The sequence below is a fragment of the Rubrivivax gelatinosus genome (assembly GCF_016583785.1).
In the GTDB taxonomy this organism is placed as follows: domain Bacteria; phylum Pseudomonadota; class Gammaproteobacteria; order Burkholderiales; family Burkholderiaceae_C; genus Rubrivivax; species Rubrivivax gelatinosus_B.
Genome location: NZ_NRRU01000026.1, coordinates 1 through 53,871 on the forward strand (window position 1 = coordinate 1; position 53,871 = coordinate 53,871).

The following is a 53,871-nucleotide window of genomic DNA, read 5'->3' on the forward strand; positions in this document are numbered from 1 at the left end:
TGCTGGCGGTGCTGCTGGCGGCGGCGCGCGGGCCATGCGCCGGCTCCGACACCACCAGCAGCGCGACCGCGACGAAGGACAGCCAGAAACCCGGCTGCAGCAGCGCCCAGGGGTCGAGCAGGCTGACGACGCAGGCCGCCGCCAGCAGCACCGCCAGCAGCGGCCAGCGCCGGCCCAGGCTGCGCAGCACGACGACGATGGCCAGCATGCCCAGCGTGCGTTGCGCCGGCACACCCCAGCCGGCGAGCACCGCGTACGCCGCGGCGCAGGCCAGCCCTCCCCAGCGTGCCGCCTGCGGCGCCGGCAGCCACAGCATCAGCCGGCCGCCGTGGCGCCAGAGCCGGCCGACGACCGCGCCCGCGAGCCAGGCGAACATGGTCACGTGCAGTCCCGAGATGCTCATCAGGTGGGCGACGCCCGTGGCGCGGAACAGGTCCCAGTCGGCACGTTCGATCGCCGCCTGGTCGCCGACCACCAGGGCGGCCAGCACACCCGCCGCGGCCGGATCGGCGACGCGGGCCTCGATCGCGTCGCGCAGCCGCTGGCGCAGGCGCTCGACCGGCGCACCCGCGGCCAGCGCCAGCCGTTGCGGCGCCGGGCTGCCGCGCACGCTGCCGACCGCGCCGACACCTTGCACGAACCACATCAGCTCGGTGTCGAAACCCTGCGGGTTGGCGGCGCCGTGCGGCGGCTTGAGCCGCACGCCCCAGCGCCAGCGTTCGCCCGCCTCGGGCACCGGCGGCCGGGCCTCGCCGTCGGCGTACCAACCCAGAACCACACGCCGCGGCAGCCGCAGCGCCCGGCCGTCGGGCGTGGCACCAGCTTCGACCGCGACCACCAGCCGCACCCCGCCGGCATGCACCACCGGCATACGCTCGACGACACCGGTGATGACGAACTCGCCGCCGGCCAGCTCGGGTGCCAGCCGGTCGGACAGGCGCTCGGCCGCACGCCAGCCCACCGAGGCGAAAGCCAGCGCCGCGGCGCCCAGCGCCAGCGCCACGAGCCGCGGCCAGCCGCGGCTGCGACAGCCGCCGCCCAGCAGCAGCAGGCCGACGGCCGCGAGCGCGGCATAAGACGGCACGGGCCAGAGTTCGGGCTGCAGCAGTTGCAGCGCGCCGCCGGCCAGCCAGCCAGCCGCCGGCGCCCACCATCCTCCCGCCGCAGGCTCGTCCCGGCCCCTCATCGGCCCAGTGTAGGATGCCCCGTCACCATGCCGGGCACCCCCGAAAGTCGTGCCCAGACCCCCGCCATGAGCATTCAAGACCGCCTCACCCAGCTGGGCATCACGCTGCCCGCCGTCGCCGTGCCCGCCGCCGCCTATGTGCCTTACGTGCAGACCGGCAAGCTGGTCTTCATCTCCGGCCACATCGCCAAACGCGACGGCAAGCCCTGGGTCGGCCAGCTCGGCCTGACGACGACCACCGCCGAAGGCCAGGCCGCCGCACGTGCGATCGCGATCGACCTGCTGGGCACGCTGGCCGTGGCCGCCGGCGGGCTGGACAACGTGGCCCGCATCGTCAAGGTGATGAGCCTGGTGAACAGCACGCCCACCTACACCGAGCAGCACCTCGTGACCAACGGCGCGAGCGAACTCTTCGTCGAGGTCTTCGGCGCGGAGATCGGCGCCCACGCGCGCAGCGCTTTCGGCGTCGCCCAGATCCCTCTGGGCGCCTGCGTCGAGATCGAACTCATCGCAGAACTGAAGTGATCCCCCCCGTAGCGCCTTCGGCGCATTCCCCCCGGGGGGCAACGCCAGCGGCCCGGCAAAGCCGGTTCCGCGGCGTTTGCTTGACGCGCTTGCGGATTCGGTCGTGGTTCACCGCAGGGAGCCGGCGTTGAAGCGCGCCGACCTGGTGCTGGGCGCGATCGCGCTCGGCGGCCCCGCGGCCGTCGGCGCGGCCTACTACACCCAGCACGCCTGGAACATGCAGCCCTGCCCGTGGTGCGTGCTGCAACGCGTGATCTTCCTGGCGCTGGCGGCAGCGGCGCTGCTGGCGCTGGTCTGGCGCTCGGCGCTGGGGCGGCGCATCGGCGCGCTGCTGGCGCTGGTGTTCGCCGGCTGCGGCATCGGCGCAGCGCTGTGGCAGCACTTCGTCGCCGCCAGCCAGGCTTCGTGCGACCTGTCGCTGGCCGAGAAGATCGTCGGCGCGCTCGGCCTGGACGCGCGCTACCCCGACCTGTTCATGGCGATGACCAGCTGCGCCGACGCGGCGACCCGGCTGTTCGGCGTGCCTTACGAGTTCTGGAGCCTGGCGCTGTTCGCGCTGGCGGGGCTGGGCGCCATCACCGTGATGGCGCAGCCGCGGCGCTAAGGCAGGCCAGTGCGCGTTTTCACGCGGACTGGCTGAGCAGCCGCGCCGGTCAGCTCTTGCGGCGGCGCAGGCCGGCGCCGGCGGCACCGAGCGCCAGCAGCGCGAGCGCGGCGGTGCCGGGCTCGGGCACTGCGGAGCCGCCGCCGCCGGGTTCCTTCAGCGACACCAGCAGCAGGTCCTGCACGCCGGTCTTCTCCAGCGCGTAGACGTCATAGGCCGACTCGGTGAGCGCAGCCGCGGCGGCCAGCAGCTGGTTGGCGCCCACCGTCAGCCAGTAGTTGCTGGACTCGAAGCTGCCCGAGGACAGGGTCAGGTCGGTGTCGTAGACGATGTTCCAGATCGCCAGCTGCAGCGCGCCGACCTTCTTCCAGCTCGCATCGCTGTAGGTCTCGGACGCGGCCACGGTCATCAGCCGGCCGAGCAGATCGGCCTTGGCGGCACCGAAGTAGGCGTCGCCGCCGACGATGTCGAAGCCGGTGATCGTGCTGCCGAACGAAATGCCCTCTTCGAGTTGGATGCAGTAGGTGATGAAGTCCGTCGTCGAGAACGTGCCGGCGTCGCTCAGCGTGCCGCCGAAAGCGCCGGCCTTGCCGCTGTAGTCCGTCACCGAGACGTTGGAATAGCGGTCGTAGGCCCAGCCGTCGAGCGTCACGGTGGCAGCCTGGGCGCCGGCGCAGGCTGCGGTCAGTACGATTGCGCCGAGGGCGGCGCGCAGCGGACGTTGGAGCATCGTCTAATCCTTGGGGACCGAGTCCCGTTAGGGGTTGACGATACTTTTGCTTACCGGCGGGTGCATCCCCGCGGTCCGGGGACGCAGCCGCCAATCGGGCGACGCGGCGTGACGCAGATCACGGTCTGCACCGCCGACACCGAAATCAAGGGGCGGGCGAGCGCAGCGCGCTGACCTTCTGGAAGCCCTCGAGCTTGCGCCCCTTGCGCGCGCGCTTGCCGAGGCAGGTGGTGAAGGCGCTGTTGCGGATCTCCTCCTCGCGCGCCTTGGCACCACGGCCGCTGCCGACGACGACGACGGTCTGGGCGCAGGCGGCCACCGCCACCAGCGGCGTGGACGCGTCGACGTCCATCAGCGTCAGGCCGCGCCCGCCGTTGGGCTGGTGCTTGAGTTCGTCCAGCGGGAAGACCAGCAGCCGGCCGTCGGCGGCCAGGCAGGCCGCATGCAGCTGCCCGGCGGCCACCGGCCACGGCGGCAGCGGTTGTTCGCCGGGCTCCAGCGTGAGGAAACTCTTGCCGGCACGCTGGCGGCCGTACAGGTCCTGCGCCTGGGCGAGCAGACCGTAGCCGCCGCTGTTGGCCAGCAGCAGCCGGGTCTCGGCGTTGCCGGCCCAGTAGTGGGCGATGCCGGTGCCGGTCTCGAGCTCGATCAGCGTCGTGATCGGCACGCCGTCGCCGCGGCCGCCGGGCAGCTGCGCCACCGCCACCGAATAGACGCGGCCGCGGTCGCCGAAGACCAGCAGCGTGTCGACGCTGCGGCAGGCGAACAGGCCGTAGAGCGCGTCGCCGGCCTTGAAGGCCAGGCCCGAGGCCTCGATTTCGTGGCCCTTGAGCGCCCGTACCCAGCCCTTCTGGCTGACGACGACGGTCACCGGCTCGTCGACGACGCGGATCTCGGCAACGGTGCGGCGTTCTTCCTGGATCAGCGTGCGGCGCTCGTCGCCGTAGGCCTTGGCGTCGGCCTCGATCTCGCGGATCAGCGTGCGTTTGAGCACCGCCGGGTTGGCGAGGATGTCCTCGAGCTTGACCTGCTGCTCGCGCAGCTCCTTCAACTCCTGCTCGATCTTGATCGCCTCCAGCCGCGCCAGCTGGCGCAGCCGCAGGTCGAGGATGTCGTCGGCCTGACGTTCGCTCAAGTTGAAGCGTGCGATCAGCGCGGCACGCGGCTCGTCGGACTCGCGGATGATGCGGATCACCTCGTCGATGTTCAGCAGCACCAGCTGCCGGCCTTCGAGCACGTGGATGCGTTCCAGCACCCGGTCCAGGCGGTGGCGCGTGCGCCGCTGCACCGTCGCCTGACGAAAGCCGATCCACTCGACCAGGATGCGGCGCAGGCTCTTCTGCGTCGGCCGGCCGTCGGCACCGATCATCGTCAGGTTGACCGGCGCGTTGCACTCCAGGCTGGTGTTGGCCAGCAGCGTCGTGATCAGGTCCTGCTGCGACACGGTGCGGCTCTTGGGCTCGAACACCAGGCGCACCGCGGCGTCCTTGCTCGACTCGTCGCGCACCGCGTCCAGCACCGCGAGCACCGTCTGCTTGAGCTGCTGCTGCTCCTGCGTCAGCGCCTTCTTGCCGGCGCGCAGCTTGGGGTTGGTGAGCTCCTCGATCTCCTCGAGCACACGCTGCGCGCTGGCGCCCGGCGGCAGCTCGTTGACGATGAGCTGCCACTGGCCGCGTGCCAGCTCCTCGATGCTCCAGCGCGCACGCACCTTCAGGCTGCCGCGGCCGACGGCGTAGGCGGCGCGGATCTCGGCGGCGCTGCTGATGATCTGGCCGCCGCCGGGATAGTCGGGGCCGGGCAGCAGCTCGTGCAGCCGGTCGTCGCCGAGCTCGGGGTCGCGGATCAGCTCGACCGCGGCCGCGGCCACCTCGCGCAGGTTGTGGCTGGGCACCTCGGTGGCCAGGCCGACGGCGATGCCCGAGGCGCCGTTGAGCAGCACGAAGGGCAGGCGCGCCGGCAGCTGGCGCGGCTCCTGGGTCGAGCCGTCGTAGTTGGGCTGGAAGTCGACCGTGCCTTCGTCGATCTCCTCGAGCAGCAGGCGCGCGATCGGCGCCAGCCGGGCCTCGGTGTAGCGCATCGCCGCGGCGCCGTCGCCGTCGCGGCTGCCGAAGTTGCCCTGGCCGTCGACCAGCGGGTAGCGCTGGCTGAAGTCCTGCGCCATGCGCACCATCGCGTCGTAGGCCGCGGTGTCGCCGTGCGGGTGGTAGCGGCCGAGCACGTCGCCGACGACGCGCGCGCTCTTGACCGGCTTGGCGCCGACGTTGCCGTTCCAGCCCAGCCCCATGCGCTGCATCGCGTAAAGGATGCGGCGCTGGACCGGCTTCTGGCCGTCGCAGACGTCGGGCAGCGCCCGGCCCTTGACGACGGATAGCGCGTACTCGAGATAGGCACGCTCGGCGTAGTCGGCGAGCGTCAGGGCGTCGGCCGGGGCCGGCGCAGGAAAATCGAAAAGGTCTCGCATGCAGTGCGGGCGGGCTGGGAGCAGCCGCTCGGCCTTGGTGAGGCGGCGATTCTCGCAAACAGCCGGCTGCGGCCGCCGCGGCGGGTGTTCAGCCTCAGCCCAGCGCCAGGCTGGTCGCGCGCTGCGACTGGCTGCGCTGCAGCAGCGCCCAGTACAGCTCCAGCACCAGATGCACGTGGGCGCGGGTCTCGGCCAGCCGCGGCAGGCCGCCGTGGCGGCGTACCGTGCCTTCGCCGGCGTTCCAGGCGGCGAGCGCGAGCTCGATGTGGCCGTAGCGCCGCGTCAGGTCGGCCAGCATGCGGGCGCCGGTGAGGATGTTGGTGCGTGCGTCCAGCAGCCGCTCGGCCGCGGGGCGGCGGCGCTCGGCGGCGGTGCCGTAGCGGTCGCCGGTGTCGGCGGTGATCTGCATCAGCCCGATCGCGCCGCGCGAGGACACCGCCTCGCGCCGGAAGCCCGACTCGACGGCGATCACCGCGGTCAGCAGCTCGGCGTCGACGCCATGCGTGCGTGCCGCCTCGCGCACCCAGGGCACGATGGCCTTGGCTTCGGGCGCGATCTCCATCCAGGTGAGCAGCGCATCGGCGCCGTCGCGTTTGCCGGGCACGCGTGGGCCCGAGGCGGCGAGATCAGCGTGCACCAGGCGGTAGCGCGCGTCGACCGCGCGCGGCGCGAAGTGGGCGACGCCGTAGGCATCGACGAAACCCCAGAGCTCGGCATGCGCGCCGCCCGCGCCGGCGAGCAGCGCGGCCAGCACGACGGGACGCAGGTAGACGGGGAAACGGCGGTTTCGGGACACGGTCGCCGCATCGTAGGCAGCGGCGGCGGCACGTGATCGCCCGAACATCGCCGCCCTCGCCCGCCTGTTCGGCGCGACGGCGCGCACAAAAAAAAGCCGCCGGGGGCACCGGCGGCTCGTCTCACGAAGCGAAGCGGATCAGTTGCCGCAGCCCAGCGAGTTGATGCGGTCGATCGCGGCCTTGGCCTGCACCAGGCCGGCGCCGGTCTTGTCGTCGCGGCCGGCGTCGCCGATGTCGAGCGCGCTGTTCACGAGGCTGGTGCGGATCTGCTGGCCCGTGCAGCTCGGGAAGTAGCTCCACACGAGGCCGGCGACACCCGAGACGTGCGGCGTGGCCATCGAGGTGCCGTTGAACGACGCGTACAGCGCCGGATCGGGCTCGATGCCGACGTGGGCCGACTGGCCGACCTGGGTCAGCAGCGTCGCGCCGTCGGCCTGGGTGGCGCCGACCGACGGGATCGTGGTCACGGTCTCACCCATCGTGCCGAGCAGTTCGCCGGTGGTGTTGTTGTAGATGACCGCACCGACACCGCCGCTGGTCTGGCAGTTCACCACCTTGTCGGCGAACGAGATGTTGCCGCGCGAGATCAGGCAGACCTTGCCCGTCATCGAACCGGCAGCCGGCGCATCGCCGAAGCCGAAGTCGGCCAGCGGTGCCGTCACCGACTTCACCGGCGAGTTTTCCATCGACTGCACGGTGTAGCTGACACCACCGACCGACAGCACGCCCATCGTCAGCACGTTCGGCGGCACGGTCGAGACGACGGCCACGCCCGGCGCGGCGATCTCGACGTCGGCGTTGTACTGCGAGAAGTCGGCCCAGGCCTTGGCTTCGTCGACGGCAGCGACCGACATCACGCTCGCCAGGCCCGCCGGGTAGGACACGGCGGTGGTGCCGGCGTTGCCGGCGGCGGCGATGAAGAGGATGCCCTTCTTCGACAGGCGGTCGATGGCGCGCTGCTCGGTGCGGCTGTTGCTGGAGCTGCCCAGCGACATCGAGACGATGTTGGCCTTGGCGCGGCCGCAGGCGTTGATGGCCTTGGTGACGACCGAGGCGCTGGCGCTGCCGGTGGCGTCGAAGACCTTGGCGATGTAGAGCGAGACCTGCTTGTTGGCGTTGACGCCGACGACGCCGACGTCGTTGTCACGCGCCGCGATCGTGCCGGCGACGTGGCTGCCGTGGGCGTTCTCGTCGGTGTTCCAGCTGCCCGAGCCGGAGAAGTTCTGCCCGGCCAGCGTGTTGCCGGCGAGGTCTTCGTGGGTGGCGTCGATGCCGGAGTCGATGATGCAGACCTTCGGCGTCCACTTCGGCGTGCCGGCGACCTGGTCGGCCTGCACCAGCGTGATGCCGTAAGGCACGGTTTCGGTGACGGCGGCGGCAGCCATGGCCTTGCGCGCCTTGGTCGACACGCTGCGCTTGCCCTGGATCGTCTGGATGACGTCGTCTTCGACGTAGTCGATGCCGGCCTGCGCCTTCAGCTTCGCCAGCTTGGCCTTCGGCAGCGTGACGGCGATCGCGTTGTCGTCGGCCAGGTCGGCACCGACCTTGCCACCGAGCGCGGCCACCGCCTTGCTCACCTTGGCTGCGGCCCCCGCCTTGTAGGCGACGATGACGCGCACGCTGCTGGTGTCAGTCTTCACGGCGGCCATCGAAGCACCGCACACCACCGCCGAAACAGCCAGCACGACGGCCGTGCGCAGCGGCTTGAAACCTTTGGTCATAGATGAACTCCGACTTAGAAAAGCCACAGATTGAGGAAGGGAACGACTTTTCCGGGCCGCCCCTAATGCGTCAACCCCCGATCCCGGCGTCCGCAGTGGCCCTAGGTCCGATTCTTGCTAAGGAAGCTAATCACACGTCAATTTCGACCGCATCGCCGCGCAATTCCATCAGATCGCGCCGCGCCTGGGCCTCGCCTTTGCCCATCAGCCGCGTGAACAGTTCGACCGTGTTGTCGAAACCCGGCGCGCCGAAAGCCACCGGCAGCAGGCGCCGGGTCTCGGGGTTCAGCGTCGTGTCCCAGAGCTGCTCGGCGTTCATCTCGCCCAGGCCCTTGAAGCGGCTGATGCTCCAGGAGCCGTCGCGCGCACCTTCCTTGCGCAGCTTGTCCAGCGCCGCCTCGAGCTCACCGTCGTCCAGCGCGTAGAGCTTGGCCGCCGGGCGTTTGCCGCGTGCCGGCGCGTCGATGCGGTACAGCGGCGGCCGCGCGACGTAGACGTGGCCGCGCTCGATCAGCTTCGGGAAGTGGCGGAAGAACAGCGTCAGCAGCAGCACCTGGATGTGCGAGCCGTCGACGTCGGCGTCCGACAGGATGCAGACCTTGCCGTAGCGCAGCCCTGACAGGTCGGGCTCGTCAGCGGGGCCGTGCGGGTCCACGCCCAGCGCCACCGAGATGTCGTGGATCTCGTTGTTGGCGAACAGCCGGTCGCGTTCGACCTCCCAGGAGTTCAGCACCTTGCCGCGCAGCGGCAGGATGGCCTGGGTCTCCTTGTCGCGGCCCATCTTGGCGCTGCCGCCGGCCGAGTCGCCCTCGACCAGGAAGACTTCGTTGAAGGCCAGGTCGCGGCTCTCGCAGTCGGTCAGCTTGCCGGGCAGCACGGCCACGCCCGAGCCCTTCTTCTTCTCGACCTTCTGGCCCGCACGCTGGCGCGTCTGCGCCTGGCGGATGACGAGCTCGGCGAGCTTCCTGCCGTAGTCGACGTGTTCGTTGAGCCAGATCTCCAGCGCCGGGCGCACGAAGGAGGCGACGAGCTTCAAGGCGTCGCGGCTGTTCAGCCGCTCCTTGATCTGGCCCTGGAACTGCGGGTCCAGCACCTTGGCCGAGAGCACGAAGCTGGCGCGCGAGAACACGTCCTCGGGCATCAGCTTGACGCCCTTGGGCAGCAGCGCATGCATCTCGATGAAACCCTTGACGGCCTGGAACAGCCCGTCCTTGAGCCCCGACTCGTGGGTGCCGCCGGCCACCGTCGGGATCAGGTTGACGTAGCTCTCGCGCAGCGTCGTGCCTTCGTCGGTGAAGGCCACGCACCAGGCGGCGCCCTCGCCTTCGGCGAAGCTCTCGGTCTCGTTGGCGGCGGCGTACTGGGCGCCTTCGAACAGCGGGATCAGCGGCTCGGCGGCCAGGCTCTGCATCAGGTAGTCGCGCAGGCCCGCTTCGTAGAGCCAGGTCTGGGTCTCGCCGCTCTTCTCGGTGGCCAGCGTCACCGTGACGCCGGGCATCAGCACCGCCTTGCTGCGCAGCAGGTGCAGCAGCTCGGCGCGCGGCAGCTCGGCGCTCTCGAAGTACTTGGCGTCGGGCCAGACGCGCACGCGGGTGCCGCGCCGGCGTTCGCCCGAGCTCGCCTTGCGCAGCGCCAGCGGCTCGACGACGTCGCCGCCGTTGCCGAAGGCGAGCGTCGCGACCTGGCCTTCGCGCCAGACCGTGACCTCCATGCGCGTGGCCAGCGCGTTGGTGACGCTGACGCCGACGCCGTGCAGGCCGCCGGAGAAGCTGTAGGCGCCGCCCGAACCCTTGTCGAACTTGCCGCCCGCGTGCAGCCGGGTGAAGACGATCTCCAGCACCGGCACCTGCTCCTCGGGGTGCAGACCGAAGGGGATGCCGCGGCCGTCGTCGTCGACGGCGACCGAGCCGTCGGCGTGCAGCGTCACCACGATGCGTTTGCCGAAACCGGCCAGCGCCTCGTCGGCGGCGTTGTCTATGACCTCCTGGATCACGTGCAGCGGGTTGTCCGTGCGCGTGTACATGCCGGGCCGCTGCTTGACGGGTTCGAGCCCCTTGAGCACGCGGATCGAGGCTTCGGCGTAACTGCCCTGCTTGTTTGCCATGGGCGCGGATTCTAGGGAGCGGCCCCGCCGCGGGCCGCCCCGGCGTCGATCAGCCGTAGCGCGCGACGTTCAGCGGCGCGACGTCGATCTCGGGCTTGCGGCCGGACACGATGTCGGCGATGACGCGGCCGGTGCCGGCAGCCATGGTCCAGCCCAGCGTGCCGTGGCCGGTGGCCAGCAGCAGGTCGCGCACCGGCGTTTCGCCGACGATGGGCGTGCCGTCCGGAGTCATCGGCCGCAGACCGCACCAGAACTCGGCGCGAGCGACGTCGCCGCCGCGCGGGAACAGGTCGCTGACGACGTGTTTGAGCGTGCGCCGACGGCCGTCGCGCAGCGTCAGGTCGTAGCCGCCGAGTTCGGCGGTGCCGCCGACGCGGATGCGGTCTCCCAGGCGCGTGACGGCCACCTTGTGCGTCTCGTCCATGATCGTCGACTCGGGAGCGAACGCCGGGTCCGTGATCGGCACCGTGATCGAGTAGCCCTTGACCGGGTAGACCGGCAGCTTGAGCCCCAGCGGCTTCATCCACTGCGGCGAGAAGCTGCCGAGCGCGACGACGACGCGGTCGGCGGTGAGCGTGCCCGCCGTCGTGCGCACCGCCGAGACGCGGCCGCCGGCGACCTCGACCCCCTGCACCGTGGTGTCGAAGCGAAAACGCACGCCCAGCGCCCGCGCCATCTCGGCCAGGCGGTTGGTGAACTTGAAGCAGTCGCCGGTCTCGTCGTTGGGCAGGCGCAGCGCGCCGACGAACTTGTCCTGGGTCAGCGCCAGCGCCGGCTCGACCTTGACGAAGCCGTCGCGGTCCAGCACCTCGAAAGGCACGCCGTACTGGCGCAGCACCTCGACGTCGCCGGCGATGCCCTCGAGCTGCTTTTGCGTGCGGAACAGCTGCAGCGTGCCCTGGGCGCGGTCGTCGTACTCGATGCCGGTCTCGGCGCGCAGCGCCTTCAGGCAGTCGCGGCTGTATTCGGCGATCGGCACCATGCGGCTCTTGTTCAGCGCGTAGGCGCGGGCGTTGCAGTTGGCCAGCATCGACAGGCCCCAGCGCCACATCTTCGGGTCCAGCAGCGCGCTGACGACCAGCGGCGAATGCGTCATCAGCATCCACTTGATCGCCTTCACCGGCACGCCGGGCCCGGCCCAGGGCGAGGAATACCCCGGCGAGATCTCGCCGGCATTGCCGAAACTCGTCTCCAGCGCCGGGCCGCTCTGGCGCTCGACGACCTCGACTTCGTGACCCGAACGCGCGAGGTAATACGCGACCGAAGTACCGATGACACCACTGCCGAGAACCAGGACCTTCATGCGCCGTTTACTCCGTTGAAGAGGCGCACTGTACCGAGCGGCCGCATGACGATTCTTCGATAGTTTCGGCAACAACCCAGTGACTTTCACCATTCATTCACGGATGCACCGAATCGTCTGCGACTGAACCGTCGAAGTGCACAAAGGACCCACGGTGGAGCATGCACCGGCGCGCACGCCGCGCCGACCGCGGCCGCAAGTCGAATAACGGTCATTGGATACATTGCGCCGCATGACCACCGCCTCGACCGCGCCGCGCCTGTCGATGACGCAAGTGCTGCTCTGCGGCGCCGCGATCGTCACCCTCAGCATGGGCATACGCCACGGTTTCGGCCTGTGGCTGCAGCCGATCACGATGGACCGCGGCTGGACACGCGAGACCTTCGCCTTCGCGCTCGCGGTGCAGAACCTGGCCTGGGGCCTGGCCGGCCCGGTGGCGGGCATGCTGGCCGACCGCTACGGCGCGTTCCGCGTGCTCGCCGTCGGCTCGCTGCTGTACGCGCTGGGGCTGGTGTCGATGGCGCTGGCGACCTCGGGGCTGGCCTTCACCGGCGGCGCCGGGCTGCTGATCGGCATCGCCCAGTCGGGCACCACCTACGCCGTGATCTACGGCGTCATCGCGCGCAACGTCGCGCCCGAGAAACGCTCCTGGGCGATGGGCGTGGCCGCCGCCGCGGGTTCGTTCGGCCAGTTCCTGATGGTGCCGGTGGAGAACTGGCTGATCGGCGGCGTCGGCTGGCAAAACGCGTTGTTCCTGCTCGGCTGCGCGGCGCTGGTGATCGTGCCGCTGGCCTTCGGCCTCAAGGAGCCGGCAGCCGCAGCCCACGCCGGCCCGCAGCAGAGCGTCGGCGCGGCGCTGCGCGAGGCCCTGGGCCACCGCAGCTTCCTGCTGCTGACGGCGGGCTACTTCGTCTGCGGCTTCCAGGTCGTGTTCATCGGCGTGCACATGCCCAGCTACCTGAAGGACCAGGGCCTGGGCCCGACGGTGGCGACGACGGCGCTGGCGCTGATCGGGCTGTTCAACGTCTTCGGCACCTACGCCGCCGGTGCGCTCGGGCAGAAGCTGGCCAAGCGCCACATCCTGGCGGCGATCTACCTCGCCCGTTCGCTCGTCATCACGATCTTCGTGCTGGCGCCGATCACAACCTGGAGCGTGTACCTGTTCGCCGCGACGATGGGCGTGCTGTGGCTGTCGACGGTGCCACCGACCAACGCCATCGTCGCCCAGATCTTCGGCGTGCGCTACATGTCGATGCTGGGCGGCATCGTCTTCCTCAGCCACCAGCTCGGCTCCTTCCTCGGCGTCTGGCTCGGCGGCCGGCTCTACGACATGACCGGCAGCTACGACGTGGTCTGGTGGATCTCGGTCGCGCTCGGCGTGTTCGCGGCACTCGTCAACCTGCCGGTGCGCGAGCACGCGATCGAGCGCGCCCAGCCGCGCCCGCTGCCGGCATGAAGCTCGGCCGCGCCGTCGCCTGGGCCGCCGCCGCCGCGGTGCTGGCCGCCGTCTTCCTCGCCTACCGCGACCCGGACACCGTCGTCGATCTGGCGACCCGTTTCTGGGCCTGCTTCTGATGCCCGGCGGCGCATCGCCGTCGGACTGGCTGCAGCGCTGGGCGCACCTGCTGCCCGCCGGCGCCAGCGTGCTCGACCTCGCCTGCGGCAGCGGCCGCCACCTGCGCTGGCTGGCCGGGCGTGGACACCGTGTCACCGGCGTCGACCGCGATGCCGCGGCGCTGGGGCCGCTGAGCGCGCTGGCCGAAACCGTCGTCGCCGACCTCGAAGGCGGGCCCTGGCCGCTGCCGGGCCGGCGCTTCGACGCGGTGCTGGTGACGAACTACCTCTGGCGACCGCTGTTCCCGGCGCTGCGCGCCGCGCTCGCCGACGGCGGCACGCTGATCTGCGAGACTTTTGCCGAGGGCCAGCAGGCCTTCGGCCGGCCCTCGCGCAGCGAATTCCTGCTGCGGCCCGGCGAGCTGCTCACGCTCGCCGCGGGCCTGCATGTGCTGGCCTACGAGGACGGCCTGCTGGAGGGTCCGCGGCGCCGCGTGCAACGCCTCGTCGCCATCGCGCCGCCGGCCGGGGCAAGATCGCTCGTCGGGCCGCCGGCTTAGCCGGCTAAAATCATCCGCTTTGGGCGGCTACGGGTTAGCGCATGAAGGCAATTGTTGGCAGCATCGTCGCGCTCGTCACGCCGATGCATCCGGACGGCAGCGTCGACTACGACGCGCTCGGCCGACTCATAGACTGGCACATCGCCGAGGGCACCGACTGCATCGGCGCCGTCGGCACCACGGGCGAATCGGCGACGCTCACGGTGCCCGAGCACTGCGAGGTGATCCGCTTCTCGGTCCAGCGCGCCCAGGGGCGTGTGCCCATCATGGCCGGCGCCGGCGGCAACTCCACCGCCGAGGCGATCGAGCTCACGCGCTTCGCCAAGGAGGTCGGCGCCGACTGCACGCTGCAGGTCGTGCCCTACTACAACAAGCCGTCGCAGGAAGGCATCTACCGCCACTTCCGCGCGATCGCCGAAGCGGTGGACCTGCCGCTGATGCTCTACAACGTGCCCGGCCGCACGGTCGCGGACATGCTGCCCGAGACCACGCTGCGCGTGGCGCAGGTGCCCGGCGTCTTCGGCATCAAGGAAGCCACCGGCAACATCGAACGTGCCGCCTGGCTGATCAAGCACGCGCCCGAAGGCTTCTCGGTCTACTCCGGCGACGACGGCACCGCCGTCGCGCTGATGCTGCTGGGTGGCAAGGGCAACGTCAGCGTCACCGCCAACGTCGCCCCGCGGCTGATGCACGAGCTGTGCATGGCCGCGATCGAAGGCGATGCCCGCCGCGCGACGGCGATCCACTTCCAGCTGCTCGCGCTGCACCGCGCGCTGTTCTGCGAGTCCAACCCGGCGCCCGCGAAGTGGGCGCTGCACCGCCTCGGGCGCTGCGGCAACACGCTGCGCCTGCCCCTGCTGCCGGTCACCGAGGCCGGCCAGGCCGCGGTCGACCAGGCGCTCGCCGACAGCGGCGTGCGCATCTGAAACCCCTCACCCGACACACGCGGCCACACCGGGCCGCGCCGGAGACTGCCACCGTGAATCGTTTTCCCGTCGTTCCCGCCGCCCGGACCACCGCGCTCGCCGTTGCCGTGCTGCTGGCCGGCTGCTCCTCGATCGGCGACATGCTCTCGGGCGACAAGGTCGACTACCGCAGCACCAAGGTGCGCGCCGAACCGCTGGACGTGCCGCCGGACCTGACCCAGCTCTCGCGCGACAGCCGCTACCAGAGCCAGGGCGGCGTCGTCAGCGCCGCCGGTTCGGTCGCGGTGCCCTCGGCGACCGGCGCGCCGGCCGCCGGCGCCGCCGCGGTGGCGCCGACGGCGCGCGGCGAGACCCACGTCGAACGCCTGGGCAACGAGCGCTGGCTCGTCGTGCCGCTCCCGCCCGAGCAACTGTGGCCGCAGTTGAAGAGCTTCTGGCAGAACAACGGCTTCGTCATCGCGAGCGAGGATGCGCAGACCGGCATCATCGAAACCGACTGGGCCGAGAACCAGGCCAAGCTGCCGCACGACTTCATCCGCAGCACCATCGGCCGCGTCTTCGGCAACCTCTACGACACCGGCGAGCGCGACAGCTTCCGCGTGCGCGTCGAGCGCACCGCCACCGGCAGCGAGGTCTACATCGCCCACCGCGGCCTGGAAGAGGTCTACGTCGGCGAGCGCCAGGAACAGACCGAGTGGCGGCCGCGCGCCAGCGACCCGCAGCTCGAGGCCGAGTTCCTGACCCGGCTGATGACGCAGTTGGGCACGCCGGCTGAGCAGGCGCGCACCGCCGTCGCCAACCCGGTGACGCAGAAGGCGCGTGCGCGCCTGGTCGAAGGCAGCGCCGCCACGGTCGAGGTCGACGAAGGCTTCGACCGCGCCTGGCGCCGCGTCGGCCTGGTGCTGGACCGCACCGGCTTCAGCGTCGAGGACCGCGACCGCGCGGCCGGCCTGTACTTCGTGCGCTACATCGACCCGAAGGACATCGGCAAGGAAGAGCCGGGCTTCTTCTCGAAGCTGTTCGGCGGCGGCAAGGAGGCCACGGCCGCGCTGCAGCGCTACCGCGTCTCGGTCAAGGCCGACGGCGACAAGACCCGGGTCAGCGTGCAGCCGTCCAGCGGCACCGGATCGGCCGGCGCAGCCGGCGACCGCATCGCCGGCATCCTGGCGACCGAACTGCGCTGAGCGGCGCCGCGCACCGCGACTGAGGCCGCCTTCGGGCGGCCTTTTTCATGCCCGGCGCCGCGCGCAGCGCGCCGCGCACGGACGAAAAAAAGCCGCCCGAAGGCGGCTTTGAGCGTTCGAATCGCTCGCCCGCAATTATTGCGAAGCGGCTTCCGAAGCCGGAGCAGCGGCGTCCGACGCGGCTTCCATCGGAGCCGAGGCGGCTTCCATCGGAGCCGAAGCGGGTTCAGCGGCCGGCGGCGGGGGCGGCGGGGTTTCTTCCTTCTTGCCGCAGGCGGCCAGCGCCATCGCGGCGACCAGCGAAGCCAGAACGATCGACTTGTTCATGCGTGTGTCCTCAGGGAATTGTGGGTCGACGAAAACCTCAAGGGATGGCAGGTCGACCCGACCCGGATCTCGAAACCCTCCACCCCCAAGACAAGGACGGCAACTACTGCCTCCTCCGTGCCTAGCCTAAAAGTATAGCGCCGAATAGGTGCATTCCCCTACAGGCCCAATGGCCGTGGCGCAAATGAGGACTCTGCACCTGCGATCCGGGCGTCCAGGACGTCCCGCCAGCGCTGCGCCTGCGCGGCGTCGCGGCCGGCCCGGCCCAGCCAGTTCTCGGCGTCACGCAGGTGCACGAAGACGTCGCCATCGTCGACCAGCACACGCGGCACTTCGGCTGCGTCGCCCTCGGCCGGAGCCCAGGCCTCGACGGCATGGATCCACGGCGTGCGCCAGGTGACGAAACGCGGATGCAAGCGCGGCATCGCGTCGTAGCTGGCGGCGAACAGCACCAGGCGCCGCTGCGGCAGCCGCAGCCAGGCCATCAGCTGCTCGTGCAGCGCCGCGTCGTCCAGCGGCCAGGCGGCGAAGTCGGGATCGCTGCAGACGATGCGGCGCGCCCCGCGCCCGATCGCCGCGGCCAGCCCCCAGCGCAGCGCCTGCTGGAAGCCGGCACGCGTGTCGACGGGCGGGGGCGCGGTGCTCATGGCCGGCTGCGGCGGACCCAGCCGCTGTCCATCCAGCCGGCCACCGTCTCGCGCGCGTCGGCGCTGAGCGCGGCGCAGTCGCGGGCCGCCAGCACGCGCGTGTCGGCCAGGCGGCGCATCAGGCGCGCGTCGCGGCCGCCAGCGACGAAGGACTCGCCGTTCAGGAACAGGTGGCGCTCGTCGTAGAGCATGCGGCTTTTCGGGTCGAGCTCGATGCCGTAGTCGATGGCCTCTTCGCCGCCCTCGTCCTCGCCCTCGAACCAGACACGCGGCTTGGGTTCGCTGAGGATCTCACCCAGCGCCCGGTCGAGTGCACCACGGCGCGCGAGCAGCTTGTCCAGCGCCTGGGCGGCGAAGGCGCGCAGCGCTGGCGGGATCTCGCCCGGCGTCGCCGTCGCCGGCTGGCGCGGGTCGCGGTAGAGCGCGCCGTCGCCGACCTCGTCGTCCTCGGCCAGGCGCTGCAGCAGTTCGCGCGCCAGGCCGTAGGCATGCGGCACGCGGAACCCCGCCGACGCCGTCATGCACTCGCCTTCGGCGATGCCGTCGTGGCCCCAGCGCGGCGGCAGGTAGAGCATGTCGCCGGGCTCCAGCACCCATTCCTCGGCGGGCTCGAAGTGGCGCAGCAGCTTCACCGGCATGTTCTCGACCAGGGTCTCGTCGGCCACCGGGCCGATGCGCCAGCGGCGCTGTCCGTGCACCTGGATCAGGAAGACGTCGTAGGAGTCGAGGTGCGGGCCGACGCCGCCACCGTCGCTGGCCCAGGACAGCATCAGGTCGTCCAGGCGCGCCTCGGGGATGAAGGCGAAACGGCGCAGCAGTTCGTGCGCGGCCGGCAGGTGCAGGTTCAGACCCTGCACCAGCAGCGTCCAGCCGGGGCGGCTGGCCGGCGGCAGGCTGCGGCGCGTGAACGGGCCGTGGCTGAGCTTCCAGCCCTCGCCTTCGCGCTGGACGAGGCGCGACTCGACGTCCTCGCCGGCGGCCAGGTCGAACAGGGCCGCGCGTGCCAGCGGCGGGGTCACGCCGGGCAGCGCCTGGCGCACGAGCAGCGGCTTCTTCTGCCAGTGGCGCCGCATGAAGGTTTGCGGCGAAATTCCGCCCAGCAGGGCGGTCGGTGCGTTGAGATCCATGCGCCATTGTCCCGCGGGTGCTGTGCGATCATCGCCCGATGAATATCGAAGCTCCCTGCGTCGTCAGCCTCACCTGGCTGCTGACCGACGCACAGAACCACCCGATCGACGAGTTGAAGGAACCGGTCGAGTTCTTCTACGGCGGCGACGACCTGCTCGCCCCGGTCGAGGATGCACTGGCCGGCCACGTCGAAGGCGACGAAGTCCGCGTGCAACTCGAGCCCGAACAGGCTTTCGGCGACTACAAGAGCGAACTCGTCTGCTTCGAGGACCGCAAGCTCTTCCCCGAGGCGCTGGAGACCGGCATGGCTTTCGAAGGCCTGCCGCCGGGCGCGGCGACGCCGGACATGCCCGCCGACACGATCTACGTCGTCACCGAGATCTACCCCTCGCACGTCGTGCTCGACGGCAACCACCCGCTGGCCGGCATGGCGTTGCGCCTGACGATCAGCGTGCGCGGCGTGCGCGAGGCCGACGAAGCCGAGACCGAGGCCCGCAGCGTCGGCAACAACGCCTTCAGCGTGCTCGACGCGGCGGCGCCGGACGAACAGCTGCACTGATCGCCGCGCGTACCCGGCCCTGAAGATCAGGCCGTGGCCGGCCCCTCCCCGTGCCGGGACGAATCGGCGGACCAAGCGCGGGGCCGCCAGGTCCGGCGGCCCGGGAACAGGTGGCCCGTACAGCCCCGACCAAGAGCCGCCGGGCCATCACTTACAACCCATGACGACACCGATGAATCCGACGATCGAGATCAAGATACTGGACGACCGGCTCCGGCAGTGGGGCCTGCCGCAGTATCAGACGCCGCAGGCCGCCGCCATCGATCTGGTGGCCTGCCTCGACGCCCCTCTCGTCCTCAAGCCGCAGCAAGCCGCCGTGCTGATCCCCACGGGCATCGCGCTGCACATGAACTCCGACCATCTCTGCGCCGTCATCCTTCCGCGCTCCGGTCTGGGGCACAAGAAGGGTCTGGTGCTGGGAAACAGCATGGGGCTCATCGACGCGGATTACATGGCCCAGTGCCTGATCAGCGCCTGGAACCGCAATCCGGCCGAGTCCGGGCTGGACATCACCGTACAGCCGGGCGACCGGATCGCCCAGATGCTCTTCCTGCCCATCGTGCGCCCCGCCTTCGTCGTCGTCGACGAGTTCAGTGCGCCGAGCGAACGCGGAGAAGGCGGCTTCGGCTCCACCGGAGTCGGACGCTAGACAAGAAGCAGCACGGCGACTCGTTTGGGAAGCGCGGGGCCGGGAGCAGCGGTTGATCGTTTCGGCACATAAGACGATCGGCTCTGCGCCGCTTGCCGGGCCAGGCGGCGCGACACTTCTCAGTGTTTGACGCGCTTCCACCGACAAGGACCCGACATGATCCCCCGCCTCCTATCCCTGGCACTGGCACCGATGTGCGCCCTGGCTGCCGCCCCGGCGCTGGCTGCCGACTTCAGCGTGCAGCTGCCCGACATGGCCGATGGCCGCGTCGCCACGGCCCAGTTCGCGAACATGCCGGCGATGGGCTGTACGGGTGCCAACGTGTCGCCACGCGTCGTATGGCGCGACGTGCCGGCCGGCACGCAAAGCCTGGTGGTCACGATGTACGACCCGGACGCCCCGACGGGCTCGGGCTGGTGGCATTGGGTGGTGGCGAACATCCCCGCCAGCACGAACGAACTGCCCAGCGGCGCGGGTAACGATGCCAGCAAGCTGCCGGCGGGGGCGGTGCAGATCAACACCGACGCCGGCCGTCCCGGTTACGGCGGCCCGTGCCCGCCGGTGGGCCAGACGCACCGCTATGTCATCACCGTGACGGCGCTGAAGGTCGCCCGGCTCGATCTGCCGCCGTTTGCCACGCCGGCGATGCTGAGCTTCATGTCCATGCCGCACCGGCTGGGACAAGCCGTCTTCACGGCACGCGGCGGGCGGTGAGCCCGGGCCCGCTGCCGACACAGGACAGCGGCGCGCAGCTGCGCCGCGTGCACCTGCGCCCGGACCTGGGTGCGGCCGCACACGTGCTGCAGGCCCGCAGCCTGCGCATCGTGCGCGTGGCCATCGAGGCACCGGCGCTCATCATCGTCACCCACGGCTGCAAGACCGTGCAGGTCGCTGGCGGCACCACGGTGCGCGCCGCCCCGGGGCAGGCCGTGGCGCTCGCCGGCGGGCAAATCGTGGACTTCGCCAACGAGGCCCCGCCGGGCGCACGCTACGAAGCCCGATGGCTCGTGTTCGGCCACGCGGTATGCAACAGTTTTGCCGCGCGCCAGGCGCTACAAGCCGCCCCGAACGCCCACCCGCATCCGGCGCGGCTGCTGAGCGAACTGCCGCAGGGCCTGCACGAAGCCTTCGCCCGCGCCTGCCAGGCGCTGGCGCCCGGGAGCGAACGGCCGGACGCCGTGGTGGCGCACCATCTGCACGAGGTCATGCTCTGGCTGGCGCTGCAGGGCGTGGCGTTCAGCGCGCACCGCGCTCCGCCCAGCCTGTCGGAGCGCGTGCGCGCCTTGCTCGCCGGCCGGCTCGGCCATGACTGGCAGGCGGGGCAGGTCGCCGGCGAACTCGCGATGAGCGAGCCCACCTTGCGCCGCCGGCTGGCCGGCGAAGGGCATCGATTCGGCGATCTTCTCGTCGACGCCCGGATGTCGTTTGCGCTGACCCAGCTGCAGGCCAGTGACCAGAGCATCGCGGCGATCGCCCAGAACGTGGGCTATGCGTCGGCGTCCCGCTTCGCGGCGCGTTTTCGCCATCGTTTCGGCTTCGCACCGTCGGCGGTGCGTGTGAACGGGCGCGAAGGCTGAACCGCCGCGGCGCGCGCGTCTGCGGCAGGAGACGCGCGCGTCAACTCGGCGGCAGCACCATGCGCTGCGCGATCTCGGCGACGAGTTCACGCGCCAGCGTCAGCTTGTCGCCGCTGGGCAGCTCGCGTTCGCCGGCGGCGTCGACCAGCAGCAGCGTGTTGTCGTCGCGGCCGAAGGTCGCGGGGCCGAGGTTGCCGACGATCAGCGGCACACCCTTGCGCTGGAGCTTCTCGCGCGCGTGGCGCACCAGGTCGTGGCTCTCGGCGGCGAAACCGACGCACCAGGGGCGCTGCTCGGCCGGCAGCCGGGCGACGGCGGCGAGGATGTCGGGGTTCTCGGCCAGCTCGAAACTGGGCGCGACCTTCTTGCCGTCCTTCTTGATCTTCTGCTCGTTGAACTGCGAAGGCCGCCAGTCGGCGACCGCCGCGGTGGCGACGAAGAGCTGGTGCGTCGGCGCCAGCGGCAGCACCGCGTCGAACATCTGCTGCGCGCTGCACACGTCGATGCGGCGCACGCCCAGCGGCGTCGCCAGGTGCACCGGGCCGGCGACCAGCGTCACCTCGGCACCGGCTTCGGCGGCGGCACGCGCGACCGCGAAACCCATCTTGCCGCTGGAGTGGTTGGTGATGCCGCGCACCGGGTCGATGGCCTCGAAGGTCGGGCCGGCGGTGATCAGCACGCGCCGCCCGGCCAGCAGCTTGGGCTGGAAGAAGGCGACGAGCGCGTCGCGCAGTTGCGTCGCCTCGAGCATGCGGCCGTCACCGGTCTCGCCGCAGGCCTGGGCGCCGCTGGCGGGCCCCAGCACCGTGGCGCCGTCGGCGACGATCTGGGCGACGTTGCGCTGCGTCGCCGGGTGCGCCCACATCTCGCGGTTCATCGCCGGGGCGACGAGCAGCGGCACACGCTCGATCGGCCGCGCCAGGCAGGCCAGCGCCAGCAGTTCGCCGGCACGGCCCTGCGCCAGCTGGGCGATGAAGTCGGCGCTCGCCGGTGCGACGACGATGGCGTCGGCCTCGCGCGTGAGCTCGATGTGCGCCATCGAGTTGGCCGGGCGCGCGTCCCACTGGCTGGTGATGACGGGGCGGCCGGACAGCGCCTGCATCGTCACCGGGGTGATGAACTGCTGCGCGGCCTCGGTCATCACCACCTGCACCGTGGCGCCGGCACGCGTGAGCTCACGCGCGAGTTCGGCGGCCTTGTAGCAGGCGATGCCGCCGGTCAGGCCGAGCAGGACATGGCGGCCTTGGAGATCTTGGCGATCGGACATGGGGGCGGACTGTAAGGCGTGGCGCTCAGGCCGCGGCGCCATGGCACTTCTTGTACTTGCGGCCGCTGCCGCAGGGGCAGGGGTCGTTGCGGCCGGGCGTCTTCTCGACGCGCCGGGTCTCGGGCCGGGGTGCGTGGTCGACCCACCACAGCCGCAGGTCCTGCACCGCCCAGCAGGCTTCGTCGACGAGGCGGTCGCGGTCAGCGCCCTCCTCGCCGTAGATGCGCTGTACGAGTTCGGCGAGTTCGTCGCTGCCGTCGGCCAGGCGCAGCGCGTGCACCTGGCCCAGCAGTTCCTCGAACACCGCGACCGCCTCTTCGTCGGCGTCGGCCTTCCAGTCGGCGCTGAAAGCTTGCAGCGCGGCGAAGAAGCCGTCGGCCCATTCGCCGCCGGTGACGAGGCCGGCGGCTTCGTCGGGCGCCAGGCCGTCGAGCTTGACCGCCTCCTCGCGCGCCGCGTCGTCCCAGACGTACATCAGCGGCGCAAGGCGCAGCGCCTCGGGGTCCTCGTCGATCGACTCGGCGTCGAGCTGCACCGCCAGCGCCGCGGCGCGTACCGCCAGCGCCTGTTCGGCCGCGGCGCGGTCCTCGGGGTCGGCGAAGGCGCGGTCGTAGGCCTCGCCGGCCATCGCCGGCAGCCACTCGTCGACAGCGAGCACACGCGGGCCGGCGGCGAGCGCGGCGATGAAGCCGTCGCACCACTCGGCCGACAGCCGCGGTTCGAAGCCGCCCAGGCGTTGGCAGACGGTGCTGAAGGCCTCGATCTCGGCCTCGGTGTTCTGGCGTGCAGGTTTCATGGTCGGAGCCGGCCCGGCCGGCGGCAAACGGATCAGGCCGCCGACGGCGGCAGCCGCGGCGGGTTCGGGTGCAGGCGCGCCATCGTCAGCACGTCGACGTACTCGCCGTCGCGCAGGCCGTAGGCACGCAGCCGGCCTTCGGTCTCGAAGCCGAAGCGGCGGTAGAGCGCGATCGCAGGCTCGTTGTCGGCAAAGACCGTGAGTTCGATGCGCAGCAGCGCAGCCCAGCGGTCGGCCCAGTCGCACAAGGCCTGCATCAGCGCGCGGCCGACGCCCTGGCCCTGGGCCTCGTGCGCGACCGCGATGCCGAGCACCGCTGCGTGGCGGCGGCGCATCTGCGCAAACGGGTGCAGGCCGGCGCAGCCGACCACCAGACCGTCGCGCTCGGCGACCAGCAGCAGGTCGGTCTTGCCCGGCATCAGGCTCTCGGCCAGGCGCGTGCGCCAGGTCTCGACGCTCGGATACGGCATCTGCAGCAAGCCTGGCAGCACCTGTGGGTGGCCCATGATGCGAGCGTAGGCGGCGGCGTCGTCGGGGGTCGCGCGCCGCAGCGTCAGCGCAGCGGCAGCGGCGGTGTCGGGGGAGTCGCTCATCGCAGGATCTTCAACGCCGCGGGCGGGGCACCGGGGTCACGGTGCCCCGGGCCATCAGGCGCGTTCGCCGACCCAGCCGGCGACCGAGGCCAGCGCCTGCGGCAGCGCGGCGGCGTCGGTGCCGCCGGCCATCGCCAGGTCGGGTTTGCCGCCGCCCTTGCCGCCGACCTGCGCGGCGACGAAGTTGACGAGTTCACCGGCCTTCAGCTTGCCGCCCTTGACCAGGTCGGCGGTGACGCCAGCGGCCAGCTGCACGCGGCCACCTTCGACCGCCGCCAGCACGATGGCGCCGCTCTTCAACTTGTCCTTCAGCTTGTCCATGGTCTCGCGCAGCGCCTTGGCGTCGGCGCCGTCGAGCATCGCCGCCAGCACCTTGACACCCTTGACCTCGACCGCGGCCGCCAGCAGCTCGTCGCCCTGGGCCGACGCCAGCCGGCTCTTCAGCGCGGTGATCTCCTTTTCGAGCGCGCGCAGCTGCTCCAGCACCGCGTCGACACGCGCCGGCACTTCGGCCGGTGCGACCTTCAGCGTCGCGGCGACACCGCCGAGCGAGCCTTCGAGCTGCTGCAGGTAGGCCAGCGCGTTGTCGCCGGTGACGGCTTCGACGCGGCGGATGCCGGCAGCGACGCCGCTCTCGGCGACGATCTTGAACAGCCCGATGTCGCCGGTGCGCACGACGTGCGTGCCGCCGCAGAGTTCGCGGCTGCCGCCGATGTCGAGCACACGCACGGTCTCGCCGTACTTCTCGCCGAACAGCATCATCGCGCCCAGCTTCTGCGCCTCGTCGATGGCCATCGTGCGCGCGCCGGTGGCGTGGTTCTGCAGGATCTCGGCGTTGACCAGCGCCTCGACCTTGGCGATCTGCTCTTCGGTCATCGGCGCGTTGTGGGCGAAGTCGAAGCGCGTGCGCTCGGGCGTCACCAGCGAGCCCTTCTGCTGCACGTGGCCGCCGAGCACCTCGCGCAGCGCCTTGTGCATCAGGTGGGTGGCGCTGTGGTTGCGCACGGTCTTGGCGCGCAGCTCGGCGTCGACGCGGGCGACGAAGACGTCACCGAGCTCGATCTCGCCTTCGACCACCAGGCCCTGGTGGCCATGCACCTGGGCCTGGATCTTGATCGTGTCCTCGACGACAAGGCGCGAGCGGCTGTTGCGCAGCTCGCCGCGGTCGCCGACCTGGCCGCCGCTCTCGGCGTAGAACGGCGTGTGGTCGAGCACGACGACGACGTCGTCGCCGGCCTTGGCCTTGCTCACCGGCGTGCCGTCGATGTAGATCGCGCTCACCTTGCTGTGCTCGCAGACCAGGTGCTCGTAGCCGTGGAAGGTGGTGGCCTCGCCGTCGTAGGCCAGGCCCTGGGCCATCTTGAACTTGGCCTTGCTGCGCGCCTGCTCGCGCTGGCGCTGCATCGCGGCGTCGAAGCCGGCAGAGTCGACCGTCACGCCGCGCTCGCGGCAGACGTCGGCGGTCAGGTCCAGCGGGAAGCCGAAGGTGTCGTGCAGCTTGAACGCGGTCTCGCCGTCGATGACGGTCGCCCCGCTGGCCAGCGCGCCTTCCAGGATCTCCATGCCGTGCGCGATGGTCTGGAAGAAACGTTCCTCCTCGGCCTTCAGCACCTCGGTGATGCGTTGCTGGTCGCGGCGCAGCTCGGGGTAGGCCTCACCCATCTCGGCCGCCAGCGCCTGCACCAGCGTGTGGAAGAAGGGCTTGCGCGCGCCCAGCTTGTAGCCGTGGCGGATCGCGCGCCGGGCGATGCGGCGCAGCACGTAGCCGCGGCCTTCGTTGCCGGGGATGATGCCGTCGGCGACCGTGAAGGCACAGGCGCGGATGTGGTCGGCGATGACCTTCAGGCTGGGGCTGTCGGGGTCGACGTCGGCGCCGCCGGCGGCTTCGACCGCCGCCTTGGCCGAGGCCAGCAGGTGCACGAACAGGTCGATTTCGTAGTTGCTGTGCACGTGCTGCAGCACCGCGGCCAGGCGCTCCAGCCCCATGCCGGTGTCGACACTGGGCTTGGGCAGCCGGTGCATCACGCCGTCTTCGGTGCGGTTGAACTGCATGAAGACGTTGTTCCAGATCTCGATGTAGCGGTCGCCGTCTTCTTCGGCGCTGCCCGGGGGGCCGCCCGCGACCTCGGGGCCGTGGTCGTAGAAGATCTCCGAGCACGGGCCGCAGGGGCCGGTGTCGCCCATCATCCAGAAGTTGTCGCTGGCGTAGCGCGCGCCCTTGTTGTCGCCGATGCGCACGATGCGCTCGGCCGGCAGGCCGATGACGTTGCGCCAGATGTCGTAGGCCTCGTCGTCCTCGGCGTAGACCGTCGCCCAGAGCTTGTCCTTCGGGAGCTTGAAGTGCTCGGTCAGCAGTTCCCAGGCGAAGCTGATCGCGTCCTTCTTGAAGTAGTCGCCGAAGCTGAAGTTGCCCAGCATCTCGAAGAAGGTGTGATGCCGCGCGGTGTAGCCGACGTTCTCCAGGTCGTTGTGCTTGCCGCCGGCGCGGATGCACTTCTGGCTCGTCGTCGCACGCGTGTACGGCCGCTTGTCGAAGCCGAGGAACACGTCCTTGAACTGGTTCATCCCGGCGTTGGTGAACAACAGCGTCGGGTCGTCGCCCGGCACGACCGGCGAACTCGGAACGATCGTGTGTCCCTTCGATTCGAAGAACTTCAGGAACGTGGTGCGGATCTCGGAGGCTTTCATGATGCGGATTCTAAGGTTTGGCCATCGTTCAGAATGGCCGCCAGGAGGTCCGTGATGGCTGACAACTTGCGATCGACAGGACTGGTGGCTGCCGTCGTCGTGGCGCTGGGGCTGGCTGCCGGGGGGTTCGGCGTCGGCAAGGGGCTGGAGCGCTTTCGCGCCGCCGACCGCTCGGTCACCGTCAAGGGGCTGGCGGAGAAGGACGTCGAGAGCGACTACGCGGTCTGGCCGCTGGGTTTTCGCCGCGCCGGCACCGACTTCGGCGCCGTGCAGCGCCTGCTGGCCGAGGACCGCGACCGCGTCGTCGCTTTCCTGAAGACCCAGGGCTTCACCGAGGCCGAGATCGAGATCCGCCCGCTGCAGGTGCAGGACCTGTGGGCACGCGAATACGGCGGCAACAACCAGCCGCTGCGTTTCCAGGGCACGGGCCAGGTGCTGGTGAAGTCGGCGCGGCCGAAAGCGGTCGCGGCGGCGGCGCTGGCGGTCGACCCGCTGATCCAGGCCGGCCTGCAGCTGGCTGGCGCCAACGACGGCGCCGTCGGCCCGCAATACCAGCTGCGCGGCTTCAACGAAGTCAAGGCGCCGCTCTTGGCCGAGGCCACGCGCAACGCGCGCGAACAGGCCGAGAAGTTCGCCGCCGAAGCCGGCGCGACGCTGGGCCGGCTGCGCAACGCCAACCAGGGCGTGATCCAGATCGGCGCTGGCGGCGACGGCAACGACGACGGCAGCGCGCGCGTCAAGCGGCTGCGTGTCGTCAGCACCTTCGAGTACACGCTCGACTGAAGGCCCGATCGGGGCGTGGCCAGGGCGGCGCGCGGGGCGCGGGCATAAATTGCGAGTTTTGTGCACCCGAGGAGGCCTCAGCATGTCACGCCAGCTCCAGACCACCAACGCCGCCCTGATGGCCCGCCGCCAGGCCGCCGTGCCGCGCGGGGTGGGCCAGGCCCATCCGGTCTTCATCGCCCGCGGCGCCAACGCCGAGATCTGGGACGTCGAGGGCCGGCGCTACATCGACTTCGCCGGCGGCATCGCGGTGCTCAACACCGGCCACTGCCACCCGGCCGTGATCGACGCGGTGCGCGCCCAGCTCGAGCTCTACACCCACACCTGCTTCCAGGTCGTCGCCTACGAGCCCTATGTCGAGCTGGCCGAGCGGCTGAACACGCTGGCGCCGGGCGCCTTCGCGAAGAAGACGCTGTTCCTGAGCACCGGCTCCGAGGCGGTGGAGAACGCGGTGAAGATCGCGCGTTCGTACACCAAGCGCGGCGGCATCATCGCCTTCACCGGCGGCTACCACGGCCGCACGCTGCTGACGCTGGGCCTGACCGGCAAGGTTGCGCCGTACAAGAGCGGCTTCGGCCCGTTCCCGGCCGAGGTCTTCCACGCCGCGTTCCCGAACCCCTTGCACGGCGTCGGCGTCGAGGACGCGCTGGCCTCGGTGCGCACGATCCTGAAGAACGACATCGAGCCCGATCGTGTCGCCGCGTTCATCGTCGAGCCGGTGCAGGGTGAAGGCGGCTTCTACGTCGCGCCGCCGGAGTTCATCTCCGGGCTCAAGGCCATCGCCGACGAACACGGCATCCTGCTGATCGCCGACGAGGTGCAGACCGGTGCCGGCCGCACCGGCACCTGGTACGCCTGCGAGCAGTGGCCGGTGGCGCCGGACCTGATCACCAGCGCCAAGTCGCTGGCCGGCGGCTTCCCGCTGTCGGCGGTGACGGGCCGGACGGACGTGATGGACGCACCGGGGCCGGGTGGCCTGGGCGGCACCTACGCCGGCTCGCCGGTCGCCTGCGCCGCGGCGCTGGCGGTGCTGCAGGCCTTCGAGGACGAGCAGCTGCTCGCGCGCTCGCGGGCGATGGGCCAGCGCCTGTTCAAGGGCCTGAAGGAGATCGCCGCCGGCGAGCCGGCCATCGGCGACGTGCGCGGCCTGGGCGCGATGGTCGCGATCGAACTCTTCGAAGGCGGCGACGTGCAGCGCCCGGCGGCCGAGCTGACGCGCCGCGTCGTCGCCGAGGCCGCGGCGCGCGGCCTGATCCTGCTGTCCTGCGGCAGCTACGGCAACGTCGTGCGCATCCTGGTGCCGCTGACGGCGAGCGACGAGCTGGTCGACGAAGGCCTGGCGATCATCGCCTCGAGCTTCGCGGCGCTGCGCTGAGCCCGGGCCGGCGCGGGCGATCAAAATGCCCGGTCCGGCCCTGACCGGTGCCGTCCGTCCCGGACCGGCAGCCGATTCGACACCTGACTTTTCGAGGAACCCGACATGACCTCCCCGCTGGCGCTCCTGAAGGACCCCACGCTGCTCAAGAGCGGCGGCCTCGTCGACGGCGAATGGCGCGCCGGCGGCGCGAGCTTCGCCGTGCACGACCCGGCCACCGGCGCCGAGCTGGCCCAGGTGGCCAACCTGGGCGCCACCGACGCCGCCGCCGCGATCGCCGCGGCCGGGCGCGCCTGGCCGGCCTGGCGCGCCAAGACCGCCCGGGAACGCGGCGCGGTGCTGATGCGCTGGTACGCACTGATGAACCAGCACGCCGACGACCTGGCGCGCATCATGACCGCCGAGCAGGGCAAGCCGCTGGCCGAAGCGCGCGGCGAGGTCGGCTACGGCGCCAGCTTCCTCGAGTGGTTTGCCGAAGAAGGCCGGCGCGTCTACGGCGAGACCATCCCGACCACCGACGGCAACAAGCGCTACCTCGTGATCCGCCAGCCGGTCGGCGTCTGCGCCGCGATCACGCCCTGGAACTTCCCCATCGCGATGATCACGCGCAAGGTCGCGCCGGCGCTGGCCGCGGGCTGCCCGGTGGTGATCAAGCCGGCCGAGCAGACGCCGCTGTCGGCGCTGGCGCTGGCCGAGCTGGCACAGCGCGCCGGCATGCCCGCCGGCGTGCTCAACGTGCTGCCGGCGGACGCCCAGAACTCGATCGCGATCGGCGACGTGCTGTGCTCCAGCGACGTCGTGCGCCACCTGTCCTTCACCGGCAGCACCGAGGTCGGCCGCATCCTGATGCGCCAGTGCGCGTCCACCGTCAAGAAGCTGTCGCTCGAGCTCGGCGGCAACGCGCCCTTCATCGTCTTCGACGACGCCGACCTGGACAGCGCGGTCGAGGGCGCGCTCGTCAGCAAGTACCGCAACGCCGGCCAGACCTGCGTCTGCGCCAACCGGCTGTACGCCCAGGCCGGCATCTACGACGCCTTCGTCGAGAAGCTGGCGGCACGCGCACGCCAGATCGCCGTCGGCAACGGCTTCGACGCCGGCATCCAGCTGGGGCCGCTGATCGACGCCCAGGCGATGGCCAAGGTCGAGGCCCACGTCGCCGACGCGCTGGCGCAGGGCGCGCGCCTGGTCACCGGCGGCGAGCGCCTGGGCGAGCGCTTCTACGCGCCGACGGTGCTGGCCGACGTCACGCCGCAGATGCGCTGCTCGAAGGAAGAGACCTTCGGCCCGGTGGCACCGGTGTTCCGCTTCGAGACCGAGGCCGAGGTGATCGCACTCGCCAACGACACCGAGTTCGGCCTGGCGAGCTATTTCTACAGCCGCGACATCGGCCGCGTCTGGCGCGTCTCGGAAGCGCTGGAGTACGGCATGGTGGGCGTCAACACCGGGCTGATCTCGACCGCCGAGGTGCCGTTCGGCGGCGTCAAGCAGTCGGGCCTGGGGCGCGAAGGTGCGCGCCAGGGCATAGACGACTACCTCGAGACCAAGTACGTCTGCCTGGGCGACGTGCTGAAGTAAGGCTTCAGGCCTCTTCGTCGTTGGCCGCCGCGGCCAGGCCGCGATCGGCCGGCAGCGCCGCTTCGCGGCCCACCGGCGTGAACTGCAGCGCGACGCCGAGCGCGCGCCGCAGCAGGGCTTCGGCGTTCTTGCCGTGCTCCGGGTACGAGGCCAGCCCGGCGTGCGGCAGCAGGCGCTGCGCACGCCCGGCGACGCTGAAGGGCTGCGACAGGATGGCCGCCAGCTTGTCCATCACGCGCTCGCCGTCGGCCGGCGAGTCGATCCAGGCCAGCAGCACCGCGAACGCGTCGTGGCCGATCGAGGCGACGACGTCGCTGGCACGCAGCGCCGCACGCAGCCGCACCGCGGCCTTGCGCCGCAGCACGTCGGCCGACTCCTGCCCCAGCGTCTCGGCCACGGTCGCCAGGCCGTCGACACGCAGCACGATCATCGCCATCGGCGCCGGCTCGCGCTCGCGCAGCGCCAGCAGGTGCGTCATGTGCTCGAGCAGCTGGGAGTGGTTGGGCAGCCCGGTCGGCAGGTCGGTCGAATAGCCCTTGCGCGCCGCGGCCAGCTGGCGCCGGCGCTCGATCGCCAGGCGCAGCGCACGCGGCGCGTCGGCCACGTCGGCGAGCACGTCCTGGACGCCGAACTGCAGCAGCTCGACCGCCGCCGCGGGCAGCACCGCAGGCGCCACGACGACGACCGCGGTATCCAGCACCGCCTGCGCCAGCGCCGGCCAGTCCGGCAGTTCGGCCGGGGCCAGCGTGACCAGCAGCAGCGCGTCGTGCGAAGCCTCGCGCAGCCGCGCCGCCGCCTCGTCGGGCGAGGCGCAGCGCTCGACGACGAAGGGGCCGTAAGGGCACGCGAGCAGGTCCGGGGCGTCGTCGCCCAGGCACAGCACACGGAAGACTGGATCCATCGCGCGTCTCGTCGTCAGGTGGGCCGGGTGTCGCCTGCGCGACCACCGCGGCCCGGGCCCCCGGGAACGCGGGGCGGTGTTCGTTGCAGCGGCGTCGGCCCCACTTTACCCGCGGCAGGCGGGCATCTTCAGCCCATTCGTGGGCCGGGCCGCAGCGTCCAGGAGAACCCTTGTGGTGACGGTGCGACGTTGGTGTTAGCGCTAGGTCGGCCCCCCATTCCGTTTACGTAACGTGCCTCCGCTGTCCCCGTGTCACTCGGCCTGCCCGTTCGGGCGGCCGGCTCGTCATCGAAGTACAAACAGGAGACGTCACTTGATTCCGAAACTCAACGGCCTGTCGGCCGTCGCCCTGGCCGCCGCGGCGGCGTTCGCCTGCGGCAGCGCGCAGGCACAGGACGGCAGCGTGCAGATCTACGGCACGCTGGACCTCAGCGCCGACCGCATCGACAAGTCCGAAGGCAACGTGACCGGCACCGTCCAGGGGCTGGCCGGTGCGAACTCGGTGGTGTCGCCGGCGCAGAAGCAGACCCGGCTGGCGCCGAGCATGACGCGCCAGTCGCACCTCGGCCTGCGCGGCACCGAGCCGCTGGGCGGCGGCTGGGAGGCCAAGTTCACGCTCGAAGGCTCGGTCATCGCCGACACCGGCACGATGGGCAACGACGGCCGGATGTGGGGCCGCCAGGCCTGGGTCGCGCTGACGACGCCGGCCGGCGAAGTGCGCCTGGGTCGTCAGGTCTCGCCGATGCTGGCCGCCTACTTCCTCGGCACGCTCGACGGCATCGGCGGTACCGACCTGTTCGCCACCGGCGTCGCGCTGAACAACCTGCAGACCTACCAGGACAACGTCATCAGCTACGGCCTGCGCCAGGGTGCCTGGGCGGGGCGGATCTCCTACTCGCCGAACGCCGGCGCGGCAGCGCGCATCAGCCCGGTGCGCTCGACCGCGACGACCACGCCGACCGGCACGATCCCGGCGTCGGGCTCCGCGCCGCAGCTGGGCCAGATCCTGGGCGGCCTGACCGCGGGTGCCGAGAGCGACGACGGCCGCGGCAAGACCTGGGGCGCGATGGTGGCGTACCTGGGCGACGAGCTGAAGGCCGTCGCGGCCTACAACCGCAACGACCTGTCGAACGTGCAGCTGGGCCTGCCGTTCCGGGTGACGCCGCTGTCGCCGGACGGGTTCCTGCCGCTGTTCAACACCGACAACTTCACGAGCTACATGCTCGCCGCGAAGTACAAGTTCGCATTCGGCACCGAGCTCGGCGGCAGCTACTACCAGGGCCAGCTCGAGGAGACCGGCGACACCGATCCGAAGATGCGCGTGCTGGCGATCGCGGCCAAGCACACGATCGGCTCGCTCGACCTGATCGGCCAGCTGATGCAGGCCAAGTTCACCAACTTCACCAAGGGCAAGGACAGCGGCTTCATGCTCGGCGCCGACTACAACTTCTCCAAGCGCACCGCGGTCTTCGTGCGTGCCGGCCGGGTGAAGGACGACCGCGGCAACATCTCCAACGGCAACCCGGCGCTGGGCGGCGCCGGCCTGGCCGGCGGCCCGATCGCGCTGCTGGTGCCGCTGGGTTCGACCGAGGTGCCGCTGTTCTCGGGCGCCGGCATGAACATCGGTGCCGACACCAAGATGTTCGGCTTCGGCATGCGCCACACGTTCTGAGCGCGACGGCTCCGACCCCGACGCCCCGGCCCGCCGGGGCGTTTTTCATCCTGCGGAGCAAAAAAAAGCGCCTGTCCGGGGACAGGCGCTGGCATGCGATCTTGGAGCGGGTGAAGGGAATCGAACCCTCGTATGAAGCTTGGGAAGCTGCCGTTCTACCATTGAACTACACCCGCGCAGGGGCCGCATTCTAGCCCGAGCCGCGGGCTTCGGCGCGGCGCTCGCTACACTGCGCGCCCTCATGGAAGACACAGCACAACGACGGATCCGCAGCTACGTGCTGCGTGGCGGGCGCATGGGCACCGGGCAGCAGCGCGCGCTGGCCGAACTGGGGCCGCGCTACGTCCTGCCCTTCACACCGCAGCCCCCCGACTGGGGCGCGGTCTTCGGCCGCAGCGCGCCGCTGCTGCTGGAAGTGGGTTTCGGCATGGGCGACGCCACCGCGCAGGTGGCCGCCGCGGCACCCGAGCGCGACCTGATCGGCGTCGAGGTGCACGAGGCCGGCATCGGCGCGCTGCTGCGCCACATCGGCGAGAAGCAGCTGGGCAACGTGCGCATCCTGCGCCACGACGCGGTCGAGGTGCTGCGCGAGATGGTGGCCCCGGGCACGCTGGCCGGCGTGCACGTCTGGTTCCCCGACCCCTGGCACAAGAAGCGCCACCACAAGCGCCGGCTGATCCAGCCCGACTTCGTCGAGCTCGTCGCCAGCCGGCTGGCGCCCGGCGGCTACCTGCACTGCGCGACCGACTGGCAGCCCTATGCCGAGCAGATGCTGGAGGTGCTCGCGGCCAGCTCGCTGGCCAACACCGCGGCGGCTTACGCCGAACGCCCGGCGTGGCGGCCGCTGACCAAGTTCGAGGCCCGCGGCCTGCGCCTGGGCCACGGCGTCTGGGACCTGCTCTTTACTCGGCCCAGTTGACGACCCCGGTCCACGCGGTCACCAGCACCAGGCAGCCGAAGACGATGCGGTACCAGGCGAAGACCGTGAAGTCGTGGCTCGAGACGTAGCGGATCAACCAGCGGATGCACAGCAGCGCGCTCGCGAACGCGAACAGCGAGCCGACCACGAACAGCGGCAGGTCGCCCCAGTGCAGCGCGTCGCGCTGCTTGAGCACCGAGTAGGCACCGGCGCCGATCAGCGTCGGGATGCCGAGATAGAAGCTGAACTCGGTGGCGCAGCGGCGCGAGAAGCCGAACAGCATCGAGCCGATGATGGTCGAGCCGGAGCGGCTGGTGCCCGGGATCAGCGCCAGGCACTGCACCAGGCCGACCTTCAGCGCGTCGGCCGGCGTCATGTCGTCGACGCTCTCGACGCGCGCGCGGCGGGTGCCTTCGAGGTCACGCACGCCGAAGGCGCGGCGGTGGCGGCGCTCGACGAGCAGGATGATGAAGCCGCCGACGATGAAGGCCGTGGCCACCGGCACCGGGTGGAACAGGTGTTCCTTGACGAGCTTGCCGAAGGCCAGCCCCAGCACCACCGCCGGGATGAAGGCGATCAGCACATTGAGCGCGAAGCGCCGCGCCACCGGGTCGCGGCCGATGCCGCGGACCGTGCTCCCCAGGCGCTCCCGGTATTCCCAGACGACTGCGAACATGGCGCCCGTCTGGATCGCGATCTCGAAGACCTTGGCGGTCTCGCCGGTGAAGTCGAGCAGCGAACCCGCGAGAATCAGATGCCCGGTGGAGGAAATCGGCAGGAACTCGGTCAGGCCCTCCACGATCCCCATGATCGCGGCCTTGGCCAGCAGCAGCAGATCCAAACTCGTTCCCCTCCGGTGCGACGAAGCCGCGGATCATAGGGCCCGCCCACGACGGGCCGAAGTCACCGCGGCGCGTCGGTGAAGCGCAGCAGCAGCGCGCCGGGCTCGATCTCGATGCGCTCGGGCACCAGGCCGGCAAGGCGCAGGCGTTCGGCGCGCTGCGGCGGCAGGCGGTAGACGACGGCGCCCTCGAGCGCACGTTCGACCACCAGCGCTCCCAGGCGCTCGGCCGGCAGCGGCGCCCGCCCGCCGTGGCTGTCGAGTTCGAAGCGGCCGACCCGCACCTCGGCCAGGCGCAACGTCTGGTCGGCCGCGGCCCAGCGCAGCGCGGCGTCGAACTCGAGCCGGCCGTCGGCGCGGCCGTCGAACAGACGTTCGTGCGCGGCGACTTCGACGCTGGCCGCGATCCGCTGGCGCTCGGGCAGCAGGCCGATGCGCGGCGCCGAGACGTCGAGCTCCACGATCTCCAGCACGCGCCGGCGCAGCGGGAACTCGCGCGCCGCCAGGCGCTGCAGTTCGGCTTCGTCGACACGCAGGCTGCGGCCCAGGCCGAGACTGCCGCAGCCGGCGATGCCGAGCACGGCAACCAGGCCGAAGCCGAAGCAGGCCCGGCGCGTCAGGTTCTGATCCATCGCCCGATTCTAGAAAGCGCTCTTGCCCGGCCTGCGGGCGCTGGGTACATTCGATTAATGACCGAAAAGTCATTAGAACCGAAGCCACCGCGCCGCCGCCGCAAGGAAGCCCGGCCCCAGGAACTGCTGGCAGCCGCGCTCGCGCTGTTCGTCGAGAAGGGCTACGCGGCGACCCACTCGGACGAGGTTGCGCGCCGCGCCGGCGTCTCCAAGGGCACGCTCTACCTCTACTATCCGAGCAAGGACGAGCTGTTCAAGGCCGTCGTGCGGGCGACCTTGTCCAACCTGATCGCCGAGGCCGCGCAGCTCGCCGAGCAGCACCAGGGCACGACCGCCGAGCTGCTGCTGCAGATCGGCGGCATCTGGTGGGAGCGCATCGGCAGCCGCCCGGCCGCCGGCCTGCACCGGGTGCTGCTGGCCGAGCTGCCGCACTTCCCCGAGCTGCAGCGCTTCTACGCCGACGAGGTGGTGGCGCCGGCGGACCAGCTGTTCACCCGGGCGCTGCAACGCGGCATCGATCGCGGCGAGTTCCGGCCGGTACCGCTGGACGAGGCCTGCTACGCGCTGATCGCGCCGCTGCTGCTGCGCGCGCTGGACAACGGTACGCTCTGGGCACCGCCGAGCACGATGCCGCCCGAGCGCCTGCTGGCGACCCAGATCGACATCCTGCTGCGCGGCATCGAGCGCCGCGACGGCCCGGCGCCGGAGCAAGCGGGCAGGCGCGGCGCCGCCTAGAATCCACACAGCCCGGACTCCCATACCCAGCACGGTATAGCGACATGAACACCGAACTCGCCCGCTTCAACATGATCGAGCAGCAGATCCGCCCCTGGGAGGTGCTGGACGAGAACGTGCTGTCGCTGCTGGCGACGGTGCGGCGCGAGGACTTCGTGCCGGCCGCGCTCAAACCCCTGGCCTTCGCCGACCTGCAGGTGCCGCTGATCGCCGACGAGCCGCACGGCCCGGCGATGCTCGAGCCCAAGATCCAGGCCCGGCTGCTGCAGGAGCTGCAGGTGCAGCGCCACGAGAAGGTGCTCGAGATCGGCACCGGCTCGGGCTTCATGGCCGCGCTGCTGGCGCACCGGGCGCAGCAGGTCCACACGCTGGAATGCCGCCCTGCGCTGGTCGCCCAGGCGCGCGAGAACCTGCGCCGCGCCAGCGTCACGACCGCGCGCGTGCTCGAGGTTACGCCCGAGGAAGGCGCGCGCGGCCTGCCGGCCGAGGCGCCGTTCGACGTCATCGTGCTGTCGGGCTCGGTCGCCGAGGTGCCGCGTGCGCTGCTCGAGCAGCTGAAGGTCGGCGGCCGGCTCGCCGCCATCGTCGGCGAGCTGCCGATCATGCGTGCCAAGCTGTTCACGCGCGCCGGCGAAAGCTCCTGGTCCGAAGTGGAGCTGTTCGACACCGTCGCGCCGCGGCTCCAGGGTTTCGCCGAGCGCCCTCGTTTCGCGTTCTGAAGCCGGCGATGCGCACGCGCCGGCCTGCAGTCCATCGCCCCGGGCGGCCGGTCGGCACCGCGCCGGGCGCCGCCCGTCGCATCGGGGCGGCGCCGGCGCCGCAGCCGCGCTAGAACCGCGGCTCGTGCTGCACGACATACGAAGAACCGAGGAAAACGTTCCATGCGCCCGTTGCGTCCGATCCTGTCCCGGCTCGCGCTGGCCAGCGCCTTCGCGCTCGGCCTGCCCGCGGCCGTCCACGCCCAGAGCCTGTCCGAGCTCTACCAGGCCGCGCGCGCCTACGACGCGACCTACCTCGCGGCGCGCGCGCAGGCCGAGTCGGCCGAGTACCAGATCGCGCAGACCCGCGCGCTGAACCGCCCGGTCGCCGCGCTCAACGCCAGCGCCGTCGGCAGCGAGTACCGCCCGCTGTCCTACGAACGCGGCACCTACAACACCGCCTCGGCGTCGGTCGACGCGAGCATGCCGCTGTTCAACCGCAGCAACTCGGTCGCGATCGAGCAGGCCGAACGTTCGCTCGCGTCGTCGCAGGCGGCGCTCGAAGCCGCCGAGCAGGACCTGATCGTGCGTATCGCCCAGGCCTACTTCGACGTGCTGGCGGCACAGGACGCGCTCGGCACGACACGCGCCAGCAAGACCGCGATCACCGAGCAGCTGGCCTCGGCCAAGCGCAACTTCGAGGTCGGGACCGCGACGATCACCGACACGCGCGAAGCGCAGGCGCGTTTCGACCTCGCCACCGCCGAGGAGATCGCCGCCGAGAACCTGCTGCGCACGCGCCGCGTCGCGCTGGACACGCTGGTCGGCCGCATCGGCACCGACCCGAAGCCGCTGGCCACGCCGGTGGTGCTGCCCGCGCCGCAACCGGCCGACCCCGAGCAGTGGGTCTCGACCGCCGAAGGCAGCCACCCCTCGATCCGCCGGGCCCAGGTGGCCTACGACATCGCGCGCCTGGAGACCGAACGCGCACGTGCCGGCCACCTGCCGACGCTGGACCTCGTCGCCACCGCAGAACGCCAGCGCGTCGGCGGCAGCTCGGTCGCGATCAACACCTCCAGCGGCTACACCAACACCTACAGCATGGGCGTGCAGTTCAAGCTGCCGCTGTACACCGGCAACGCGACCCAGAACCGGGTGCGCGAGACCTTGCTGCTGGAGGAGAGCTCGCGCAACGACCTGGAGGCGGCGCGCCGCAACGTCGCGCTGAACGCGCGCACCGCGCTGTTCGCGGTGCAGTCGGGCATCGCCCAGGTCAAGGCCTACGAGGCCGCCGAGAGCTCGAGCAAGCTGTCGCTGGACGCCACGCAACTCGGCTACCGCGTCGGCGTGCGCGTCAACCTCGACGTGCTCGACGCCCAGCGCGCGCTGTTCGAGACCCAGCGTGACCTGGCGCGTGCGCGCTACGACGTGCTCGTCAATACGCTCAAGCTGCGCCAGGCGGCCGGCCAGCTCGCGGTCACCGACGTCGAGTCGGTGAACTCGCTGCTGGCACGCTGAGACCGGTTGCCGCCCGGTTCAGGCCGGCGGCAGCAGCTCGACGATGGCGTGTGCCATGCGCTCGGCGGCGCCGCGGTGCCGGGCAGAGAACACCAGCGCCGCCTGCACGCGCTCGCCCCGTGCCGGGTCCAGCGCCAGCGCCACCGCCTGCGCGACGCCGTCGGCCATGTCGGTGGCCCGCAGCGCCGCACCGGCGGCCAGCGACATCTCGGCCGCCTGCTCGAAATTGAAGGTGTGCGGCCCCATCACCAGCGGGCAGCCGCAGGCGGCGGCTTCGATCAGGTTCTGGCCGCCCAGCGGCGCGAAGCTGCCGCCCAGCAGCGCCGCGTCGGCGGCGGCGTAATACAGCGGCATCTCGCCGATCGAGTCGCCGAGCCAGACGTCGGCGGCGGCGGCATCGGCCGGCGGCCCCTCGCCCCAGCCGCTGCGCCGCGCGCATGACAGCCCGGCAGCCCCGACCCTCTGCGCCACCGCGTCGAAACGCTGCGGGTGCCGCGGCACCAGCAGCAGCAGCGGGCGCGGCGCCTCCAGCCGGCGCCAGGCTTCGAGCAGCAGCTCCTCCTCGCCTTCACGCGTCGACGCGGCGAGCACGACCGGCCGCGCCAGCGCCGCGCGCCAGGCGCGGCCGCGCTCGACCAGCGCCGGGTTCGGCGAGACGTCGAACTTCAGGTTGCCCATCACCTGCACCGCCGGCGCGCCGCCTTCTTCGAGGCGGCGGGCGTCGTCGTCGGTCTGCGCCAGCACGCGCGCGAAGCTGGCGACCGCCGGGCGCATCAGCGCACGCAGGCGCTCGCCCTTGGCCAGGCTGCGTTCGGACAGGCGTGCGTTGGCCAGCACCATCGGCACGCCGGCGGCCCGCGCCGCGTCGAGCAGGTTGGGCCAGATTTCCGTTTCCATCAGCACGCCGACGGCCGGCTTGTGCTGGCGCAGGAACCGCCGCACCGCACCCGGCGTGTCGTAAGGCAGCCAGACCTGGGCGTCGCCGGGCTGCAGCAGCGCGGCTCCGGCTTCGCGGCCGGTGGCAGTGCCGTGCGTCAGCAGCAGGCCGCAGCCGGGCGCCAGCCGGCGCAGCGCCTGCAGCAGCGGCTCGCTGGCGCGGGTCTCGCCCAGCGACACCGCGTGCACCCAGATGCGGCCCTGGCGGCCGTCGCCGTCGCCGCCGGTGGCAAAACGTTCGGCCCAGGCGCTGCGGTAGGCCGGCTCTTCGCGCCCGCGCCACCACAGCTTGCCTAGGTAAAGCGGCGCGACCAGGCGCAGCCCGGTCGAGTAGGCCCAGCGGGCGAATGCGCCTTCGGCAGCCATCAGTTGATTGCGCGGCGGAGTGGGTGCCCCGCCTTGCGCTCTTAGTGCGCGGCGGCCTCGACGCGGGCGTCGGCCTTGACGGCGCGCAGCGCCGCCATGAAGTCGCCCTCGATGCGCGTCAGCGCCTCGGGCGTGTGGCCCTCGAAGCGCAGCACCAGCACCGGCGTCGTGTTCGACGCCCGGATCAGGCCGAAGCCGTCGCCGAAGTCGATGCGCAGCCCGTCGACGGTGCCGACCTCGCCACCGGCCATCACCAGGCGGCCGTCGGCGGCACGCGCCAGCAGCTCGGCGACGACGCGGTGGTTCTCGCCTTCGGCGCAGGGCACGTTCAGCTCCGGCGTGCTGAAGCTGGTCGGCAACGCGTCGAGGAAGGCACTCGGGTCGGCCTGGCGCGATAGGATCTCCAGCAGGCGCGCGGCGGTGTACATCGCGTCGTCGAAGCCGTACCAGCGTTCGCTGAAGAACAGGTGGCCGCTCATCTCGCCGGCGAAGGGTGCGCCCGACTCCTTGAGCTTGGCCTTGATCAGCGAGTGGCCGGTCTTCCACAACACCGGCACGCCGCCGGCAGCGCGGATCGCCTCGGGCAGGCGCTGCGAGCACTTGACGTCGAAGATGATCTCGGCGCCCGGCTGGCGCGCGAGGATGTCGCGTGCGAACAGCATCACCTGGCGGTCGGGGTAGATGATGTTGCCGCCGGCGGTGACGACACCCAGGCGGTCGCCGTCGCCGTCGAAGGCCAGGCCGAGCTCGGCGCCGGTGGCGTGCACGACCTTGATCAAGTCGGCCAGGTTCTCGGGCTTGGACGGGTCCGGGTGGTGGTTGGGGAAGTCGCCGTCGACCTTGGAGTACAGGTCGATCACCTCGCAGCCCAGCGCCTTCAGGATGCCTGGCGCGCTCGCGCCCGGGATGCCGTTGCCGGAGTCGACGACGATCTTCATCGTCCGCGCGAGCTTGCAGTCGGTGACGATGCGCTCGGTGTACTCGGCCAGGATGTCCATCGCCGCGCTGCGGCCACGCGCGCGCACATAGTCCTCGGCCTCGATGCGGCGCTTCAGGCGCTGGATGTCCTCGCCGAAGATGGCCCGGCCGCCGAGCACCATCTTGAAGCCGTTGTAGTCCTTCGGGTTGTGGCTGCCGGTGACCTGGATGCCCGAGCGGCAGCCGTGTTCGCCGCGCGTCGCGGCGACGTAGTACAGCATCGGCGTCGTCACCGCGCCCAGATCGACGACGTCCAGACCGGTCGAGACCAGGCCGCGCACCAGCGCCGCCGCCAGCCCCGGGCCCGACACGCGGCCGTCGCGGCCGACGGCCACCGCACGCTCGCCGGCGGCGATCGCCTCGGACCCGAAGGCTCGGCCCAGATGTTCGGCAAAATGTTCGTCGATCGTGCTGCCGACGACACCGCGGATGTCATAGGCCTTGAACACCGAGGAATGCACTTGCATGGGGCTGGGGCCGAGAACGGCCGAGTCGTGAGTCGCGGGCGATTGTAGGCAGCGGCCCGCTCCGACTTCCTTGCGCCAGGGACAGCGGATCAGAACGGGAACTGCAGCGGCAGCAGCACGATGCAGACCACGCCGACGATCACCGTGAAGGGCACGCCGATCTTGACGAAGTCGACGAAGCGGTAGTGGCCCGGCCCCAGCACCAGCGTGTTCACCGGCGAGGACACCGGGGTCATGAAGGCCGCCGACGCCGCCAGCGCCACCGTCATCGCGAACGGCTCGGGTGCGCTGCCCAACTGCTCGGCCAGGCCCAGACCGATCGGCGCCATCAGCACCGCGGTCGCGGTGTTCGAAACGAACAGCCCGACCAGCGCCGTCAGCACGAACAGCCCCGCCAGCGCCGCCTGTGGCGAGGCGTCGCCGGTGGCCGCGAGCATCGCGCCGACGAGCCAGGCGATGCCGCCGGTCTTCTGCAGCGCCAGCGCGAACGGCAGCATGCCGACGATCAGGATCAGGCTCTGCCAGTGGATGCTGCGGTAGGCCGAGTCCAGGTCTATGCAGCGCACCGCGCCCATCAGCAGGCAGCCGATCAGCGCCGCGACGACGTTGGGCACGGCGCCGCTGACCATCAGCGCCACCGTCAGCGCCAGCACGGCCAGCGCCAGCGGCGCGCGCCGCGACGCCGGGGCGACGTCGTCGAGTTCGGCCGGCAGCGTCAGCACGACGAAATCGCGCGCGGCGCCGGCGAGCTCGCGGATGTCCTTCCAGGCGCCGGCGACGAGCAGCGTGTCGCCCATCTTCAGCCGCGCGTGCAGCGGGTCCTCGTCGAGCAGGCGGCCGCCGCGGCGCAGCCCGATGACGTTGATGCCGCGCTGCGAACGCATGCGCAGCTCGAGGATCGAGCGCCCGATCGGCGCCGCATCCGGTGGCACCAGCAGCTCGGCCAGGCCGATCTCGCGCGCCAGGCTGGAGAAGTAGTCGCGCCGGAACGGCAGCTCGGCCAGCGCCATCTCGTCGATCAGGCGGCGGGCGTCACCGGCGGCGTCGGCGCGCGCGAAGTCCACCAGCAGCACGTCGCCGGGCAGGATGGCCTGGTGCGCCGAGGTCGCGACCGCCATCGGCGCCAGCCCCTGCTGGCGTTCGATCGCGATGACGTTGGCGCCGTGGCGCGCGCGCAGCTCCAGCTCGCCCAGCGTGCGCCCGATCGCCGGCGAGCCGGCGTTGACGCGGAAACGCCGCGTGCGGTCGACCAGGCCGTAGTCGGCCGCCAGCTCGCGCAGCCGGCGCCGGCGGCCTTCGGCCGGGGTCTGCGGCGGCGTGCGCGCGACCAGCCAGCGCCGCGCCACCAGCATGTAGGCGATGCCCAGCACCAGCAGCACCAGGCCGATCGGCGTGAAGTCGAAGAAGTCCAGCCCGGCATGGCCGCGGCGCTGCAGCTCGCCGTGCACCACCAGGTTGGGCGGCGTGCCGACCAGCGTCAGCATGCCGCTCAAGAGCCCGGCGAAGGCCAGCGGCATCATCAGCCGCCCGGGGGCGGTGCCGACACGCGCGGCCACACGCAGCGCCACCGGCACGAAGATCGCCACCACCGCGGTCGAGCTCATCACCGAGCCCAGCGCCGCGGTCGCCACCATCAGCAGCACCAGGAGCCGCGCCTCGCGGCCGCCAGCGCGCACGACCAGCCAGTCGCCGACCCGGTGCGCGATGCCGGCGCGCGCCAGGCCTTCGCCGATGACGAAGAACAGCGCGATCAGGATCACGCTCGGCTGGCTGAAGCCCGACAGCGCCTCCTCCAGCGTCAGCGTGCCGCCCAGCACCAGCAGCACCAGCGCGATCAGCGCCACCGCATCCATGCGCGGGCGGTTCAACACGAAGCAGACGACGCAGGCCGCAAGCAGCGCCAGCACCCACAGGGTTTCGAGACTCATGGCGGGGAAGACCCGCCGGGGCGGCGAGCACGGGAACAGGACGCCGCGGGTGCGGCCGAGGGGCGCGATCTTCTCCTGCCACAGGCTGAGCCCGCGCCGAAACCCGCGGCCGACCTGGGACATCGGCGCCCGATGGACATGTCCGGAAACGGCGAGTCGGCGCCTGGGCGCCACCTATCATGGCCTGCATGCTCCCCGACGCCGACGCCGCCTACCTCGCGCTTGCCGCGCGTGATGCACGTTTCGACGGCCGTTTTTTCGTCGGGGTGACGAGCACCGGCATCTACTGCCGCCCGGTGTGCCGCGTGCGCACGCCGCGGCGCGAGAACTGCCGCTTCTTCGCCAGCCCGGCGCAGGCCGAGGCCGCTGCCTTCCGCCCCTGCCTGAAGTGCCGGCCCGAGATCGCGCCCGGGCTGTCGGCGATGGACTCGTCGGACGCGCTGGCCACGGCCGCCGCACGCGCGATCGAAGCCGCGGTGCAGGCCGGCGAGCCGCTGGCGCTGCCGGCGCTGGCCGCACGCCTGGGCGTCGGCGAACGCCATCTGCGCCGCATCTTCGGCGCCGCGCACGGCGTCGCGCCGCGCGACTACCTGACGACACAGCGCCTGCTGCTGGCCAAGCAGTTGCTCACCGACACCACGCTGCCGGTGGCGCAGGTGGCGCTGGCCAGCGGCTTCGAGAGCCTGCGCCGCTTCAACGCCGCCTTCGCCGGCCAGTACCGGCTGGCGCCGACCCGGCTGCGCCGTGCCGGCGGCCAGGCGCCGGCCGAAACCGCGCTGCGCCTGGCCTGGCGCCCGCCCTACGACGTCGCCGCGATGCTCGGCTTCGCCGCGCGGCGTGCGCTCGCCGGTGTCGAGCAGGTCGAGGGGCCGGTCTGGCGCCGCACCGTGCGCTGGCCCTGGCGCGGCCAGCCGCTGGACGGCTGGATCGCCTGCCGCTTCGTGCCCGAGCGCCACGAGCTGCACCTGCTCGCGGCCCCGGCGCTGGCGCCGGTGCTGGGCGCGCTGCTGCGCCGCGTGCGCGAGACCTTCGACCTCGATTGCGACCCGGCACCGATCGCCGCCGCGCTGCTGGAAGGCGGCCTGGCCGCCGCTGCCGACGGCACGCGCCTGCCGGGCGCCTTCGACGGCTTCGAGACCGCGGTGCGCATCGTGCTCGGCCAGCAGGTGACGGTGGCCGCCGCGAACACGCTGGCCGCGCGCCTGGTGCGACGCTGGGGCCGGCCGCTGGCGACACCGTTCCCGGCGCTGGACCGCCTGTTCCCCGACGCCGCGACACTCGCCGCCGCCGACCCCGAGGAACTCGGCCGCCTGGGCCTGGTGCGCCAGCGCGTGCGGGCGCTGCAGGCGCTGGCCACCGAGGTGGCGGCCGGCCGCATCCGGCTCGAACGCGGCGCGCCGCTGGCGCCGACGCTGGCCGCGCTCGGCGAACTGCCGGGTTTCGGCCCCTGGACTCTGCAGCTGATCGCGCTGCGTGTGCTCGGCTGGCCCGACGCCTGGCCGGTCGGCGACGCCGGCCTGGCGCAGGCGCTGGGCACCCGCGAGAACCGGAAGATCGAAACCGCCGCCGAGGCCTGGCGGCCCTGGCGCGCCTACGCCGCGATGGCCTTGTGGCGACACGGAGACACCCGATGAGAGACCCCCGCCTCGAGGCCCAGGCCCGCCTCGACACCCCCCTCGGCCCGGTGACGCTGGCCGCCAGCGCCGCCGGCCTGGCCGGCCTGTGGTTCGACGCCCAGCGCCACCATCCCGGCCCGCTGGACTTGCCGCTGGCGCCGCAGCAGCCACATCTGGCGCAGGCCGCGGCGGAACTGAGCGCCTACTTCCAGGGCCAAGGCAGCGGCTTCGCGGTCGCGCTCGACGCCGAGGGCACGGACTTCCAGCGCGCCGTCTGGGACGCGCTGCGCCTGTTGGCCGCCGGCACGACGACGAGCTACGCCGAGATCGCGCGCCGCATCGGCCGGCCGAGCGCGCTGCGCGCCGTCGGCGCCGCGATCGGGCGCAACCCGGTTTCCATCGTCGTACCCTGCCACCGCGTGATCGGCAGCGCCGGCGCGCTCACCGGCTATGCCGGCGGGCTGGACCGCAAACAGGCGCTGCTGGCGCTGGAGCGCGGGGTCGCGGCATGACGCGGCGCGACCTGGCCGAACTGCTGCTGCTGGCCTCGCTCTGGGGCGGCTCCTTTCTCTTCATGCGCCTGGGCGCGGCCGACTTCGGCCCGGCGGCGCTGGTCTTCGTGCGTGTCGCCGGCGCGGCGCTGCTGCTGGTGCCGCTGGCCGCGCTGCGCGGCGAGGCCGGCGCCATCGCCCGCCACTGGCGGCCGATCGCCGTCGTCGGGCTGCTGAACTCGGCCCTGCCCTTCGGCTGCTACATGGTCGCGGCGCTGGTGCTGAGCGCCGGGCTGTCGTCCATCTTCAACGCGACGACGCCGCTGTGGGCGGCGCTGATCGCCTGGGGCTGGCTCGGCGACCGCCTGAGCCGGCCGCGCATCGCCGGGCTGGCGATCGGTTTTGGCGGCGTGCTCGCCGTCGGGCTGCAGAACGCCAGCCTCAAACCCGGCGAACACGGCGTCAGCCCGGCGCTGGGCATCGCGCTGTGCCTGGCGGCGACGCTGTGTTACGGCATCGCCGCCAGCTACACCAAGAAGCGCCTGGCCGGCGTGCCGCCGATGGCGGTGGCCGGCGGCAGCCAGCTTGCGGCCGCCGCCTTCACGCTGCTGCCGGCGCTGTGGTGGTGGCCGGCGCAGACGCCGGGGCTGGCGGCCTGGGGCGGCGCCGCGGTGCTGGCGTTTGCCTGCACCGGCTTCGCCTACTGGCTGTTCTTCCGCCTCGTCGCCCACGCCGGGCCGGCGAACGCGGTCTCGGTGACCTTCCTGGTGCCGGCCTTCGCCGTGCTGTGGGGCTGGCTGTTCCTGGGCGAAAGCCTGTCGCCGGCGACGGTGGCCGGCTGCGTCGTGGTGCTGCTGGGCACGGCGCTGGCGACCGGGGTGTTGCCGCGACGGCGGGCTTGAATTCGGGCCCAGGCCCCCCAGGTGATGGACATGCCCACCGAAACGATCCGCCTCCCCGCCCGGCTGCACGCGCTGGCCGCGATGGCCGCATTGCTCGAACGGCTGGACAACCAGCCGCGGTCGGCCAGCGCCGAGCAATACCGCGGCGTCGTGCGCCAGATGCAGGAGTTGCTGACCGAAGCCGAAGGCGAGGACTCGCTCGCCGCGCTGCTCGCGATCGCCCCGGCCACCGCCGAGTTGTACGAGAACCTGCACTACAGCCAGGCCGGGCTGTGCCGCTCGCCACTGGAAGACGCGCTGAACGCCGAGCTCGCCGCCGTCGCCGCGATCACCGCGGCGCGCAAGCGCCCGCACTGAACCGGGACGTGCGAGGCGGCAAGGCCTCGCACGCGAGACTCAGGCTGGGGCCGCACACGCGTGCGATCTCACGCCACGGGGCTAAACCCGCGGCCCCTGGCGCACCAGGGCAGCCCGATCGCAGGGACAATCGCCGGTTGCCCCGACGAGACCGCATGGCCGACCTGCACATCGAGGACCTGGAAGCCGCCATCAACTGGTGGCGCGAGCGTTGCCCTTCTGCCGACGGCGTCACCGCCTGTGCCGAGGTGCGTGCGCTGGCCGAGGTCTACGCCCCGCTGGCGCGTGCGCATGCCGCCGGCGTCGACGAAGACAGCCTGCCACCGGCGGCCCGCGCCGCCTGGCTCGCCTGGTACGCGAGCACACCCGACGCGCCCTGCATCGCGATCTGCTCGACGACCCAGGGCGACGCGGTCTGCAAGGGCTGCGGCCGCAGCTTCGACGAAGTCCAGCACTGGACCGTGCTGACGCCGGCGGAAAAACGCGCCGTCTGGCACCGCATCAGCACCGAGGCCACGGCCTGGCGCTTCAACCGCTACGCCGAACGCGCCGCACCCGCCCTGCGGGGGGCGGCTTGAGCCCTCAGGACTTGTCCGGGGCTCAATCCCGCTTGGCGGGACCGGCCGACAGGCCGGAGGGTGCGCCATTGAGCCCTCAGGACTTGTCCGGGGCTCATTCCCGCCTGGCGGGACCGGCCGACAGGCCGGAGGGTGCCCCATCGAGCCCTCAGGACTTGTCCGGGGCTCAATCCCGCCTGGCGGGACCGGCCGACAGGCCGGAGGGTGCGCCCTACCCCGCGCCGCCGCCCGGGCGCGCGGCCCGGCTGGCCGACAGCGCGCGCCGCATCGCGCCGCTGGCCTGGCCGGTGTTCATAGGCCAGCTCTCGGTGCTGGCCTTCAGCACCGTCGACACCGTGCTCGTCGCGCGCCATTCGGCTTCCGACCTGGCAGCGCTGGCGGTCGGCAGCGCCGCCTACATCACCACCTTCGTCGGCTTCATGGGCGTGGTGATGGCGCTGGCGCCCATCGTCGGCCAGCTCTTCGGTGCCGGCCGCCACGCCGACGCCGGGCGCCAGCTGCACCAGGCGGTCTGGATCGCGCTCTTCTTCGCCGCCATCGGCTGCACGCTGCTGGTCTTCCCGACGCCTTTTCTGGCGCTCGCCAACGCGACGCCCGAACAGGCGGACAAGGTGCGCGGCTACCTGCTGGCGCTGGCGGTGGCACTGCCGGCCTCGCTGCTGTTCACCGCCTACCGCGCGTTCAACGTCGCGGTCTCGCGGCCCAAGGCGGTGATGGCGCTGCAGATCGGCGCGCTGGCGCTGAAGATCCCGTTGTCGACGGCGCTGGTCTTCGGCGTGCCGGCGCTGGGCGTGCCCGAGCTGGGCGTGCTGGGCTGCGGCATCGCCACCGCGGTGGCGATGTGGGCACAGACCGTCGCAGGTTATGCGCTGCTGCGCCGCGACCCGTTCTACGGCGCCTTCCACCTCGGCGGGCGGGTGCTCGACGCGCCCGACCGCCCGGCGATCTGGGCCCAGCTGCGCCTGGGGCTGCCGTCGGGCGCGGCGGTGCTGGTCGAGGTCTCGGGCTTCACCTTCATGGCGATCTTCATCGCCCGGCTCGGCGAGACGCCGGTGGCCGGGCACCAGATCGCGGCCAACCTGGTGTCGCTGCTGTTCATGCTGCCGTTGGCGATCGCCAACGGCGCCTCGACGCTGGTGGCGCAGCGCATCGGCGCGCTCGACGCCAGCGCGGCCCGGCGCCTGGGCTGGCACGGCGTCGTCATCGGCGCCGGGCTCGCGGCCTTCAACGGCGGGCTGCTGTTCCTGCTGCGCGAGCCGGTGGTCGGGCTCTACACCGGCGACGCGGCGGTGGTCGCGGCGGCGCTGCCGCTGCTGGCCTTCGTCGCCGTCTTCCACATCGCCGACGCGATGCAGACGGTGGCCGCCTTCGTGCTGCGTGCCTGGCGCATCGCCACCGTGCCGCTGGTCATCAATGCCACCGCGCTCTGGGGCGTGGGCCTGGGCGGCGGCTACCTGCTCGCCTTCGACCCGGCCGGCGTGCTGCCGGCGGCGCTGCACGGCGCCCGCGGCTTCTGGGTCGCGTCCACCGTGGGCCTGATCCTGACCGCGGCGGCGCTGACCGCCTTCCTCGCCTGGACGATGCGCCGGCAACGGCTTGTGAGTCCGGGCGGCTCCCGCCGCCCGGACTCACAAGCCGGCGGCTGAACGTAGGGCTCCCCCGAGCCCCCTCCGGGAGGGTGCTCCAGCTGGTTCGACGGCTCCCTCCAGCCTCCCTCCGTGAGGGAGGCTCCAGTCAGTCTGACAAGGGCTGTTGCGCGGTTGCGCCTGCGCCCATCCGTTCTCGGCCGAACGGCCGGAACTCGGCACCTCACTGATCCCTCGGTATTGGCCGCGGCCGGCTTGTGCCGCGCCGGCGCCTAGGCCAGCTGCCCGCGCGGCAGCGACAGCGTGAAGCAGCTGCCGCCGCCTTCGCGCGGCGTGCAGCGCACGCTGCCGCCGTGGCGCTCGGCGATCTGGCGCACCAGCGCCAGCCCCAGGCCGACACCGCCTTCGCGCTCGGCGTGCCCGGGCAGGCGGAAGAAGGGCTCGAAGATGCGTTCGCGGTAAGCCTCGGGCACGCCGGGGCCGCGATCGGCAACCCGCACCTCGGCGCGGTCGCCGGCGCTGGCGACCTCGGCGTGCACGTCCTCGCCGCCATAGCGGCGCGCGTTCTCCAGCAGGTTGCGGATCGCGCGGCGCAGCAGGCGTTCGTCGCCGGCGACGCGCAGGTCCTCGCCCTGGGCGCTGGCCTGCACACGAGCGGCCTCCTCGGCGGCGACCGCGAGCAGGTCGACCGGGTCGCGCCGGTCCAGCGTGATCGCGGCGTCCAGCCGGCTCGCCAGCAGCACTTCCTCGACCAGGGCGTCGAGTTCACCGATGTTGGTGTCGATCTCGCGCCGCAGCGCGTCGCGCTGCTCGGGCGTGGCCTCGTCGGCCATCGACACCGCCATCTTCAGCCGCGCCAGCGGCGAACGCAGCTCGTGGCTGGCGTTGGCGAGCAGGCTCTGGTGCGAGCGCAGCAGCACCTCGATGCGCGCCGCCGCCTGGTTGAAGCTGGCGCCGAGCGCGGCGATCTCGTCGCGGCCGTCCTCGGCCACACGCTGCTGCAGATGGCCGGCACCGAAAGCCTCGACGCCGCGCTTGAGCGCCTCCAGGCGCCGCGTCAGCCGGCGCACCACCGGATAGGCCCCGGCCGCGACCGCCGCGAACAGCACGACCAGCAGCGCCGCCAGGCCGATGCCGTCGAAGGCCGGGCCCGGCGGCAGCCAGGGCGAATGCGGCGCCATGGGGCCGAAACCCGGCTGGCCGCCATCGACTCCCGGGCCGCCCGGCCCGATGTCGCCCGGCCCGCCGGGGTCGCCGCCGGCGCCATCGGGCCGCGGCATGCCGCCGCGCATCAGCGAGGGCCGCAGCACCCACAGCGTGCGGCCGTCGGCGAGCCGGATCGGATAGGCGCGCCCGGCGCCGGGGCCCGTGCCCTGGCGGCGCTGGAACGAGTCGGACGCACCGATGCGCTGGCCGCGGGCGTCGTCCAGCGCCATCGGCAGGCGCAGGCGCTCCGACCATTCGCGCAGCGCCTCGGCCTGCACCTGCGGCGGCGCATGCGCGCCCGGCAGCGAGCGCTGCAGCAGCTCGCCCCAGGCGGCGACGCGCTCCTGCAGCGTGCTCTGGGCGCGCGCGCGCTCCTGATCGAGGTGGTTCTGCAGCAGCCAGACCGACACCAGCGCGAACAGCGCCAGCGCCGCCACCACCGTCAGGTAGATGCGGATGTAGAGCGAACGCATCAGCCCAGCACCCTGGCGGCAGCCGGCCGCGCAGTCGACCCGCGGCGCGCGCTCACGAGTCCGCGTCCTGCTTCTTGGCGAAGACGTAGCCCGCGCCGCGCACCGTCAGCACGCGCTTGGGGTTCTTCGGGTCTTCCTCGATGACGGCGCGGACGCGCGAGATGTGCACGTCGATGCTGCGGTCGAAGGCCTCCAGCGGATGGCCCTTGAGCGCGTCCATGATCTGGTCGCGCGAGAGCACCCGCCCCGGGCTCTGGGCGAGCACGACGAGCAGGTCGAACTGGTGGCTGGTCAGGTCGCAGGGCTGACCGTCCAGGCGCGCCTGGCGCGCGCCCAGGTCGACCTCGAGGCGGCCGAAACGCAGCACCTCGTCGCCGGAGGGCTCGGGCGCGGAGCGGCGCAGCAGCGCCTTCACGCGCGCCAGCAGCTCGCGCGGCTCGAAAGGCTTGGGCAGGTAGTCGTCAGCGCCGAGCTCCAGGCCGACGATGCGGTCCATCGGCTCGCCGCGCGCGGTCAGCATCAACAGCGGCAGGCGGCGTGTGCGCGGGTCCGAGCGCAACTCGCGCGTGAGGTCCAGGCCGTCGCCGTCGGGCAGCATCAGGTCCAGCAGCAACGCCTCGTAGCCGCGCAGCCGCAGCTGCTCGCGGCCGGCGGCCAGCGAACCCGCGGTGTCGACCTCGAAGCCGTTGCGGCGCAGGTAGTCGCCGACCATCGTCGTCAGGCGGGAATCGTCGTCGATCAGCAGCAAACGGCTCGTCACGGGGCGCTCTCAAACGAAAAGAGCCCCGTGGCCGGAGCCGCGGGGCGAAGGCTTCATTTCAAAGCCACAGGAGGAAAAGGATAACGATGGCAGGGCGGCGTGTCAGCGCCTGGGGCGATCGCCCGGGCCGCGCTCGTGCCGGTCGGCCAGCGCTTCACGGCGCTCGGCGAGCCTCTCGGCGATCTCTTTGCGCTGCTCGGCGTTCAGCACATGGCTGGCGTCGAGCATCGCCTGCGTCATGCGCTGGCTGGCCTTGTCGTGCTGGGCGAGCATCTGCTGGCGCAGCGCCTCGACCGCCTTGGCATCGACGCTGGGCTGGGCGAAGAGCTCGGCCATCTGCTCGCTCAGGCGGCGCTGGTCAGCGCGCTGCTTGCCCATGTCGTCGAAGGCGGAGCCGACGATCTCGCGGATCTGCTTGCGCTGCGCGGTCGTCGCGTCGACGTCGTCGAGCAGGCGCTGCAGCATGTGCGGGTTGCCGAACAGCGGCATGCCGCCGAGCGGCCCCATCGACGGGCCACCCATCGGGCCGCCGGCCGGCATGCCGGCAGCGCAGGCGGGCCCGGCGGGCGGGGCGCCGGCCGGCGCGGCAGAGGCTGCGGCGGCACCGGCGACGAAGACGGCGGCGACCAGGGTCTTGCAGGGAATCGAGCTGAAACTGAAGGTCTTGGAGGACATCGCGGCACCTGTTGGTTCGGTTCGTGACGGTATGGCCCTCACTGTGCCCGGACCCGGTATCCGGGCCGTGCCGCCCGGGTAAAGAACTTTGTCGGCCGCGCGCTCAGGGGCGCGCCGGCTGCACGCGCACCAGGCGGCGCTCGAGGCGGAAACCCGGCGTGGCGCTGCTCAGGTCGAGCCGGATCAGCAGCCCGCTGACGCGGTCGATGACGATCGCTCCCTCGAGCCGCGAGCTGACTTCGCCGTTCTCGGCGTCGCCGAAGAGTTCGACCACGGCGACGTCGAAGGCGCGCCCGGCGATCATCTGCCGGCCGGTGGCGACCACCTGGCCACGCACCAGGGCGCGTGCGTACGGGTCGCCGGAGATGCGGATCTCGCCGCTGAGCACGTCGCCGAGCGCGATGTCACGCCGGAACAGGCGCTGCCACTGCAGTTCGCCGGCTGGCGCGGCGACGATGTTGCCCAGGCGGTCCTGGCGCCAGGGCCGCCGCGGCGTGGCCTCGCCGACGCCGAACTCGAAGACGTCGCGGCGCAGCGCCATCACCTGCAGCGACCATTCGCCCGAGTTGCCGCGGGCGCTGCTGCGCTCCTCGTACACCAGGCGCTCGCCGGGCGCGATCGGCAGCGTCGCCGCGCGTTCCGGCGACAGCTCCATCGTCGTCGGGCAGCCGCGTTCGGCGGTCACGGTACGCAGCGCCTCGTAGCGCCCCTTGAGTTGCGCCAGTTCCTGGGCCTCGTGGCCGTTCGGGCGCAGCGCGAACAGCGCCGGCCAGAAGATGCTGACGCTGACGCCGAGCGCGACGATGTTGCGCCCGGCGATCTCGTCGACGGCGTAGGCGACTTCGGCCGCACGCTGCTGCACGGCATCACTCTCGTCGGCCAGGCGCGTGCAGTCCCAGCGCGCGAACTCGGCCGGGTCGGCGGCCGCGGGCGGCACTTCGCCGGAACGCGTGGCGCAGCCGGCGACGGACAGGCCAACGAGGCAGGCGGCAAGACGGGTCGGCAGGCTCGGCATGGGACGCGGCATTGTGCCCTCAGCGCCGGGCGCCGCAAACCCGAAGGGCCGCGGCGCGGCGGCGGTGGGTATTCAGCTGCCGGCCGGAGCCGAGGCGGCGGCCGGGCCGCGCGCCCCGCCGCGGCGTTCGCCCATGCGCTTCTTGGCGGCCTCGCGCTCCTCGGGCGTCATCTGCTGCCAGCGCTGGCGCAGCTTCTCGCGCGCCTGGGCCTGCTGTTCGGGCGTCATCGACTCCCACTTCTCCTTCAGCGCTTCGCGCCGTTCGGGGGTCGCACCCTGGGCGAAGGTGGCGCTGGCGGCCGTCGCGGCGACGGCCAGCAGCAGGGCCGGGATGAATTTGTGCATGACGAAACTCCTTCGATGACAGACGACACTGCCCGCTTCAATGCGGCACGCACGGGCGCCGTTGACGACAGCATGCCTCAGGCGCGCAAAGAAACGTGTCCGCGGCGCTAGCATGGCTCGGAGCCGACTTCGATCCGCCGCGCCCATGCCCTGCCCCGCCCTGCCCGCCTTCACGCTCGCCTGCCTCGCCGCGCTGCTGCCCGCGGGCGCGGCGGCCGACTGCACCGTCGTCTTCGGCCAGGGGCGCCAGGTGGCGGCCGACGACGGCGCCGGCGCGCGCCAGTGGGACGGCGTCAACCTGAGCTTCAACAGCCGCGTCGCGCAGGCGCTGGGCGAACGCGGAGAGGCCGTCGTGCCGCTGGTGGCGCCGGTGGCGGCGATCGAGGTCGGTGCCACCGTGCGCGCGATGCTGGCGCGAGCCCGCGCCGAGGGCTGCAGCCGGGTGGTCGAGACGACGCTGTTCGCCGACGCCGAGGCCGACATGCTGGTCGCCCGGCTGCGCGAGTACCCGCTCGAGGACGACGGCAGCGGCACGCTGCGCATCGGCGCACCACGGCTGACGGTCGAGCGCCAGTTCGACCTCAGTCCGGCGACCCTGAAACGCGTGCGCCCGGCCCAGCTGGGCGCACGCATGGCGGCCGAACTCGTCGAGCAGCGCGCCGCGGCCGCGAAATGAACGCCGCGCCGGCCGAGCTCGACGACGAGACCCAGGCGCGGCTGGTCGCGCAGGTCGGGGCGGCGCTGGGCGGCGACGGGCCGGTGCAGGCCTTCGAGACCCACGCCTCGCGCGTGCTCGTGACGCCGGCCTTCGCCTGGAAGTTCAAGAAGCCGATCGCGCCCGGCTTCCTGGACTACCGCACCCGCGCGCAGCGCCGCCACTTCTGCGCCGAGGAACTGCGCCTGAACCGGCGCCTGGCGCCGGCGCTGTACCTCGAGGTGCTGCCGGTGACGGGCACGGCCGAGGCGCCGCGGCTGGGGGGCGAGGGCCCGGCGATCGACTGGGTGCTGAAGATGCGCAGCTTCGCCCAGGACGGGCTCTGGGACAGGCTCGCCGCCCGCGGAGCACTCGGCCCGGCGCAGATCGACGCGCTCGTCGCGGTGCTCGTGCCCTTCCACGCCAGCGCCGCCGCGGCACCGGCCGACGGCGCCTTCGGCGGCCCGCAGCAGGTGCGCGCGCCGATGCTCGAGAACCTGGACGCGCTCGACACGCTGCTGGCGGCCGGCCCGGCCGGCGCCCTGCTCGCGCGCCTGCGCGCCTGGGAGCAACAGCGTTTCGCGGCACTGGCGCCGGTGTTCGCGGCGCGCCTGGACCAGGGCCGCGTGCGCGAGTGCCACGGCGACCTGCACCTGGGCAACGTCGTCGAGATCGAGGGCCGCACGACGATCTTCGACTGCATCGAGTTCAACGAGGACTTCCGCCGGATCGACGTCGCCAGCGAGGTCGCCTTCATGGCGATGGACCTGCACGCCCACGGCCTGCCGGCGCTGGCGCAGCGTTTCGTCGACGGCTGGATGGCCGCCAGCGGCGACTACGAGGCGGCGCGAGTGCTGCGCTACTACCTGGTGCACCGGGCGCTGGTGCGCGCCAAGGTGGCGGCCTTGCGCGCGGCGCAGCCGGGGGCGCCGGCCGAGGCGGCTGCCGACGCGCAGCGTTATC

52 protein-coding genes and 1 tRNA gene are annotated in these 53,871 nt (G+C 72.0%); 27 read left to right on the forward strand and 26 right to left on the reverse strand.

Going from position 1 to position 53,871, the window contains the following annotated elements; translation table 11 throughout:
* A partial coding sequence (locus CKO43_RS08765) for a ComEC/Rec2 family competence protein (RefSeq protein WP_200378410.1) occupies positions 1–1,186 on the reverse strand: 1,186 nt, incomplete at its 3' end.
* Between the two features lie 66 nt (positions 1,187–1,252).
* Here CKO43_RS08765 and CKO43_RS08770 point away from each other — a divergent pair.
* Both CKO43_RS08770 and CKO43_RS08775 read left to right on the forward strand, forming a co-directional pair.
* On the forward strand, positions 1,253–1,711 hold the full coding sequence (locus tag CKO43_RS08770) for a RidA family protein (RefSeq protein WP_200228716.1): 459 nt from the start codon (positions 1,253–1,255) through the stop codon (positions 1,709–1,711).
* A gap of 127 nt (positions 1,712–1,838) precedes the next feature.
* Complete coding sequence (locus tag CKO43_RS08775) at positions 1,839–2,315, forward strand: disulfide bond formation protein B (protein ID WP_200228718.1); 477 nt, start codon at positions 1,839–1,841, stop codon at positions 2,313–2,315.
* A 49-nt stretch (positions 2,316–2,364) separates the two neighbouring features.
* Here the strand turns inward: CKO43_RS08775 and CKO43_RS08780 are convergent, their stop codons facing one another.
* The 6 genes from CKO43_RS08780 to CKO43_RS08805 all read right to left on the reverse strand — a co-directional run bounded on the left by CKO43_RS08780 (position 2,365) and on the right by CKO43_RS08805 (position 11,431).
* Entirely contained in the window at positions 2,365–3,045 is a 681-nt protein-coding gene (locus tag CKO43_RS08780; RefSeq protein ID WP_200378411.1) for a PEP-CTERM sorting domain-containing protein, read from the reverse strand.
* Between the two features lie 145 nt (positions 3,046–3,190).
* A complete protein-coding gene (parC, locus tag CKO43_RS08785) occupies positions 3,191–5,506 on the reverse strand; it encodes a DNA topoisomerase IV subunit A (protein ID WP_200378412.1) in 2,316 nt (771 codons plus the stop codon).
* 94 nt (positions 5,507–5,600) lie between these two features.
* Positions 5,601–6,302 (reverse strand): lytic transglycosylase domain-containing protein, encoded by a 702-nt coding sequence (locus CKO43_RS08790; RefSeq protein ID WP_346014432.1) that lies wholly within the window; start codon positions 6,300–6,302, stop codon positions 5,601–5,603.
* A gap of 138 nt (positions 6,303–6,440) precedes the next feature.
* Complete coding sequence (locus CKO43_RS08795) at positions 6,441–8,024, reverse strand: S8 family serine peptidase (RefSeq protein WP_200378413.1); 1,584 nt, start codon at positions 8,022–8,024, stop codon at positions 6,441–6,443.
* Between the two features lie 130 nt (positions 8,025–8,154).
* Entirely contained in the window at positions 8,155–10,128 is a 1,974-nt protein-coding gene (locus tag CKO43_RS08800; protein WP_200228728.1) for a DNA topoisomerase IV subunit B, read from the reverse strand.
* A gap of 49 nt (positions 10,129–10,177) precedes the next feature.
* Positions 10,178–11,431, reverse strand: a complete 1,254-nt coding sequence (locus CKO43_RS08805) for a D-amino acid dehydrogenase (RefSeq protein WP_200378414.1) — start codon at positions 11,429–11,431, stop codon at positions 10,178–10,180.
* 232 nt (positions 11,432–11,663) lie between these two features.
* Between CKO43_RS08805 and CKO43_RS08810 the strand changes: the two genes are divergently transcribed.
* Genes CKO43_RS08810 through bamC form a run of 5 tightly spaced genes read left to right on the forward strand, consistent with a single transcriptional unit; the run spans position 11,664 to position 15,655 of the window.
* Complete coding sequence (locus CKO43_RS08810; protein ID WP_200228732.1) at positions 11,664–12,887, forward strand: MFS transporter; 1,224 nt, start codon at positions 11,664–11,666, stop codon at positions 12,885–12,887.
* On the forward strand, positions 12,884–13,006 hold the full coding sequence (locus CKO43_RS26125) for a hypothetical protein (protein WP_259373734.1): 123 nt from the start codon (positions 12,884–12,886) through the stop codon (positions 13,004–13,006). Before CKO43_RS08810 ends, CKO43_RS26125 begins: the two co-directional genes overlap by 4 nt.
* Positions 13,006–13,545: a class I SAM-dependent methyltransferase gene (locus tag CKO43_RS08815; protein WP_200228733.1), complete on the forward strand. Its 540-nt coding sequence runs from the start codon at positions 13,006–13,008 to the stop codon at positions 13,543–13,545. Before CKO43_RS26125 ends, CKO43_RS08815 begins: the two co-directional genes overlap by 1 nt.
* 41 nt (positions 13,546–13,586) lie before the next feature.
* Complete coding sequence (gene dapA, locus CKO43_RS08820; protein ID WP_200228734.1) at positions 13,587–14,471, forward strand: 4-hydroxy-tetrahydrodipicolinate synthase; 885 nt, start codon at positions 13,587–13,589, stop codon at positions 14,469–14,471.
* A gap of 53 nt (positions 14,472–14,524) precedes the next feature.
* On the forward strand, positions 14,525–15,655 hold the full coding sequence (gene bamC, locus CKO43_RS08825; RefSeq protein WP_200228735.1) for an outer membrane protein assembly factor BamC: 1,131 nt from the start codon (positions 14,525–14,527) through the stop codon (positions 15,653–15,655).
* Between the two features lie 135 nt (positions 15,656–15,790).
* Here bamC and CKO43_RS08830 read toward each other — a convergent pair whose 3' ends face one another.
* The 3 genes from CKO43_RS08830 to CKO43_RS08840 all read right to left on the reverse strand — a co-directional run bounded on the left by CKO43_RS08830 (position 15,791) and on the right by CKO43_RS08840 (position 17,756).
* On the reverse strand, positions 15,791–15,982 hold the full coding sequence (locus tag CKO43_RS08830; RefSeq protein WP_200228736.1) for a hypothetical protein: 192 nt from the start codon (positions 15,980–15,982) through the stop codon (positions 15,791–15,793).
* A 158-nt stretch (positions 15,983–16,140) separates the two neighbouring features.
* Complete coding sequence (locus tag CKO43_RS08835; protein ID WP_242477942.1) at positions 16,141–16,629, reverse strand: hypothetical protein; 489 nt, start codon at positions 16,627–16,629, stop codon at positions 16,141–16,143.
* On the reverse strand, positions 16,626–17,756 hold the full coding sequence (locus CKO43_RS08840) for a cupin domain-containing protein (protein WP_200228737.1): 1,131 nt from the start codon (positions 17,754–17,756) through the stop codon (positions 16,626–16,628). The genes CKO43_RS08835 and CKO43_RS08840 overlap by 4 nt, the downstream gene beginning before the upstream one ends.
* A 38-nt stretch (positions 17,757–17,794) precedes the next feature.
* Between CKO43_RS08840 and CKO43_RS08845 the strand changes: the two genes are divergently transcribed.
* The 4 genes from CKO43_RS08845 (at position 17,795) to CKO43_RS25760 (ending at position 20,542) form a co-directional block, all read left to right on the forward strand.
* Entirely contained in the window at positions 17,795–18,316 is a 522-nt protein-coding gene (locus tag CKO43_RS08845) for an FKBP-type peptidyl-prolyl cis-trans isomerase (RefSeq protein ID WP_200228738.1), read from the forward strand.
* Positions 18,317–18,476: 160 nt separating this feature from the next.
* On the forward strand, positions 18,477–18,965 hold the full coding sequence (gene dut / locus CKO43_RS08850) for a dUTP diphosphatase (RefSeq protein ID WP_200228740.1): 489 nt from the start codon (positions 18,477–18,479) through the stop codon (positions 18,963–18,965).
* Between the two features lie 156 nt (positions 18,966–19,121).
* Positions 19,122–19,679, forward strand: a complete 558-nt coding sequence (locus tag CKO43_RS08855) for a YbhB/YbcL family Raf kinase inhibitor-like protein (protein WP_200228742.1) — start codon at positions 19,122–19,124, stop codon at positions 19,677–19,679.
* Entirely contained in the window at positions 19,676–20,542 is an 867-nt protein-coding gene (locus CKO43_RS25760) for a helix-turn-helix transcriptional regulator (protein WP_346728232.1), read from the forward strand. Before CKO43_RS08855 ends, CKO43_RS25760 begins: the two co-directional genes overlap by 4 nt.
* A 40-nt stretch (positions 20,543–20,582) precedes the next feature.
* Here CKO43_RS25760 and coaBC read toward each other — a convergent pair whose 3' ends face one another.
* Genes coaBC through alaS form a run of 4 tightly spaced genes read right to left on the reverse strand, consistent with a single transcriptional unit; the run spans position 20,583 to position 25,886 of the window.
* Positions 20,583–21,809 (reverse strand): bifunctional phosphopantothenoylcysteine decarboxylase/phosphopantothenate--cysteine ligase CoaBC, encoded by a 1,227-nt coding sequence (gene coaBC, locus CKO43_RS08865; protein WP_200228744.1) that lies wholly within the window; start codon positions 21,807–21,809, stop codon positions 20,583–20,585.
* Positions 21,810–21,834: 25 nt separating this feature from the next.
* Positions 21,835–22,605: a UPF0149 family protein gene (locus CKO43_RS08870; protein ID WP_200378415.1), complete on the reverse strand. Its 771-nt coding sequence runs from the start codon at positions 22,603–22,605 to the stop codon at positions 21,835–21,837.
* 32 nt (positions 22,606–22,637) lie between these two features.
* Positions 22,638–23,198: a GNAT family N-acetyltransferase gene (locus CKO43_RS08875; protein ID WP_200228749.1), complete on the reverse strand. Its 561-nt coding sequence runs from the start codon at positions 23,196–23,198 to the stop codon at positions 22,638–22,640.
* A 54-nt stretch (positions 23,199–23,252) separates the two neighbouring features.
* Positions 23,253–25,886 (reverse strand): alanine--tRNA ligase, encoded by a 2,634-nt coding sequence (gene alaS / locus CKO43_RS08880; RefSeq protein WP_200378416.1) that lies wholly within the window; start codon positions 25,884–25,886, stop codon positions 23,253–23,255.
* Between the two features lie 54 nt (positions 25,887–25,940).
* Between alaS and CKO43_RS08885 the strand changes: the two genes are divergently transcribed.
* The 3 genes from CKO43_RS08885 (at position 25,941) to CKO43_RS08895 (ending at position 29,619) form a co-directional block, all read left to right on the forward strand.
* Positions 25,941–26,669: an SIMPL domain-containing protein gene (locus CKO43_RS08885; protein WP_200378417.1), complete on the forward strand. Its 729-nt coding sequence runs from the start codon at positions 25,941–25,943 to the stop codon at positions 26,667–26,669.
* 82 nt (positions 26,670–26,751) lie between these two features.
* On the forward strand, positions 26,752–28,044 hold the full coding sequence (gabT, locus tag CKO43_RS08890) for a 4-aminobutyrate--2-oxoglutarate transaminase (RefSeq protein WP_200378418.1): 1,293 nt from the start codon (positions 26,752–26,754) through the stop codon (positions 28,042–28,044).
* Positions 28,045–28,149: 105 nt separating this feature from the next.
* Positions 28,150–29,619 carry an NAD-dependent succinate-semialdehyde dehydrogenase gene (locus CKO43_RS08895; RefSeq protein ID WP_200228755.1) on the forward strand — a complete coding sequence of 490 codons (1,470 nt, stop codon included), beginning with the start codon at positions 28,150–28,152 and terminating at the stop codon, positions 29,617–29,619.
* 4 nt (positions 29,620–29,623) lie between these two features.
* Here CKO43_RS08895 and CKO43_RS08900 read toward each other — a convergent pair whose 3' ends face one another.
* Positions 29,624–30,520: a GGDEF domain-containing protein gene (locus CKO43_RS08900; protein WP_207184949.1), complete on the reverse strand. Its 897-nt coding sequence runs from the start codon at positions 30,518–30,520 to the stop codon at positions 29,624–29,626.
* Between the two features lie 313 nt (positions 30,521–30,833).
* Here CKO43_RS08900 and CKO43_RS08905 point away from each other — a divergent pair, with 313 nt between their 5' ends.
* Positions 30,834–32,192, forward strand: coding sequence for a porin (locus CKO43_RS08905; RefSeq protein WP_200228756.1), 1,359 nt, complete (start codon positions 30,834–30,836; stop codon positions 32,190–32,192).
* A 102-nt stretch (positions 32,193–32,294) separates the two neighbouring features.
* On the opposite strand, the gene CKO43_RS08910 is transcribed toward CKO43_RS08905, so the two are convergent.
* Positions 32,295–32,368: transfer RNA gene (locus tag CKO43_RS08910), tRNA-Gly, on the reverse strand.
* Between the two features lie 65 nt (positions 32,369–32,433).
* Between CKO43_RS08910 and trmB the strand changes: the two genes are divergently transcribed.
* Positions 32,434–33,111 carry a tRNA (guanosine(46)-N7)-methyltransferase TrmB gene (gene trmB / locus CKO43_RS08915; RefSeq protein WP_200378419.1) on the forward strand — a complete coding sequence of 226 codons (678 nt, stop codon included), beginning with the start codon at positions 32,434–32,436 and terminating at the stop codon, positions 33,109–33,111.
* Here the strand turns inward: trmB and CKO43_RS08920 are convergent.
* Positions 33,095–33,952 (reverse strand): undecaprenyl-diphosphate phosphatase, encoded by an 858-nt coding sequence (locus CKO43_RS08920; protein ID WP_200378420.1) that lies wholly within the window; start codon positions 33,950–33,952, stop codon positions 33,095–33,097. The two genes, trmB and CKO43_RS08920, sit on opposite strands and share 17 nt — an antisense overlap.
* Before the next feature lie 62 nt (positions 33,953–34,014).
* Positions 34,015–34,584 (reverse strand): DUF1439 domain-containing protein, encoded by a 570-nt coding sequence (locus tag CKO43_RS08925; protein ID WP_200378421.1) that lies wholly within the window; start codon positions 34,582–34,584, stop codon positions 34,015–34,017.
* Positions 34,585–34,641: 57 nt separating this feature from the next.
* On the opposite strand from CKO43_RS08925, the gene CKO43_RS08930 reads away from it, so the two are divergent.
* The 3 genes from CKO43_RS08930 (at position 34,642) to CKO43_RS08940 (ending at position 37,535) form a co-directional block, all read left to right on the forward strand.
* The gene (locus CKO43_RS08930; RefSeq protein ID WP_200378422.1) at positions 34,642–35,319 is read left to right on the forward strand and encodes a TetR/AcrR family transcriptional regulator; all 678 of its coding nucleotides are present in this window, start codon (positions 34,642–34,644) and stop codon (positions 35,317–35,319) included.
* 44 nt (positions 35,320–35,363) lie between these two features.
* Positions 35,364–36,038 carry a protein-L-isoaspartate O-methyltransferase family protein gene (locus tag CKO43_RS08935; RefSeq protein WP_200228766.1) on the forward strand — a complete coding sequence of 225 codons (675 nt, stop codon included), beginning with the start codon at positions 35,364–35,366 and terminating at the stop codon, positions 36,036–36,038.
* Between the two features lie 162 nt (positions 36,039–36,200).
* Entirely contained in the window at positions 36,201–37,535 is a 1,335-nt protein-coding gene (locus CKO43_RS08940) for a TolC family outer membrane protein (RefSeq protein WP_200228768.1), read from the forward strand.
* Between the two features lie 18 nt (positions 37,536–37,553).
* Here CKO43_RS08940 and CKO43_RS08945 read toward each other — a convergent pair whose 3' ends face one another.
* The 3 genes from CKO43_RS08945 to CKO43_RS08955 all read right to left on the reverse strand — a co-directional run bounded on the left by CKO43_RS08945 (position 37,554) and on the right by CKO43_RS08955 (position 42,210).
* The gene (locus CKO43_RS08945; RefSeq protein WP_200378423.1) at positions 37,554–38,837 is read right to left on the reverse strand and encodes a 3-deoxy-D-manno-octulosonic acid transferase; all 1,284 of its coding nucleotides are present in this window, start codon (positions 38,835–38,837) and stop codon (positions 37,554–37,556) included.
* 41 nt (positions 38,838–38,878) lie between these two features.
* The gene (locus CKO43_RS08950) at positions 38,879–40,282 is read right to left on the reverse strand and encodes a phosphomannomutase/phosphoglucomutase (protein ID WP_200228772.1); all 1,404 of its coding nucleotides are present in this window, start codon (positions 40,280–40,282) and stop codon (positions 38,879–38,881) included.
* A gap of 89 nt (positions 40,283–40,371) precedes the next feature.
* Entirely contained in the window at positions 40,372–42,210 is a 1,839-nt protein-coding gene (locus CKO43_RS08955; RefSeq protein WP_200378424.1) for an SLC13 family permease, read from the reverse strand.
* A gap of 179 nt (positions 42,211–42,389) precedes the next feature.
* On the opposite strand from CKO43_RS08955, the gene CKO43_RS08960 reads away from it, so the two are divergent.
* The 6 genes from CKO43_RS08960 to CKO43_RS08985 all read left to right on the forward strand — a co-directional run bounded on the left by CKO43_RS08960 (position 42,390) and on the right by CKO43_RS08985 (position 47,800).
* Positions 42,390–43,844: a DNA-3-methyladenine glycosylase 2 gene (locus CKO43_RS08960; protein WP_200378425.1), complete on the forward strand. Its 1,455-nt coding sequence runs from the start codon at positions 42,390–42,392 to the stop codon at positions 43,842–43,844.
* Entirely contained in the window at positions 43,841–44,338 is a 498-nt protein-coding gene (locus CKO43_RS08965; RefSeq protein WP_200378426.1) for a methylated-DNA--[protein]-cysteine S-methyltransferase, read from the forward strand. Before CKO43_RS08960 ends, CKO43_RS08965 begins: the two co-directional genes overlap by 4 nt.
* Positions 44,335–45,219, forward strand: a complete 885-nt coding sequence (locus tag CKO43_RS08970) for a DMT family transporter (protein WP_200378427.1) — start codon at positions 44,335–44,337, stop codon at positions 45,217–45,219. Before CKO43_RS08965 ends, CKO43_RS08970 begins: the two co-directional genes overlap by 4 nt.
* Before the next feature lie 30 nt (positions 45,220–45,249).
* The gene (locus tag CKO43_RS08975) at positions 45,250–45,576 is read left to right on the forward strand and encodes a hypothetical protein (RefSeq protein WP_200378428.1); all 327 of its coding nucleotides are present in this window, start codon (positions 45,250–45,252) and stop codon (positions 45,574–45,576) included.
* Between the two features lie 155 nt (positions 45,577–45,731).
* A complete protein-coding gene (locus CKO43_RS08980; RefSeq protein ID WP_200378429.1) occupies positions 45,732–46,154 on the forward strand; it encodes a DUF3717 domain-containing protein in 423 nt (140 codons plus the stop codon).
* A gap of 155 nt (positions 46,155–46,309) precedes the next feature.
* Positions 46,310–47,800: an MATE family efflux transporter gene (locus CKO43_RS08985; protein ID WP_242481105.1), complete on the forward strand. Its 1,491-nt coding sequence runs from the start codon at positions 46,310–46,312 to the stop codon at positions 47,798–47,800.
* Between the two features lie 212 nt (positions 47,801–48,012).
* Here the strand turns inward: CKO43_RS08985 and CKO43_RS08990 are convergent, their stop codons facing one another.
* From CKO43_RS08990 to CKO43_RS09010, 5 genes are all read right to left on the reverse strand, one after another.
* A complete protein-coding gene (locus CKO43_RS08990) occupies positions 48,013–49,419 on the reverse strand; it encodes a sensor histidine kinase (RefSeq protein ID WP_200378430.1) in 1,407 nt (468 codons plus the stop codon).
* A 52-nt stretch (positions 49,420–49,471) separates the two neighbouring features.
* Positions 49,472–50,179, reverse strand: a complete 708-nt coding sequence (locus CKO43_RS08995; RefSeq protein ID WP_200228787.1) for a response regulator — start codon at positions 50,177–50,179, stop codon at positions 49,472–49,474.
* 102 nt (positions 50,180–50,281) lie between these two features.
* A complete protein-coding gene (locus CKO43_RS09000) occupies positions 50,282–50,854 on the reverse strand; it encodes a Spy/CpxP family protein refolding chaperone (RefSeq protein ID WP_200378431.1) in 573 nt (190 codons plus the stop codon).
* A gap of 103 nt (positions 50,855–50,957) precedes the next feature.
* Complete coding sequence (locus tag CKO43_RS09005; RefSeq protein WP_242481106.1) at positions 50,958–51,869, reverse strand: hypothetical protein; 912 nt, start codon at positions 51,867–51,869, stop codon at positions 50,958–50,960.
* Between the two features lie 72 nt (positions 51,870–51,941).
* Positions 51,942–52,214, reverse strand: coding sequence for a DUF3106 domain-containing protein (locus CKO43_RS09010; protein WP_200378433.1), 273 nt, complete (start codon positions 52,212–52,214; stop codon positions 51,942–51,944).
* Between the two features lie 145 nt (positions 52,215–52,359).
* On the opposite strand from CKO43_RS09010, the gene CKO43_RS09015 reads away from it, so the two are divergent.
* Positions 52,360–52,890 (forward strand): hypothetical protein, encoded by a 531-nt coding sequence (locus tag CKO43_RS09015; protein WP_200378434.1) that lies wholly within the window; start codon positions 52,360–52,362, stop codon positions 52,888–52,890.
* The coding region (locus tag CKO43_RS09020; RefSeq protein WP_200378435.1) for a phosphotransferase at positions 52,887–53,871 on the forward strand (985 nt) is incomplete at its 3' end. The genes CKO43_RS09015 and CKO43_RS09020, both read left to right, overlap by 4 nt.

Coding starts and splice junctions, on each gene's coding strand:
- CKO43_RS08945 (WP_200378423.1), bottom strand. CDS start 38,837: ATGGCTGCCGAAGGCGCATTCGCCCGCTGGGCCTACTCGACCGGGCTG.
- CKO43_RS08990 (WP_200378430.1), bottom strand. CDS start 49,419: ATGCGTTCGCTCTACATCCGCATCTACCTGACGGTGGTGGCGGCGCTG.
- CKO43_RS08955 (WP_200378424.1), bottom strand. CDS start 42,210: ATGAGTCTCGAAACCCTGTGGGTGCTGGCGCTGCTTGCGGCCTGCGTC.
- CKO43_RS08885 (WP_200378417.1), top strand. CDS start 25,941: ATGGCTGACAACTTGCGATCGACAGGACTGGTGGCTGCCGTCGTCGTG.
- CKO43_RS08970 (WP_200378427.1), top strand. CDS start 44,335: ATGACGCGGCGCGACCTGGCCGAACTGCTGCTGCTGGCCTCGCTCTGG.
- CKO43_RS08855 (WP_200228742.1), top strand. CDS start 19,122: ATGATCCCCCGCCTCCTATCCCTGGCACTGGCACCGATGTGCGCCCTG.
- CKO43_RS08780 (WP_200378411.1), bottom strand. CDS start 3,045: ATGCTCCAACGTCCGCTGCGCGCCGCCCTCGGCGCAATCGTACTGACC.
- CKO43_RS08840 (WP_200228737.1), bottom strand. CDS start 17,756: ATGGATCTCAACGCACCGACCGCCCTGCTGGGCGGAATTTCGCCGCAA.
- CKO43_RS08980 (WP_200378429.1), top strand. CDS start 45,732: ATGGCCGACCTGCACATCGAGGACCTGGAAGCCGCCATCAACTGGTGG.
- CKO43_RS08975 (WP_200378428.1), top strand. CDS start 45,250: ATGCCCACCGAAACGATCCGCCTCCCCGCCCGGCTGCACGCGCTGGCC.
- CKO43_RS08935 (WP_200228766.1), top strand. CDS start 35,364: ATGAACACCGAACTCGCCCGCTTCAACATGATCGAGCAGCAGATCCGC.
- gabT (WP_200378418.1), top strand. CDS start 26,752: ATGTCACGCCAGCTCCAGACCACCAACGCCGCCCTGATGGCCCGCCGC.
- CKO43_RS08930 (WP_200378422.1), top strand. CDS start 34,642: ATGACCGAAAAGTCATTAGAACCGAAGCCACCGCGCCGCCGCCGCAAG.
- dapA (WP_200228734.1), top strand. CDS start 13,587: ATGAAGGCAATTGTTGGCAGCATCGTCGCGCTCGTCACGCCGATGCAT.
- CKO43_RS08965 (WP_200378426.1), top strand. CDS start 43,841: ATGAGAGACCCCCGCCTCGAGGCCCAGGCCCGCCTCGACACCCCCCTC.
- CKO43_RS26125 (WP_259373734.1), top strand. CDS start 12,884: ATGAAGCTCGGCCGCGCCGTCGCCTGGGCCGCCGCCGCCGCGGTGCTG.
- alaS (WP_200378416.1), bottom strand. CDS start 25,886: ATGAAAGCCTCCGAGATCCGCACCACGTTCCTGAAGTTCTTCGAATCG.
- CKO43_RS08815 (WP_200228733.1), top strand. CDS start 13,006: ATGCCCGGCGGCGCATCGCCGTCGGACTGGCTGCAGCGCTGGGCGCAC.
- dut (WP_200228740.1), top strand. CDS start 18,477: ATGACGACACCGATGAATCCGACGATCGAGATCAAGATACTGGACGAC.
- CKO43_RS08925 (WP_200378421.1), bottom strand. CDS start 34,584: ATGGATCAGAACCTGACGCGCCGGGCCTGCTTCGGCTTCGGCCTGGTT.
- CKO43_RS08770 (WP_200228716.1), top strand. CDS start 1,253: ATGAGCATTCAAGACCGCCTCACCCAGCTGGGCATCACGCTGCCCGCC.
- CKO43_RS08950 (WP_200228772.1), bottom strand. CDS start 40,282: ATGCAAGTGCATTCCTCGGTGTTCAAGGCCTATGACATCCGCGGTGTC.
- CKO43_RS08795 (WP_200378413.1), bottom strand. CDS start 8,024: ATGACCAAAGGTTTCAAGCCGCTGCGCACGGCCGTCGTGCTGGCTGTT.
- CKO43_RS08940 (WP_200228768.1), top strand. CDS start 36,201: ATGCGCCCGTTGCGTCCGATCCTGTCCCGGCTCGCGCTGGCCAGCGCC.
- CKO43_RS08810 (WP_200228732.1), top strand. CDS start 11,664: ATGACCACCGCCTCGACCGCGCCGCGCCTGTCGATGACGCAAGTGCTG.
- CKO43_RS08870 (WP_200378415.1), bottom strand. CDS start 22,605: ATGAAACCTGCACGCCAGAACACCGAGGCCGAGATCGAGGCCTTCAGC.
- CKO43_RS09010 (WP_200378433.1), bottom strand. CDS start 52,214: ATGCACAAATTCATCCCGGCCCTGCTGCTGGCCGTCGCCGCGACGGCC.
- CKO43_RS08805 (WP_200378414.1), bottom strand. CDS start 11,431: ATGAAGGTCCTGGTTCTCGGCAGTGGTGTCATCGGTACTTCGGTCGCG.
- CKO43_RS08800 (WP_200228728.1), bottom strand. CDS start 10,128: ATGGCAAACAAGCAGGGCAGTTACGCCGAAGCCTCGATCCGCGTGCTC.
- CKO43_RS09015 (WP_200378434.1), top strand. CDS start 52,360: ATGCCCTGCCCCGCCCTGCCCGCCTTCACGCTCGCCTGCCTCGCCGCG.
- trmB (WP_200378419.1), top strand. CDS start 32,434: ATGGAAGACACAGCACAACGACGGATCCGCAGCTACGTGCTGCGTGGC.
- CKO43_RS08845 (WP_200228738.1), top strand. CDS start 17,795: ATGAATATCGAAGCTCCCTGCGTCGTCAGCCTCACCTGGCTGCTGACC.
- CKO43_RS08900 (WP_207184949.1), bottom strand. CDS start 30,520: ATGGATCCAGTCTTCCGTGTGCTGTGCCTGGGCGACGACGCCCCGGAC.
- CKO43_RS08960 (WP_200378425.1), top strand. CDS start 42,390: ATGGCCTGCATGCTCCCCGACGCCGACGCCGCCTACCTCGCGCTTGCC.
- CKO43_RS08895 (WP_200228755.1), top strand. CDS start 28,150: ATGACCTCCCCGCTGGCGCTCCTGAAGGACCCCACGCTGCTCAAGAGC.
- parC (WP_200378412.1), bottom strand. CDS start 5,506: ATGCGAGACCTTTTCGATTTTCCTGCGCCGGCCCCGGCCGACGCCCTG.
- CKO43_RS09005 (WP_242481106.1), bottom strand. CDS start 51,869: ATGCCGAGCCTGCCGACCCGTCTTGCCGCCTGCCTCGTTGGCCTGTCC.
- CKO43_RS08835 (WP_242477942.1), bottom strand. CDS start 16,629: ATGAGCACCGCGCCCCCGCCCGTCGACACGCGTGCCGGCTTCCAGCAG.
- coaBC (WP_200228744.1), bottom strand. CDS start 21,809: ATGTCCGATCGCCAAGATCTCCAAGGCCGCCATGTCCTGCTCGGCCTG.
- CKO43_RS09000 (WP_200378431.1), bottom strand. CDS start 50,854: ATGTCCTCCAAGACCTTCAGTTTCAGCTCGATTCCCTGCAAGACCCTG.
- CKO43_RS08830 (WP_200228736.1), bottom strand. CDS start 15,982: ATGAACAAGTCGATCGTTCTGGCTTCGCTGGTCGCCGCGATGGCGCTG.
- CKO43_RS08875 (WP_200228749.1), bottom strand. CDS start 23,198: ATGAGCGACTCCCCCGACACCGCCGCTGCCGCTGCGCTGACGCTGCGG.